Annotated in this window: 46 protein-coding genes and 10 pseudogenes (2 of these 56 running past the window's edge); 25 read left to right on the forward strand and 31 right to left on the reverse strand. The window is 63.2% G+C overall.

Going from position 1 to position 57,671, the window contains the following annotated elements:
• Positions 1-599: pseudogene (gene cimA / locus HB778_RS25110) on the forward strand (citramalate synthase); it begins 1,019 nt to the left of the window's first position.
• Positions 600-682: 83 nt separating this feature from the next.
• A pseudogene (gene rarD, locus HB778_RS25115) lies at positions 683-1,619 on the forward strand (EamA family transporter RarD).
• On the opposite strand, the pseudogene HB778_RS25120 reads toward rarD, so the two are convergent.
• Positions 1,594-1,851: pseudogene (locus HB778_RS25120) on the reverse strand (CorA family divalent cation transporter); the annotation flags it as partial. The pseudogenes rarD and HB778_RS25120 overlap by 26 nt on opposite strands.
• 58 nt (positions 1,852-1,909) lie before the next feature.
• On the opposite strand from HB778_RS25120, the gene tnpA reads away from it, so the two are divergent.
• From tnpA to HB778_RS41655, 4 genes and pseudogenes are all read left to right on the forward strand, one after another.
• Positions 1,910-2,347, forward strand: a complete 438-nt coding sequence (gene tnpA / locus HB778_RS25125; RefSeq protein ID WP_183457837.1) for an IS66-like element accessory protein TnpA — start codon at positions 1,910-1,912, stop codon at positions 2,345-2,347.
• A gap of 50 nt (positions 2,348-2,397) precedes the next feature.
• On the forward strand, positions 2,398-2,694 hold the full coding sequence (gene tnpB / locus HB778_RS25130) for an IS66 family insertion sequence element accessory protein TnpB (RefSeq protein WP_210308038.1): 297 nt from the start codon (positions 2,398-2,400) through the stop codon (positions 2,692-2,694).
• Between the two features lie 72 nt (positions 2,695-2,766).
• Entirely contained in the window at positions 2,767-4,350 is a 1,584-nt protein-coding gene (tnpC, locus tag HB778_RS25135) for an IS66 family transposase (protein WP_183457841.1), read from the forward strand.
• A gap of 86 nt (positions 4,351-4,436) precedes the next feature.
• Positions 4,437-4,733, forward strand: a pseudogene (locus tag HB778_RS41655) (UPF0149 family protein); the annotation flags it as partial.
• A 291-nt stretch (positions 4,734-5,024) separates the two neighbouring features.
• On the opposite strand, the pseudogene HB778_RS25145 reads toward HB778_RS41655, so the two are convergent.
• The 5 genes and pseudogenes from HB778_RS25145 to HB778_RS25165 form a co-directional block, all read right to left on the reverse strand.
• Positions 5,025-5,777, reverse strand: a pseudogene (locus tag HB778_RS25145) (CorA family divalent cation transporter); the annotation flags it as partial.
• Between the two features lie 201 nt (positions 5,778-5,978).
• Positions 5,979-8,216 (reverse strand): sulfotransferase family protein, encoded by a 2,238-nt coding sequence (locus HB778_RS41660; RefSeq protein ID WP_244661606.1) that lies wholly within the window; start codon positions 8,214-8,216, stop codon positions 5,979-5,981.
• A 6-nt stretch (positions 8,217-8,222) separates the two neighbouring features.
• Positions 8,223-8,642: pseudogene (locus HB778_RS43480) on the reverse strand (class I SAM-dependent methyltransferase); the annotation flags it as partial.
• Positions 8,643-8,723: 81 nt separating this feature from the next.
• Complete coding sequence (locus HB778_RS25160) at positions 8,724-9,800, reverse strand: glycosyltransferase (RefSeq protein ID WP_183457844.1); 1,077 nt, start codon at positions 9,798-9,800, stop codon at positions 8,724-8,726.
• Positions 9,801-9,944: 144 nt separating this feature from the next.
• Positions 9,945-10,235: a muconolactone Delta-isomerase family protein gene (locus tag HB778_RS25165; RefSeq protein ID WP_183457846.1), complete on the reverse strand. Its 291-nt coding sequence runs from the start codon at positions 10,233-10,235 to the stop codon at positions 9,945-9,947.
• Between the two features lie 109 nt (positions 10,236-10,344).
• Here HB778_RS25165 and HB778_RS25170 point away from each other — a divergent pair, with 109 nt between their 5' ends.
• Positions 10,345-11,229 (forward strand): LysR substrate-binding domain-containing protein, encoded by an 885-nt coding sequence (locus tag HB778_RS25170; RefSeq protein WP_183457848.1) that lies wholly within the window; start codon positions 10,345-10,347, stop codon positions 11,227-11,229.
• 85 nt (positions 11,230-11,314) lie between these two features.
• Here HB778_RS25170 and HB778_RS25175 read toward each other — a convergent pair whose 3' ends face one another.
• Positions 11,315-11,926 carry a TIGR00730 family Rossman fold protein gene (locus HB778_RS25175; RefSeq protein WP_095204964.1) on the reverse strand — a complete coding sequence of 204 codons (612 nt, stop codon included), beginning with the start codon at positions 11,924-11,926 and terminating at the stop codon, positions 11,315-11,317.
• Positions 11,927-12,040: 114 nt separating this feature from the next.
• Here HB778_RS25175 and HB778_RS25180 point away from each other — a divergent pair, with 114 nt between their 5' ends.
• The 3 genes from HB778_RS25180 to HB778_RS25190 all read left to right on the forward strand — a co-directional run bounded on the left by HB778_RS25180 (position 12,041) and on the right by HB778_RS25190 (position 15,983).
• Positions 12,041-13,615 (forward strand): LysM peptidoglycan-binding domain-containing protein, encoded by a 1,575-nt coding sequence (locus HB778_RS25180; protein ID WP_183457850.1) that lies wholly within the window; start codon positions 12,041-12,043, stop codon positions 13,613-13,615.
• A 111-nt stretch (positions 13,616-13,726) separates the two neighbouring features.
• Positions 13,727-14,074: an ArsR/SmtB family transcription factor gene (locus HB778_RS25185; RefSeq protein WP_183457852.1), complete on the forward strand. Its 348-nt coding sequence runs from the start codon at positions 13,727-13,729 to the stop codon at positions 14,072-14,074.
• Positions 14,075-14,099: 25 nt separating this feature from the next.
• On the forward strand, positions 14,100-15,983 hold the full coding sequence (locus tag HB778_RS25190) for an ABCB family ABC transporter ATP-binding protein/permease (RefSeq protein ID WP_183457854.1): 1,884 nt from the start codon (positions 14,100-14,102) through the stop codon (positions 15,981-15,983).
• A 282-nt stretch (positions 15,984-16,265) separates the two neighbouring features.
• On the opposite strand, the pseudogene HB778_RS25195 reads toward HB778_RS25190, so the two are convergent.
• Positions 16,266-17,223: pseudogene (locus tag HB778_RS25195) on the reverse strand (IS5 family transposase).
• 168 nt (positions 17,224-17,391) lie between these two features.
• On the opposite strand from HB778_RS25195, the gene HB778_RS25200 reads away from it, so the two are divergent.
• The 4 genes and pseudogenes from HB778_RS25200 to HB778_RS25215 all read left to right on the forward strand — a co-directional run bounded on the left by HB778_RS25200 (position 17,392) and on the right by HB778_RS25215 (position 20,791).
• Complete coding sequence (locus HB778_RS25200) at positions 17,392-17,739, forward strand: antibiotic biosynthesis monooxygenase (protein WP_183457856.1); 348 nt, start codon at positions 17,392-17,394, stop codon at positions 17,737-17,739.
• A gap of 148 nt (positions 17,740-17,887) precedes the next feature.
• Complete coding sequence (locus HB778_RS25205) at positions 17,888-19,144, forward strand: DMP19 family protein (protein ID WP_183457858.1); 1,257 nt, start codon at positions 17,888-17,890, stop codon at positions 19,142-19,144.
• Between the two features lie 125 nt (positions 19,145-19,269).
• A pseudogene (locus tag HB778_RS25210) lies at positions 19,270-19,969 on the forward strand (phosphatidylserine decarboxylase).
• A 3-nt stretch (positions 19,970-19,972) separates the two neighbouring features.
• Entirely contained in the window at positions 19,973-20,791 is an 819-nt protein-coding gene (locus HB778_RS25215; protein ID WP_032929550.1) for a CDP-alcohol phosphatidyltransferase family protein, read from the forward strand.
• Between the two features lie 4 nt (positions 20,792-20,795).
• On the opposite strand, the gene HB778_RS25220 is transcribed toward HB778_RS25215, so the two are convergent.
• A complete protein-coding gene (locus tag HB778_RS25220; protein WP_183457860.1) occupies positions 20,796-23,018 on the reverse strand; it encodes an AMP-binding protein in 2,223 nt (740 codons plus the stop codon).
• A 140-nt stretch (positions 23,019-23,158) separates the two neighbouring features.
• The gene (locus HB778_RS25225; protein ID WP_183457862.1) at positions 23,159-23,566 is read right to left on the reverse strand and encodes a tautomerase family protein; all 408 of its coding nucleotides are present in this window, start codon (positions 23,564-23,566) and stop codon (positions 23,159-23,161) included.
• Between the two features lie 113 nt (positions 23,567-23,679).
• Between HB778_RS25225 and HB778_RS25230 the strand changes: the two genes are divergently transcribed.
• Positions 23,680-24,543, forward strand: coding sequence for a LysR substrate-binding domain-containing protein (locus HB778_RS25230; protein WP_183457864.1), 864 nt, complete (start codon positions 23,680-23,682; stop codon positions 24,541-24,543).
• Between the two features lie 195 nt (positions 24,544-24,738).
• On the opposite strand, the gene HB778_RS25235 is transcribed toward HB778_RS25230, so the two are convergent.
• A complete protein-coding gene (locus HB778_RS25235) occupies positions 24,739-25,647 on the reverse strand; it encodes a DMT family transporter (protein WP_183457866.1) in 909 nt (302 codons plus the stop codon).
• A gap of 59 nt (positions 25,648-25,706) precedes the next feature.
• Positions 25,707-26,594, reverse strand: coding sequence for a DMT family transporter (locus HB778_RS25240; protein WP_183457868.1), 888 nt, complete (start codon positions 26,592-26,594; stop codon positions 25,707-25,709).
• Between the two features lie 233 nt (positions 26,595-26,827).
• Between HB778_RS25240 and HB778_RS25245 the strand changes: the two genes are divergently transcribed.
• On the forward strand, positions 26,828-27,334 hold the full coding sequence (locus tag HB778_RS25245) for an OsmC family protein (RefSeq protein WP_183457870.1): 507 nt from the start codon (positions 26,828-26,830) through the stop codon (positions 27,332-27,334).
• A gap of 49 nt (positions 27,335-27,383) precedes the next feature.
• Here HB778_RS25245 and HB778_RS43105 read toward each other — a convergent pair.
• The 12 genes and pseudogenes from HB778_RS43105 to rpsF form a co-directional block, all read right to left on the reverse strand.
• Positions 27,384-27,601, reverse strand: a pseudogene (locus tag HB778_RS43105) (hypothetical protein).
• A 237-nt stretch (positions 27,602-27,838) separates the two neighbouring features.
• A complete protein-coding gene (locus HB778_RS25250) occupies positions 27,839-28,579 on the reverse strand; it encodes an SDR family NAD(P)-dependent oxidoreductase (protein WP_010915156.1) in 741 nt (246 codons plus the stop codon).
• 127 nt (positions 28,580-28,706) lie between these two features.
• Positions 28,707-30,176 carry an amidophosphoribosyltransferase gene (gene purF / locus HB778_RS25255; protein WP_183457872.1) on the reverse strand — a complete coding sequence of 490 codons (1,470 nt, stop codon included), beginning with the start codon at positions 30,174-30,176 and terminating at the stop codon, positions 28,707-28,709.
• Positions 30,177-30,280: 104 nt separating this feature from the next.
• Positions 30,281-30,944, reverse strand: a pseudogene (locus tag HB778_RS25260) (CvpA family protein).
• Positions 30,945-30,991: 47 nt separating this feature from the next.
• A complete protein-coding gene (radA, locus tag HB778_RS25265; RefSeq protein WP_095202538.1) occupies positions 30,992-32,395 on the reverse strand; it encodes a DNA repair protein RadA in 1,404 nt (467 codons plus the stop codon).
• Positions 32,396-32,494: 99 nt separating this feature from the next.
• On the reverse strand, positions 32,495-33,985 hold the full coding sequence (locus HB778_RS25270; RefSeq protein WP_095202537.1) for a replicative DNA helicase: 1,491 nt from the start codon (positions 33,983-33,985) through the stop codon (positions 32,495-32,497).
• A gap of 218 nt (positions 33,986-34,203) precedes the next feature.
• The gene (locus HB778_RS25275; protein ID WP_183457874.1) at positions 34,204-35,181 is read right to left on the reverse strand and encodes a small ribosomal subunit Rsm22 family protein; all 978 of its coding nucleotides are present in this window, start codon (positions 35,179-35,181) and stop codon (positions 34,204-34,206) included.
• A 1-nt stretch (position 35,182) separates the two neighbouring features.
• Positions 35,183-35,506, reverse strand: coding sequence for a YnfA family protein (locus HB778_RS25280; RefSeq protein ID WP_183457876.1), 324 nt, complete (start codon positions 35,504-35,506; stop codon positions 35,183-35,185).
• Positions 35,507-35,597: 91 nt separating this feature from the next.
• A complete protein-coding gene (locus tag HB778_RS25285; protein WP_183457878.1) occupies positions 35,598-36,890 on the reverse strand; it encodes an SAM-dependent methyltransferase in 1,293 nt (430 codons plus the stop codon).
• A gap of 175 nt (positions 36,891-37,065) precedes the next feature.
• The gene (rplI, locus tag HB778_RS25290) at positions 37,066-37,650 is read right to left on the reverse strand and encodes a 50S ribosomal protein L9 (protein WP_095202533.1); all 585 of its coding nucleotides are present in this window, start codon (positions 37,648-37,650) and stop codon (positions 37,066-37,068) included.
• 202 nt (positions 37,651-37,852) lie between these two features.
• Positions 37,853-38,101, reverse strand: a complete 249-nt coding sequence (rpsR, locus tag HB778_RS25295; RefSeq protein ID WP_006203718.1) for a 30S ribosomal protein S18 — start codon at positions 38,099-38,101, stop codon at positions 37,853-37,855.
• Positions 38,101-38,601, reverse strand: a complete 501-nt coding sequence (gene rpsF / locus HB778_RS25300) for a 30S ribosomal protein S6 (RefSeq protein ID WP_010915168.1) — start codon at positions 38,599-38,601, stop codon at positions 38,101-38,103. The genes rpsR and rpsF overlap by 1 nt, the downstream gene beginning before the upstream one ends.
• A gap of 465 nt (positions 38,602-39,066) precedes the next feature.
• Between rpsF and HB778_RS25305 the strand changes: the two genes are divergently transcribed.
• The gene (locus tag HB778_RS25305; RefSeq protein ID WP_183457880.1) at positions 39,067-40,704 is read left to right on the forward strand and encodes a pilus assembly protein; all 1,638 of its coding nucleotides are present in this window, start codon (positions 39,067-39,069) and stop codon (positions 40,702-40,704) included.
• A gap of 33 nt (positions 40,705-40,737) precedes the next feature.
• On the opposite strand, the gene HB778_RS25310 is transcribed toward HB778_RS25305, so the two are convergent.
• Positions 40,738-42,666, reverse strand: coding sequence for an LTA synthase family protein (locus HB778_RS25310; RefSeq protein WP_244661607.1), 1,929 nt, complete (start codon positions 42,664-42,666; stop codon positions 40,738-40,740).
• Positions 42,667-42,944: 278 nt separating this feature from the next.
• On the opposite strand from HB778_RS25310, the gene fabD reads away from it, so the two are divergent.
• From fabD to gmk, 7 genes are all read left to right on the forward strand, one after another.
• On the forward strand, positions 42,945-43,892 hold the full coding sequence (fabD, locus tag HB778_RS25315) for an ACP S-malonyltransferase (RefSeq protein ID WP_183457884.1): 948 nt from the start codon (positions 42,945-42,947) through the stop codon (positions 43,890-43,892).
• A gap of 60 nt (positions 43,893-43,952) precedes the next feature.
• Positions 43,953-44,690 (forward strand): 3-oxoacyl-[acyl-carrier-protein] reductase, encoded by a 738-nt coding sequence (gene fabG / locus HB778_RS25320; RefSeq protein ID WP_096456439.1) that lies wholly within the window; start codon positions 43,953-43,955, stop codon positions 44,688-44,690.
• Between the two features lie 199 nt (positions 44,691-44,889).
• The gene (locus HB778_RS25325; RefSeq protein ID WP_006203723.1) at positions 44,890-45,126 is read left to right on the forward strand and encodes an acyl carrier protein; all 237 of its coding nucleotides are present in this window, start codon (positions 44,890-44,892) and stop codon (positions 45,124-45,126) included.
• Positions 45,127-45,160: 34 nt separating this feature from the next.
• A complete protein-coding gene (gene fabF / locus HB778_RS25330) occupies positions 45,161-46,423 on the forward strand; it encodes a beta-ketoacyl-ACP synthase II (RefSeq protein ID WP_096456441.1) in 1,263 nt (420 codons plus the stop codon).
• A gap of 102 nt (positions 46,424-46,525) precedes the next feature.
• Complete coding sequence (gene mltG, locus HB778_RS25335) at positions 46,526-47,788, forward strand: endolytic transglycosylase MltG (RefSeq protein ID WP_183457886.1); 1,263 nt, start codon at positions 46,526-46,528, stop codon at positions 47,786-47,788.
• 158 nt (positions 47,789-47,946) lie between these two features.
• The gene (locus HB778_RS25340; RefSeq protein ID WP_183457888.1) at positions 47,947-48,837 is read left to right on the forward strand and encodes a YicC/YloC family endoribonuclease; all 891 of its coding nucleotides are present in this window, start codon (positions 47,947-47,949) and stop codon (positions 48,835-48,837) included.
• 21 nt (positions 48,838-48,858) lie between these two features.
• A complete protein-coding gene (gmk, locus tag HB778_RS25345) occupies positions 48,859-49,515 on the forward strand; it encodes a guanylate kinase (RefSeq protein ID WP_027053294.1) in 657 nt (218 codons plus the stop codon).
• Between the two features lie 36 nt (positions 49,516-49,551).
• Here gmk and rsmA read toward each other — a convergent pair whose 3' ends face one another.
• The 6 genes from rsmA to lptF all read right to left on the reverse strand — a co-directional run bounded on the left by rsmA (position 49,552) and on the right by lptF (position 57,174).
• Positions 49,552-50,391 (reverse strand): 16S rRNA (adenine(1518)-N(6)/adenine(1519)-N(6))-dimethyltransferase RsmA, encoded by an 840-nt coding sequence (rsmA, locus tag HB778_RS25350; protein WP_183457890.1) that lies wholly within the window; start codon positions 50,389-50,391, stop codon positions 49,552-49,554.
• A 25-nt stretch (positions 50,392-50,416) separates the two neighbouring features.
• The gene (gene pdxA / locus HB778_RS25355) at positions 50,417-51,433 is read right to left on the reverse strand and encodes a 4-hydroxythreonine-4-phosphate dehydrogenase PdxA (protein ID WP_183457892.1); all 1,017 of its coding nucleotides are present in this window, start codon (positions 51,431-51,433) and stop codon (positions 50,417-50,419) included.
• Positions 51,434-51,446: 13 nt separating this feature from the next.
• Positions 51,447-52,379: a peptidylprolyl isomerase gene (locus HB778_RS25360; RefSeq protein ID WP_183457894.1), complete on the reverse strand. Its 933-nt coding sequence runs from the start codon at positions 52,377-52,379 to the stop codon at positions 51,447-51,449.
• Positions 52,380-52,469: 90 nt separating this feature from the next.
• Positions 52,470-54,890, reverse strand: a complete 2,421-nt coding sequence (locus tag HB778_RS25365) for an LPS-assembly protein LptD (protein ID WP_183457896.1) — start codon at positions 54,888-54,890, stop codon at positions 52,470-52,472.
• Positions 54,890-55,975, reverse strand: coding sequence for an LPS export ABC transporter permease LptG (lptG, locus tag HB778_RS25370; RefSeq protein WP_183465217.1), 1,086 nt, complete (start codon positions 55,973-55,975; stop codon positions 54,890-54,892). The genes HB778_RS25365 and lptG overlap by 1 nt, the downstream gene beginning before the upstream one ends.
• Complete coding sequence (gene lptF, locus HB778_RS25375; protein WP_183457898.1) at positions 55,972-57,174, reverse strand: LPS export ABC transporter permease LptF; 1,203 nt, start codon at positions 57,172-57,174, stop codon at positions 55,972-55,974. The genes lptG and lptF overlap by 4 nt, the downstream gene beginning before the upstream one ends.
• 364 nt (positions 57,175-57,538) lie before the next feature.
• On the opposite strand from lptF, the gene HB778_RS25380 reads away from it, so the two are divergent.
• Positions 57,539-57,671, forward strand: partial view of a leucyl aminopeptidase gene (locus tag HB778_RS25380; protein WP_183457900.1) — the start only. It continues 1,379 nt past the right edge of the window; the window shows 133 of its 1,512 coding nt (coding positions 1-133); its start codon is at positions 57,539-57,541; its stop codon lies off the right edge, out of view.

Raw genomic sequence — 57,671 nt, forward strand, 5'->3', positions numbered from 1 at the left:
GCAAGGCCAATTTCCTCGCCGAGCTGAAGCGGCGCGGCATCGAGGTGCCCAGGGACCATCACCGGCTCGATGCGCTGATCGCGGTCGTCAAGGAGCGCGAGGCCGAGGGCTATGCCTATGAGGGCGCCGACGCGTCCTTCGAGCTGCTCGCCCGCAAGATGCTGCACGGCCTGCCGGAATTCTTTAACGTCACCTCGTTCCGCTGCATGGTCGAGCGCCGCTTCGACGCCAATGGCAATCTGAAGACCGTCTCCGAGGCCATCGTGAAGGTCGAGGTCGACGGTGAGGAGAAGATGTCAGTTGCGGAAGGCCATGGTCCGGTCAACGCGCTCGACATCGCGCTGCGCAAGGATCTCGGCAAGTACCAGAGCGAGATCGTCGACCTCGAGCTCGCCGACTTCAAGGTGCGTATCCTCAATGGCGGCACCGAGGCCATCACCCGGGTTCTGATCGAATCGCATGACGGCACTGGCGCGCGCTGGTGGACCGTCGGCGTGTCGGAGAACATCATCGACGCTTCCTTCCAGGCATTGATGGATTCGATCATCTACAAGCTGATGAAGAACCGCGAAATGGCTGGCTTGGTTGCCGCCGAATAAGGTTGAACCATCAGCGAAAGTCCATTGATCCATCAGAACTTTGTGATGGTCTTGCCAAGTTTACTGGGCCATAGCGTCGGGCCATGGTCACTGAAGCAATTACCCTGGACGCAGAGTCTAGAGCCCGTCGCGGCTTCCTGCTGGCGTTGGGCGCCTATCTCTTGTGGGGTTTGCTGCCCTTTTACATGAAGGCGGTGGCGCATCTGCCGCTTGCCGAGGTCATTGCCCACCGTATCGTCTGGTCCGTGCCGATCGCCGGGGCGGTTTTGGTCTGGGCCGGCCGCACGGCGGACTTCAAGGCGGCAATTCGCTCGCCGCGCACCATCGGCATGGCGGCGCTGACGGCGGCACTGATCTCGGTCAACTGGGGCATCTATGTCTGGGCGATCGCGGTCGACCGCACCGTCGAGACCGCGCTTGGCTATTACATCAACCCGCTGGTCAGCGTTGTCGTCGGCGCGCTGCTGCTTGGCGAGCGGCTCGGCCGGTTGCAGATCGCGGCGGTGGTGCTGGCAACGGTCGCCGTCACGGTGCTGACAATCGAGGGCGGCAAGCTGCCCTGGGTGTCGCTGGCGCTGGCGTTTTCCTTCGCCGCCTACGGCTTCTTCCGCAAGACGCTGCCGATCGGCCCGAGCCAGGGCTTTCTGCTCGAAGTGCTTTTGCTGTCCGTGCCGGCTCTCGGCTACATCGTCTACCTGATCGCGACCGGGCAGGACCACATCGTCTCCAGCACCGGCACCGACACGGCGCTGCTGATCGGCTGCGGTCCGGTCACATCGGTGCCGCTGCTTCTGTTTGCGTTCGGTGCCAAGCTTTTTGCGCCTCTCCACCATCGGCATCATGCAATACATCGCGCCGACCATGGTGTTCCTGATCGCGGTGCTGATCTTCGACGAGCCGTTCGGCACGGCACAGGCCATTGCCTTTGCCCTGATCTGGACGGCGCTGGCGATGTATTCCTGGTCGATGCTGGTTACGGCCCGCCGAGCCGCCGCTACAACCCGCGGCCGAGCCGCCTGACGAACAGGTAGGTGGCCAAAGCGATAACCACCGACACAGCCGTCACCACCCAGAAGCCCGCTGGCGTATCAACCAGTGGCAGCCCTCCGACATTCATGCCGAACAGACCCGAGATGATGGTCATCGGCAGCAGCACTGCGGTCATGACGGAGAGAACATAGAGGAGCTGGTTCGACTGCATGGTCAGCTTGGCCATCAGCTCGTCCTGCAACAACCTTGTGCGCGCTTGCAACGTAAGCGATGCGCCAAGGCACCTTGCAATAGGCCGATGAACATGGAGGTTTCGGGCCATGACATTGGAACATGCAAGCGGCGATACGGTCGCCGAGTTAAGCGGCGCCGCGGCGTCCGAAGATCTTACAACGGTGCCCGGGCGCGTGCGGCAACGAAGGCTGTGGAGTTGCACGGAGAAGCGCGCGTTGGTCGACCTGGCGAGCGCGGCGGGGTCGTCGGTGACCGAGGTCGCGGAAGCGTTCGGCGTAGCTCCGTCACAGCTCTATGCGTGGCGCAAGCAGATGGCCGGCGGGGAACTCGATGCCGATCAGGCGATGGCGACCTTCGCGCGCATCGACGTGAGCGATCTGCCGGATGTCGAACGCCCCGTCGCCGATTGCCCGGACCCGGCCGGCAGGATCGTCGTGGCCTTTCCGAACGGCGCGCGATTGCGGATCGACGGGACCGTCGATCCGACAGCGCTACGTATCGTCCTGGCGGAGTTGACCAGTTGATCACAGTGGTGCCGACCGACCGGATTTACCTTTGTTGCGGTGAGACCGATATGCGCCGCGGGATCAACAGCCTGGCACGCATGGTGCAGCAGGTGCTCGCGCTCGACCCGCATACCGGCGCGATCTTCTGCTTCCGTGGACGCAAGGGTCATATCATCAAGATTCTGGCGCATGACGACCAGGGGTTCTGCCTTTTTACAAAACGGCTTTCCGAGGGTTGTTTTGCCTGGCCGACGACCAAGGATCAGGTGACTGTGTCGCTTACCAAGGCAGAGCTTTCGCTGCTTCTGGAGGGGATCGATTGGCGCCGGCCGAGCAAGACCTATCGGCCGCGTTTGGCTGGCTGATTTTGCTCGTTTCTTATTGATTTTGTGTCGATTTTGCTTCCGTGACGAGGGTCTTTCGGGTATGTAATTTGGGTGTCGGAACAAGCTCCCTCAACCGCTGATTTCTTCGCTCGGATCGCCCTTCTGGAGGCGGCCGTTTCTGCCCGTGACATCGCCATTGCCGAACGGGATGAGCAGCTGCGAAGAGAGCGCGCCGAGGCCGCACTTCGCATCCAGCGCCTGCAGCTGCGGATCGATCGCTTCAACCGCAAGGCCTTCGGCCGCTCCTCCGAGAAGCTGGGCCAGATGCGGCTCGAACTCGAAGATCTCGAGACCGATTTCGCCGCCAGCGTGCCCGATATCGAGCTGCCCATCGTTGCTGACACCGACAAGGTCCGGGTGTTGCCGGTGCGTAAGCTCAACCCGAACCTGCCGCGCAAGCGGGCCGTTCGCGAGCCGTCTTGCGCATGTTGCCCGGGCTGCGGCGGCGATCTGCGCGCCATGGGCGAAGATAGCGAGGAGATGCTCGATCTGGTCGCCCAGGCCTGGCAGGTGATGGAGACCATTCGACCCAAGTACAGCTGCCGGACCTGCGATAAAATCATCCAGGCGCCGGCGCCAGCCAAGGCCATTGCACGCGGTAAGCTCAGCTATGCCGCGCTCGCCCATATCATGATGGCGAAGTGGGGTTATCATCTGCCCTTCTACCGTCTGGCCCAGATGATGGCCGCCAAGGGCGTCGATATCGAGCGATCCACGCTTTCGCGCAGCGCCGGCTACGCCGCCGCTTTGCTCGATCCGATCTACAACCGCATCCGTGAGATCGGCCGTACCCGCACCAAGATTCATACCGACGACACGCGGCTTCCGATCCTGGCGCCCGGCAACGGCAAGACCCACAAGGGCGCGCTCTGGGTTTACGTCGCCGACGACCGCAATTCGGGTTCGCAGGAGCCGCCGATCGCCTGGTATCGCGCCACCATGGGCCGCGCCGGCGAGAGCGTAATGACCGAGCTCGCCGGATTTGCCGGCACGCTCCAGGCCGACGGTTTCAGCGGCTATAACCAGCTCTACAAGGGCGGCGCCATTCGAGAAGCTGCCTGCCTGGCCCATCTGCGTCGCAAGATATTCGACGTTCACGACAGCCAGCCGACCGAGCTCAGCACGACGGCGATGGCCGGTATCCAGGCGATCTACCGGATCGAGGAAGAGATACGGGGGCTCCCGCCCGCCGAGCGATTGGCCGCACGACGAAGTCGGACCCGACCACTGGTCCGCGCGCTGCGACGACAGCTCATGCGCCAGGGCAAGGGTTTGTCGCGCCATGCCGATATCGCGAAGGCCTTCGCCTATGGCACCAACCGATGGCGCGCGTTCAATCGCTTCCTCTACGATGGCCAGCTCGAGCCCGACAACCTGATCGCGGAGCGGGCGATTCGTGGATTTACAGTCGGCAGGCGCAACTGGCTTTTCTCGGGCAGCTTCGCCGCGGCAGAGCGGTCAGCGGTCGTGCTCAGCATCATTGAGACCTGCAAGCTCTGCGGCGTCGATGCCGAAGCCTACATGGCCGATGTCACCGAGCGCATCCAGAACGACTGGCCAGCCTCGCGATGGGATGAGCTGATGCCGTGGAATTGGGTGCGCCGCCAAGCGATGCCGCTCTCCTTGGCGGCATGAGCGCAATCGATGACATGGCGCTGTCGGACGAGGCGCTCGAGGCCTGGATGGCCATCAAACCCGCCCCCCGCCCGCTGGTGCGGACGATGTCGGCGCTGGATGGCTTCGTAACGGCGGCGGTCACCGGGCCGCGGTTCCCGGACCCGCAAGACTGGATGTGCCCGCTCATGGGGTTGCCGCGCGACGTCCTGGCCAAAGGATCTGCAACCGATCACGCCGTGTTTGCCAGCGTCGCCAGGATCCACAACCGGATCAACGAGACGCTCTTCGACAGACCGCAGGACTATGCGCCCCGTTTCGCCACCAAGCCCAGCGGCGGCATCGACCCGCGGCCGTGGTGCCAGGGGTTCTACGCGGCCATCAATCTCAACATCAAAAAATGGAAACGGCTACTCGACCTCGACAACCCCAACCACGGCCTGCTGCTGCCGATCCTGATCTACTGCGTCGACAAAAGGGGCGGCCCGTCCTCGGCAAGCCCAGGCCAGGGCCAGAGACCGCGCGCTTCATCGAGCATGAGGCCTACAAAGACATCGCCCTCGTCATCCCCGCCCTGCGCGAACTCCACTACGTCACCCGTTATGACGATCCGCAGTGATCGCGGCGACGCGGACCAACGGCTTCCTATTATCTACTATAGAGCACTATTTCGGGAAAGGTGCCTTGGCGCATCGCTTACCTTGCAACTGCTCGCCGTCATTGTAGAGGGTGAGCGCCCGGTGCGAGAGTCGGGCCGCCATGTCGTTGATCAGGTCGGGCAGCTCGTCGCGATGCGAATGGTCGAGATGGCGAAACAGGTTGGTGAGCGTCGCCATCTGCCGATGGATCACAACCAGCTGCCGGCGCGCCTCGACCAGCGATTGGCGTTCATTATGCCACGCATCGCGCACGACGCGATCCTCGATGCCGTCGAGTGCGTCGCCGAGTTTGCCGAGCTCGGCCGACATGCCGTCGAGCGACTGACCCATGACCGCCTCGATCAGGTCCGCTGGCGAGCGGAATTTCCGCGATCCATTCTCCACCGCCTTGCGAACCGCGTCGACCGACTCCAGAGGCTGCTTGCGGGCGCCGATCAGCATCGTGTCGTTGAAGGCGAAGCGGAAATGGACGAGTCCGCGCGCCTCTGAAAAATCGTGCCTGAGGTCCGGCAGGTCGCCAAAGAGCCAGCCATCCTCGTAGTCGACGTGGCAGCCATGGCTGGGCGCGAGGAAAGCATCGCGCGCCGGGGCCGGTAGAGCCTTCTCGGCGGCGATTTCCTGGCGGGCGTGCAGATCGGTGATCTGGTAGCTGCGCCATGTCCAGTGCGCGGCGCTGGCGTCCTTGGTCCGCACGCCTTCTGCGGTGAAATGATAGATGAAGAACAGCCCGTGCTCATCGGGCAGGTAAGGCGACAGGTCGGTGCCTTCCGGGGCGAGGGCGGTATCCATGGGCAGTGCCAGATGCAGGTTTCAAGTGCGGCGCCCGCATTAGCGGTCGTCTGGCCGCAATTTCTAGCACGCGCGAACCCGGTTCCGTGTGACGGTTTCTTGACAGCCGATCACAGTGTCGAGCGGCGGCATTGGCCGGATGCAACAATTGTCGTCATCTTCGACGCTTGGATGGACTTCGCATCCACCGCAACGGGGCTGTCAATCGTCGCCAACTGGGCGACGCGAGCAGTGCGGCGCGCTCGGCAAGGAGATTGTCTCGATCGTGCACCAGTGCGTCCCGTTCGAGGCCGAGCTCACGATAGGCGCGGTTGATTGCGTCGCGCTCGCCGCGCAAATGGTCGGACTCGGCCGCCGCCGCCGCGCCCCCAAGACATCGCAGGCATCATCGAATTTCGCCCGCATCAGGTCCAGCTCATCGCGCAATTTCTGGCTGTCGCCGTCGTCCGCCATGGCACATAGAATGTCGTAGGCAGTACGGATCAGCGGTGTCACATCCGGATGGTTCTGCAATTCCCCGGCTGTTGCCCGTTCATGATGCAGGTCCGCTGTCAGGAAACGCCCTATCTCGGTTTCCGCTTGGTCGGAGTGTGTCGGCCAGGCGATGCTGGTCTTGTCCGCCGCACGCTCGACATGATGTCGCCAGTCGATCAGGAATTGTTCGTGGCGTATGAAACAACGTGGCATGTGCCGCGAATGATGTTCCGCCTCGAGCACGTGCCTGAGCCAGAGCAAAAGGGATTTCGCCAACGGCAATCCATCCCGTCGCTGCAGCGAGTAAGCGACCTCGAGGGGATTGCGGAGCGGAAGCAAAGCCACCGGCTCGACCTCTATCTCGGCAAGGATCGACGACATGAACGGAATGAACCGGCAAATCCGGGGATCCTTGACGAAAAACAGCGGTTCATCGCTGTACTCGCTTGCCAGGATCGCCTTGATCTTGTGGCGGTGAGTCTCCGCCGCCGGTGATTGCAGCCATTGCGGATCGAGCGGCCGCCAGTCATGCCACGAGGAGGCTGCCGCTGCGAGCAGTTCGTCGTTGGCGAAATTGAGCGGGGTGCTTTCCCAATATCCCCTGGGATTGTTGCCGTCCGCGCGCAATGGCTTTTTGGGAGGGGCCGATCCCAATGCGGCGATGGTGCCGGCAAGCATCGAGGTCCCGCTGCGATGCATCCCAAGCACGAGGATCGCTTTTCTCCGGGAGTGGCGCGCGCGGTTCGACATCTGCGCGGCCGGCGGCGGCTCTTGCCGCAACGGCAGTCGGGCTTCGAGCCATTCGGCTATTCCCGCGGGCAGCGCCAGCGTTCCGTCCAGGATCGGGTTCGCGGCAGCGGAGCCCTCGTTGAACAGCCCATGATAGTGAATATGAACCAGCCGGGCCGGGTCAGGCGCCGTGGCCGGGTTGAAGTTGTGGAGCGGAAAATTATGCGTGGCCGGCAAAAGCCGCACGGAATGGTTGCCGGCGGTCGCCGCCAGTGAGAAAGCAGCCTGGCTCGTGCCCCAGAAGGCCGTGGCCTCCCCCTGCAGGATGCCGGTCCCGGTGCCGTAGGTTGGCTCGGCGCCGGCCCATGGTTTCATGTTGGCGGCCACCAGCTTCCTGAAAATATCTTCCGTGCGCTGAAACAGGCCGCTCGCCCTTTTTGCGGCGATGAGCCCGCCATTGTAGCTGGCGCGCACAGCCAGGCCGTCGACACTCGTACGCACGATCGGCAGGTGCTCGTAGTCGACATCGGTAAGGACGCATAGCTGCCGCCAGTAAGCGTCGAATGGGTCGCCAGGGCCTGTCGTGCACATCCCCTTGCTGTCCACCGGGCGGGCAGCGGCGGAGCATGTGCCCAACGAAAAGTCGGGCTCGGCGATGAATATCGTGTCGCTATCAAGCATGATGATGACTGGTGGCCCGGTCCGTCTTTCGACATGAGCAAGCGAATGGACCCGGTATGAAGGGCCATATTGCGGGCAGGGGCTGTCGATTTCGATCGGCAGATAGTCCACTCCCAGTTGCCCGAACCGGTCTATCGTCGACGCGGAGGGGCGACGGCTGCTTCTCGGCGAGACCGCCGTTATCGGGGACCGCGAATAAGAGCCGGCGAAACACCTTATGCTTTCGCACAGCAGCAACGCCTGTGCTTCAAGAATGCCCGCCTCGGCAATCAGCACGAACTCGACGTCGTTTTCAGATCCATCGGTTTTGGCTTCGGTGACGGGTTCTTGGCGCGGGACAGGAGACGGAATTGCCGGGCGTTCGTTCCTGGCTACGCCGATCTTCTGGATGATGACTTGTTCACCTCGGTACAGCTCGCGGTATTGGCCTGATTGCACCGACAGGAAACTGTCGATCCCGAGTTTTGGACGCTCGACCTCATCGGCAAAGAACGTCCATTCGTAATCGTCGAAAATGACGATCCCGCCATCCCGCACCATCGGCCAGGAGAACACGACATCGGCCTGGACATCGGCACTGTGATGGCTGCCGTCGACGTAGACGAGGTCGAAGCGCCGCTCGTCGGTGATAAGGCGGGCCAATGCCTGGGACGAGGGACTTTTGATCTTTTCGACCCGTTTGCCGAACGCGGCGAGATTGCTGTCGAAGCGTTGCTCGACATGCGCAAGCTGGTCGCTCCATTTCTGGCGCAGGGTGTGTTCGGGACTGCCGCCGAACGTATCGATGCATGTGAGCCGGCATTTGCCGAAATAATTGAGAAAGAAGATCGCCGACCGGCCCTCCCAGGAGCCGATCTCCAGGACCTCGAGAGCCTCGTCGCGGCGCGACTGGAACAGTGTGGCCCAGAGGGGAAAGAAGCGCGAGGTCCAGTCGGTCGAAAGGCTTTTGCCTGCAAACCAGGCAGAATAATCAAGGTCCATAATTCTCACTCTTTACGGCAGAGACGGCACCTTCGGTTTCCAGAAATCTGTTCCTCGTCAATTGGTCCAGCACCAGTTCACTCAGCGGCCTGTTTTGCGCAACCACGCCTTGAGCCCGATCGCCAGTCGCCTTGTCGCTGCACCGGCTACGGCGCGCCAGTCGAGCGGCCAGCACAGATAGCAGACGCGCAGCATCTCCGTGAGACCCGGCGGCGGGCTGGCGAGCATGCGCGCGACGATGCCATGGGCCAGCTGCCTCGCCGCAATCGCATCCTCCGTGCGTCTGAAGGGCCGTGACGCTGCAAGGAAGGCCTTGAGTACGCCGAGCAACTTGCCGTAGGCGGCGGCGCGTCGGTCGGTAGCGATCACGTTCCCCCGGATGAACTGGGTGAGGTCCTGGGCGAAAGCATCGTCATAAAGGTCGTAGGTCAGGCCGAGGCGCGCCCATGATGCCTGGCGGATCGGATGCGTGCGATTGCGGGCATTCGTTGCGTTTGTCGCGGTCAGCCCAAGTGCGTTCAGCCGGTAGCGCGTCAGCGGTTCGGCAAGATTTCGCGCCCGGCACAAAGGCAGCATGTCGAACCACAGATAGTGGTCCTGCGAGACCAGTTCATCGATTCGGTAACGCCCGGCGGCCTCGAAGCAGCCACGGCGGTAGGCGATCGTCGAATGGTAGAAGGGATTGTGGAACAGGATCGTCCAGCGGATCTCCAGATCCGTCTCGGGCATAAGCTGCGCGCCGACGACGCGGTCGGCTTCGTCGATCAGCGTTACCGCATGTCCGACGAGGCCAAGTTCGCGATCCTCGTCCAGGGCCGCGACCAGTCGTCCGACATGCGCGGGCTCGGCGATATCGTCCGCGTCGAGGCGCAGGATGATCTCGCCTCGGGCCGCCTCGATGCCGCGATTGGCGGCAGCGGCGGTGCCGAGATTGGTCGGATTGATGACCAGCCGGATGCGCGGATCGCGACGCGCCAGTTCCCGGAAGACCGCGTCCTGGCCCGTTCCGTCATCGACGATGATGAGTTCGAGATCGTCGAAATCCTGGATCAGGATGCTGTTGACCGCGGCGTCGAGAAAGCGCTGGTCCGTATAGACGGTCATGACGACGGAAGCGCGTGGAACGCGATCCGCGTCGCCGCCTGTTCTGTCCGCCACCGTTCAATCCCCCTTGCCCATCTCCCCGATAACCAACCAGGAGATTCTCCGCAAATGGAAATCGCCGGAGCGCCCGTGAGGCTCTAAATTGCCGCCCGAGCGCGGCCGGCGCTGAGCGCCGCCGACCGCGCCGTCCGATGTGGTTCAGCGCTTCGGCCCAAACCCGGGGTAGGGGTTAAGCGGCACGATCGCGGCGATGTCCATCATGCCGGCCTTTATCAGCGGCAAAGTGGCGAGATGGCCGCGCACTTCGGCGTCGTCGGCGGCCTCGAACATCAGGCCACTGCCGGGAATGTCGCCACGGTTCCAGACCTGGCGCACCGCGCCTTCGGCGTAAAGCGTGCGCCGCTGCTCGGCCTCGCCGGGCAGAAGCGGTGCGAAGTCGGCGTCGCCAAACTTTGCGGTGTTGCGGGTGAGAAGGGCAAAGAACTGCATGTCGGTCTCCTTGGTTGGGATGCCGGACTATCCCTTCTGGCTGGTCAGACTGTCCAAGACTGATTAGGCTAAAGTTAAGACCTGAAAGGACGTTGAGCCCGGGATAAAAATGTTCGACCTGCGACAGCTCCGCTACTTCGTCACCGTCGCCGAAACCGGCAATGTCGGCCGTGCGGCCGAACTGCTGCATATTTCGCAATCGCCGCTCAGCCGGCAGGTCATGCAGCTCGAGCAGCAGCTGGGCGTCGCGCTGTTCGAACGGGCAAAGCAGCGGGTTCATCTCAATGCCGAGGGCCGCGCCTTCCTCTCGGAGGCCCGCGCGCTGCTCGCCAATGCGCGGCGCGTGGAGGAGTTTGGCCGCAACCTGGCCAGCGGCGCGGTCGGCCGTCTCGCCATCGGTTATGTCGAGGGCGCGGTGCATGCCGGCCTGGTCGCCGACATGCTCAGGCAATTCCGCCGTGAGCGGCCGCAATTGCATCTCAGCCTGATGAGCCTGCGCTCTGCCGCGCAGTTCGAGGGGCTGCGCCAGCGCACGCTCGATCTCGGCCTGGTCTATTCGCCACCGCCGGCCGACTATCCCGAAATTGCTTCGATTCTGGTCCGCCGCGAGCCGCTGGTGCTGGCGATCCCCGAAGATGACACGCTTGTCCAGTTGTCGGACATCCGCCCGCATCATCTCGACGGCCGCACCTGGATCACCGTGGTGCGCCAGCCCGCCGACACCAACCGCGGCCAGTTCCTGGCCGCTTGCATCGAGGCCGGCTTCGTGCCCGACATCGCCTATGAGACGGCTGATCCCTTGACCTCGCTCGGCCTGGTCAGCGCCGGACTGGGCCTGGCGACGGTGCAGGAGAGCCTGCGAAGCGCCGCGCCGTCGGGAATCGTCTTCCGCGACCTTCCCTGGTTCAAGCGCAGCGTGGCGATCCATCTCGCCTGGCGGCGGCAGGATCGGCGTGCTGTGATAGCGGATTTGCGGAAGGCAGTAGGGCAGTAGGGCAGTAGGGCAGTAGGGCAGTAGGGCAGTAGGGCAGTAGGGCATGTCTTTCCCTACTGCCGTACTGCCCTACTCCCTTATTCCCCTACATTTTGTCTATCACCGACTGCACGCCCTCGGTCGGGGCGTCGACGGAGGAGCCTGCCACCATGATGGCGGCGACGATGGCTTCCGGATCGTTGATCACCAATGGCTGAACGCGTTTTGCAGTATGGATGAAGCCCTCTGCCGCCATGTGATCAAGCAACGACAGCATCGGGTCCCAGAATCCGTTGATATTGCCAAAGACGATCGGTTTGCGGTGATGGCCGAGCTGTCCCCAGGTCATGATCTCGACGATCTCCTCGACTGTGCCGATGCCGCCGGGCAACGCCACAAAGGCGTCGGATTTCTCGAACATTCTGTGCTTGCGCTCGTGCATGTTGTCGGTGATGAGGAGTTCATCAAGCCGGTCGAGCGCGGTTTCTGTTGCTTCCTTGTTGATCAGGAAGCGGGGAATGATGCCTGTCACCTTGCCGCCGGCCTTGAGCGCGCCTTCGGCGACTGCGCCCATAATGCCTTTGGTGCCGCCGCCATAAACCAGCCGCAGGCCCGCTCTGGCAATTGAGCGCCCAAGCAGGTGTCCGGCCTTCGCATAGATTTCATCGCGGCCCGGCGACGAGCCGCAATAGACGCAGACGGATCGAATCGTGTTCATACGGATGATTGGTGATTGGGTCTGAAAGCGTGGTCAAGCCCGGGGTGGGCTTTTTCTTGTCGGCTTTGGCAAAACACGCTAGACCGGCGTTAGGTGGCTAAGGGGTAGGGAAGTATGGCAATTAATCCATTGAAGGCGTTCCTGTTCGCGGCGGGTGGGACCGTCGCGGCCGCGGGAACGGCCTATGTATCGGGCGCACTCGACCCGTATCTTCATCCAACGCCGCCGGCGAAAGTCGCGGCCTTGACGCCACCAGAGGCGCCGAAACCGGCTGATCCAGGCACGGAAGGGCGGCTGCCAGCGCCTGCGGTGCCGGCTGCTCCCGCCGCGGCGCCCCAGACGACAGCTCCAGCAGCACCTGCGACGGAGGCTCCGGCAGCGCCCGCAACCGATGCGGCGGCTCCGGCGGCACCCGCAGCGGCCGGCCCGATCGCGCCGACTTTCGATGTCGTGCGCGTCGAGAGCAATGGCTCGATCGTCATTGCCGGAAATGCAACGCCCAATTCAAAGGTCGAGATCCTCAGCGGCACGACCGTGCTTGGTTCGACCGTGGCGGGTCCCGATGGCGCTTTCGTCATCGTGCTCGACGATCCGCTGAAGCCTGGCGACTACACAATTGCCCTGCGTTCGGCGGTCGGCACGGTGGTGACCGTCTCGGTGCAGACCGCCGTCGTTTCGGTTCCCAAGAATGCCGCCGGCCAGGTGCTGGCCATGGTCGAAGAGCCGGGCAAGCCGGCCGAACTGCTGACGGTTCCCGCGCCCGAGACCAAACCGGCAGCACCTGCCACCGGCGACCAGGCTGCCGCACCGGCTGCCCCGGCGCCAGGTCCGGCCGCCGAAGCGCCCGCGACTGCTGCTCCGGCGCCGGCCACACCAGCGCCGGCCGTCGTCGAGGCGGCACCGGCTCCGGCAACGCCGCCCGCGGCAGCCGTGGCCGAACCCAAGATCGTCGTCGAGGCGGTCGAGATCGACGGCAACAAGATCTTTGTCGCCGGCCTCGCCGATCCGGGCCGCAAGGTGCGCGCCTATGCCAACGACATCCTGCTCGGTGACGCGCAGACATCGCCGGACGGTCATTTCCTGGTCGAAGCGAAGCGCGACATTCCGGTCGGCAGCTACACCATCCATGTCGACGGCCTCGATGCCGACGGCGTGACGGTTGTGGCCCGCGCCGCCGTGCCGTTCGAGCGCGAACCGGGTGAAGCGGTCGCCGCCGTGGCGCCTGCCGGGACCAAGCCAGCAGAGACCAAGCCGGCCGCACCTGCAGCCGCCGAAGCGCCTGCCGCTCCGGCTCCTGCTGCACCGGCGACAGCTCCGGCCGTTGCCGCCGCTCCGGCCGAGACGGCACCGGCAACGCCGGCTGCGCCCGCCACCGAGGCTCCGGCCGTTGTCGCTGCGGCCACGCCGCCAGGCGATGTGCCGGAGGTCGTGTCACCCAAGCTCGAACATGCCGACGGCGCCGTCATCATCCGCCGCAACGACACGTTGTGGCGGATATCGCGGCGCGTTTACGGCCATGGCGTGCGCTACTCGACCATCTACCTCGCCAACCAGGACCAGATCAGGGATCCCAATCGCATCTGGCCCGGCCAGGTGTTCAAGGTCCCGGAAAAGTCCAAGGAAGGCGAAGCCGCCGACCTCAAGGCAATGGGCGAGCAGGCGACGACGGCGCCGACCAAGAAGCAGTAGGTCTTCGGTGATTGGCTAATCTCCCCCTTGTGGGGGAGATAGACAGCTCTAGCGCTCTGCCCATACGGGCAGCTTGCCGTAGACTCGTTCATCGTCTATCGCCGATGAACGATGACAGAATCCACCCTTGAACCAGATCGCGCTGCCAGCGTTCTACCCGACTGCATCTCCGACAGTCGCGCTGTCGCTGCGCGCTTTGCGGCGTTGTCGCACCCGGCACGGATTGAGATCCTGAAGCACCTGTCGGCCAGCAATTCCTGCTGCTGCCGCGAGGTCGTCGATCGTTTCGATCTGGCGCAGTCTACCGTGTCCCAGCATCTGAAGATCCTGGTCGAGGCCGGCCTGGTCCGCTTCGAGCCTGACCGCCAGCGCTCGCGCTATGCGGTCGATCATGCCGCGCTCGCCAACCTATCGGCATCGCTAAGCACGCTCGTCAATTCCTGCTGCTCCGGCCGCTGACCCTCTCACCCAAAAGGCAAGAAAAGTGGTCGAAAAAACCGTCTCCGCCGACACCTCAACGCTCACGACATTGCGCAATCTGTGGCCCTATATGTGGCCGGCCGACCGCGCCGATCTCAGGGCGCGCGTCACCTGGGCGACACTGCTGCTGGTCGTCGCCAAGCTGACATTGGTCACCGGTCCCTATTTCTTCAAATGGGCGACCGATGCGCTGGCGGGAGGCTCCAAAACGCCACCGCCGCTGCCGTCCTTCCTGCTCGCCCCGGTGATGCTGGTCATCGCCTACAATGTGCTGAGGCTGGTTCAGCTTGGCTTCAACCAGTTGCGCGATGCGCTGTTTGCCCGCGTCGGCCAGCATGCGGTGCGCCAGCTCGCCTTCCGCACCTTCGTTCACATGCACCAGCTGTCGCTACGCTTCCACCTCGAACGCCGCACCGGCGGCCTGTCGCGCATCATCGAGCGCGGCACCAAGGGCATCGAGACGATCGTGCGCTTCATCATGCTCAACACGGCGCCGACCATTCTCGAATTCGCGCTGACCGCCGGCATTTTCGGTTTCACCTACGGTTGGAAATACGTGGCTGTGGTGGCGGCTACCGTTTGCCTCTATGTCTGGTTCACGGTCAAGGCGAGCGACTGGCGCATCTCGATCCGCCGCGACATGAACGACAGCGACACCGACGCCAACACGAAGGCGATCGACTCCCTGCTCAATTTCGAGACCGTCAAGTATTTCACCAACGAGGCCATGGAAGCCGACCGCTTTGACCGCTCGATGGCGCGCTATGAGGTCGCCGCCACCAAGACCTGGACTTCGCTCGGCTGGCTGAATTTTGGCCAGGGCGTCATCTTCGGCCTCGGCACGGTCGTCGTCATGTGCATGTCGGCGCTGGAGGTGCAGGCCCACACGCAGACGGTTGGCGATTTCGTCTTCATCAATGCCATGCTGGTGCAGCTTTCCGTGCCGCTCAATTTCATCGGTTTCATCTACCGCGAAATCCGGCAAGGCCTGACCGACATCGAGCACATGTTCGACCTGCTCGACGTGCCGCAGGAGATCGTCGACAAGCCGGATGCAAAACCGCTCACCGTCGGCGCCGGCAAGGTCGAATTCCGCGACGTGCATTTCTCCTATGATCCGAACCGCAAGATCCTGAAAGGTGTTTCCTTCGAGGTGCCGGCCGGCAGGACGGTCGCCATTGTCGGGCCGTCGGGGGCCGGCAAGTCGACCATTTCGCGGCTGCTGTTCCGCTTCTACGACGTGCAGGGTGGCCAGGTGCTGATCGACGGCCAGGACATCCGGGATGTCACCCAGGACAGCCTGCGCGCGGCGCTTGGCATGGTGCCGCAGGACACGGTGCTGTTCAACGACACCATCGCCTACAACATCCGCTACGGCCGCGTCGGCGCGAGCGAAGAGGAGGTGCGCAAGGCAGCCGAACTCGCCCAGATCGGACCGTTCATCGAGAAGCTGCCCGATGGCTACAAGTCTATGGTTGGCGAGCGCGGGCTGAAGCTTTCGGGTGGCGAAAAACAGCGCGTCGCGATTGCCCGCACCATCCTGAAGGCACCACCGATCCTTATGCTCGACGAGGCCACATCGGCGCTGGACAGCCACACCGAGCAGGAGATCCAGGCCGCGCTCGATCTCGTCAGCAAGGGCCGCACCACCATCGTCATTGCCCACCGCCTGTCGACGGTGATTTCCGCCGACGAGATCATCGTGCTCAAGGACGGCCAGATCGCCGAGCGTGGCACCCATGTCGAGCTGATGCGCAAGCATGGCCTCTATGCCTCGATGTGGGACCGCCAGCGCGAGGCGACCGAAGCCGAGGAGCGGCTGCGCCTTGCCCGCGAGGGCGACGAGCTCGGTGTGATCGTTCGCCGGCGGACATCGGAGGTGTCGTAGCGCCTTTTCCTTCTCCCCCTGTGGGAGAAGGTGGATCGGCGCGCTAGCGCCGATACGGTTGAGGGGTGGGTGACGGAGTGCCGTCCTCGCCAAGCTGGAGCACCCCTCATCCGACCTCGCTTCGCGAGGCCACCTTCTCCCACAAGGGGCCTGTTGCGCAGTTACTGGGAGGAACGGCGGGGGAACAGGATCAGCGGGCTATTGCTGGTTCTTAGGGGTTGAGGTCTGGTTTCGATGTTTGAGGTGGCGGTTCGGCCTTGGCTGGCCGGATTGTGGACGCACCTATCCCGTGATGGCGGCCCATCGGCGCATGTTGAAAGCGATGGCCGCCATTGTCACCTGACCAGCAGCCTTGGCCAACCCGATGTAGCGGATCGTGGTCAGCTTCATGCGGTTCTTGAGCGTGGCGAAGGTGGTCTCCACCGCTGCTCGCCGTCTGGCGATCAGGCGATTGTAGTGCTTGAGCCGCGGCGGCAGCGCATGATGCTTGTTGGGGCGCCGTGCAATGCGCACCTTCTTGCCGGCCGCCCTGAGCCGAGCACGGCGGGCATGGGTGTCATAGGCTGCGTCTGCCCATACCGTCTTCTCATCACCGCAGATCAAGTGATCAGCCACGACCGTGTCGTTGACGTTGGCCGGTGTCGTGATCACCGTGCGGATCAGGCCAGAGCCTTCATCCACCCCGACATGAGCCTTGTAGCCGAAGGTAAGGCCGCTCTTGCCCTTGCGTGCTGTGACGCGGGCGTCCGTATCCTGCGACGGCCGCTCGGGTGTCGGCGGCGTCGAGACCGCATCAATCAGCGTGGCATCCAGCATCGTACCGCGCTTCAGGATCACGCCGGCCTTCTCCAACTGCCGGTCCAGTTCGCCAAACAGCTTCTCCATCAGCCCTTCGCTGACAAGCAGATTGCGAAAACGCGACAGCACCGTGTGGTCGGGGATTGTATCGTCCAGCCCCAGCCCAGCAAAGCGCCGGAACGACAGCCGATCGCCCAGCGCTTCCTCTAACTCGCGATCCGACAGTCCGTAGAGCGATTGCAGCAACAGTGCCTTGAACAACACCAGCGGCGGCCAGGCAGCTCGACCCGGTCCACCATCGCGCAGCGCATTAAGCAGCTTCTCGAACCGGTACCACTTCACCAGACCCGACAGACGGTCGAGTGGCGAAGAACCCCCCCGTCAGCTTGTGGCCCAGAAAGGCCTCCGCCAAGCTCAACTGTCCAGTCTGCTTCACCGCCATCGCGATTCCTCCGAGCTCCCTCTCAGAGAATCACAACCAGCGAATTACGCAACAGGCCCACAAGGGGAGAAGGAAGAGGTAAAAATCCGCTTGACCTCAACTTAAGTTGAGATTGTACGCCGTTCCTGGAGCCCGAAAACACCATCATCCAGGAACGGAACAATCGAAATGAACGACATAAATCAGACTGTTAACGGCGGCAGCGTGTTCAGGGTGGACAAGTTCGTCGTCCCGGCCGCCGCCCGTGAAGAGATACTCGTCAAGGTCAGGGCGACACACGAATTGCTGCGCCAGCAGCAGGGTTTCGTGCAGGATTTCCTGCTCGAGCAATTTTCAGGGCCGGGCGAATTCAACCTGGTGACGATCGTCGAATGGGAAAGCCAGGCGGCCGTCGACAAGGTCGTGCCGATCGTCAAGGCCGCGCATGAGCGTATCGCGTTCAACCCGCAGGAGACGATCGCGCGCCTGGGCGTGCGGGCCGACATCGCCAACTATCAGCGCGTGCCGGAACTTTAACGCTCATTCAGCGCAACGACGCCCAGCGTCTGTCTGGCGCGGGCGTTCCCCGCTCTATCCCGATAGATGAGCTGGGGCTTTTATCCTCAACAACAACTGATATTGTCTGGGCAATAACAACCGATTTTTGAATTACGGAAACATTTCGATGTTTGGCTTTTTCTCGCGCAAGTCCAAAGGGGCGTCCGAGAAGACGCCACCCGCTTCGGAAGATAAAGGGGTCAATCTCCTCGTACCTCTAATCACGGTGCCTCGTTCGAAGGTCGAGAAGGCTAGTGAAAAGCCTTTTGATCTTGTCTTAGCTGTCATGCAATTCGCGGTGACGATCGTTTCCAAAGGGCTCTACCGTCATCCGGAGATCAACCCCAAGGCGATGCAGGTCTTTCATGCGGACTGGTACTCCTCGGAGGTAAAGAACGGCGGCCACAGTCAGTTTATCCACAATGCGGGCAGGGAAATCGACACCACGATTGCCAACGCCAGAGCCGGACTCAGCGCCTGCGGGGCAACGAGGCAGTTGGCGACCTTGGAAAAGATGTCAGCTTGGGTTGCCCGCAATCCTGATGAAGCAGCGAAACAAACGGGCTTCGAGGGTGGCCGCGACGATTTCCTGGATACGCTCGATGACGCATTCTACGAAGCGGATGAAGCCGCGTCGATGGAGGATTTGCTCGCGCGTTGGATCACGTCTTGGGCCGATCTGCAGATTGTCGATGATGACAACTACGACGATACGATCGACCGACTCGTTGTGGCCAACCCCCAGCGTGAAAGTAGGCTTCTTCATGAGTCGGTCAGCAAACTGGTGAGCCAGATGTTGAGCCAGCGTGACGTCGGTGCCGGCCTCGCCTGCGCTAAGGCGTCGCCGTCGGAGATCAAACGGGGGTTTGGGATGGCGAGGATGCTGGATGTCGAGGGCGAAAAGCAAATGGTCTTTCAACTCCGCACCAGCGCGGATGAGCTCCGGCTATGCGCAGCAACAAAGGCACACGTTACCGTTTACGAGTGTATTCCCCCGGACGATCCTCCGATCATACGCGCGGGTGAGAGCCTGTTGGGAGCTGATGCACCGAGGGTCGGGCCACGGCTTGGGCGCGCTGAGGAGTCGGAGATTGAGGCAGCAATCCAGCTGACTGAGCAAAATCATGCTCCGGTCGCTGTCGACCTTCTGCTGCGCAAGGCCGGGTTCGATCCGCTGGGTGCCATCGTTTCAGCTAACTCGGTGGTGCAAACGGCGGAAGGGCCTGTGGTGAACTGGGTGGTGCTGGCGTCTGACCGGAGCTTCCTCTCCCTGTCTTCGCCGAATGGCAGTGTGCTCTTAAGTGGCGAGGATTACGAAAAACTCGCGGAGGCTACGATGCCCGAACTCGACGCGCACTTTGATCGCTCCGCTGCCGCAGAGTAGAGTCTCAGCTCGCATTCATCATACCGCCCTCAGCCGCCACACCCATCCTCCCATTGTTGCGTTGCGGGCAGGGGGGCTTTCCGCTATTGAGGCGCAACCTGAAACAGGGACCTGCCCCAAGCCCTATGAGCCTTCTCGACTCGGTCAAGAATACCTTCGTTCCGATCCATCGCGAGGGATATCCCTTCATCGCCGCTTTCGGCGCGGGGACGCTTTTCCTTGGCTATTTCTCCTCGATCCTGTTCTGGATCGGCCTGATCCCTGACCGCCTGGTGCGTCTATTTCTTCCGCGACCCCGAGCGCGTCACACCGGTCGACGACCGCCTGGTGGTGAGCCCCGCCGATGGTATCATTTCGGCGGTCGGTCCGGCCCTGCCGCCGCGCGAGCTTGGCCTCGGCAATGTCGAGATGACCCGCATCTCGGTGTTCATGAACGTCTTTTCCTGCCATGTGAACCGCTCGCCCGTGCGCGGCCGCATCGCCAAGATCGAGCATCGGCCGGGAAAATTCCTCAACGCCGAACTCGACAAGGCCAGCACCGAGAACGAGCGCAACGGCCTGGTCATCGAAAGCCCCAATGGCACGGTGGCTGCCGTCCAGATCGCCGGCCTGGTGGCGCGGCGCATCGTTTGCTGGGCCGAGGCTGGCGGCTCGATCGGCACCGGCGAGCGTTTCGGCCTGATCCGCTTCGGCTCGCGCGTCGATGTCTTCCTGCCCTTGACCGCGACGCCGCGCGTCGCCGTCGGCCAGACGGCGGTCGGCGGCGAAACGGTGCTCGCCGAGTTCGGTGGTGTCGCCGGCACTCCTCTTGTGCGGATTTCCTGAGCCTTGGGCGCGCCGTTCAAGAAGTTCGAGGCTCATGCCAGCGGCGGTCCGCGCATCCGCGAGATCCCGATGCGCATGGTGCTGCCCAACCTGGTCACCGTGCTTGCCATCTGCGCCGGCCTGTCCGGCATCCGCTTTGCCTTCGAGGATCGCTTCGAGACGGCGGTGGTGATGGTGCTGCTGGCTGCCTTTCTCGACGGCATCGACGGTCGGCTCGCACGCATGCTGAAGGCGACTTCAAAATTCGGCGCGCAGATGGATTCGCTCGCCGACATCGTCAACTTCGGTGTTGCACCTGCTCTGGTGCTCTACGCCTTCCTGCTCGACCGCGCCGGCTCGCCGGGCTGGATCGCAGCCCTTCTGTTCGCCATCGCCTGCGGGCTGAGACTTGCCCGCTTCAACGTGCTCGACGACGAGAAAGCCGAGCGTCCGCTGTGGCAGTCGGAATATTTCGTTGGCGTGCCGGCGCCGGCCGGCGCGGTGCTGGTGATGCTGCCGCTCTATCTGTTTTTCCTGCGGCTCGGGCTGGAGCCAAGCCGCCCGGCCGCCTTCGTCGCCACCGGCTTCACCATCCTGGTCGCCTTCCTTCTGGTCAGCCGGCTGCCTGTCTATTCCGGCAAGAGCATCAAGATCCCTGGCGACAGGGTGCTGCCAGTCATTCTGGCCGTCGTGCTCTACATTCTCTTGCTGATGACCTATCCCTGGTACACGCTGACGGCGTCGGTCGCGGGCTATCTGATCTTCCTGCCGTTCTCCGTGCGCGCCTACTCCAAGCGCGCCAAGCTCGAGGGCGAGAAGGTGCCGCCTTCGGACATAGGGTAGAACCTTACGCCGCGACGCCCAGCCCCAGCCTGTCGATCGCCAGCTTCCTGGTCGAGACATAATCGGTCTTGCCGGACCCCAGCACCGGGATTTCCTCCACCTTGACGATGTCGTTGGGCACCATCAATTCGGCGGCCCCGGCCTTCTTACCGAACTGGCGCAGCTCTTCGGGATTGGCATCGTCGGCGGTGGTGACCAGCACGATACGCTCGCCGCGCCTTTTGTCCGGCACCGCCACCGCCGCATGGCGTTCTTCCGGCCACAGCGACTGCACCAGCATCTCGACCGCGCCCAGCGACACCATCTCGCCGGCGATCTTGGCAAAGCGCTTGGCGCGGCCGCGGATGGTGATGAAGCCCTCGCGGTCGACGGCGACGATATCGCCGGTGTCGTGCCAGCCGGTCAGCGGCTGCAGCTCACCGGGGCGGTCCGCGGTCATGTAGCCCATCATCAGATTGGGTCCGTCGAGCCACAACTGACCGGCATCCGAGATGCCCTCGACTGGCTCAAGCTTCATACGCATCGCCGGCAAGAGCCGCCCAACCGTGCCGTCGCGGCCATGGATCGCGGTGTTGACGGCAACCACCGGAGCGGCCTCGGTCAGCCCGAAACCTTCGATGATCTCGGCCTGGAAGCGATCGCGATAGACGCGGCGGGTTTCCGGCTTCACCGCCTCGGCCCCGGCAACGACGAAGCGCAGGCTGGAGAAGTCGCCATCCTTGGCGGTGCGCGCATAGTTGGCGAGGAATGTGTCGGTGCCGAACATGATCGTCGGCTTCACCTTGCGCGCGATCTCGGGGATGATCTTGTAGTGGAGCGGCGAGGGGTAGAGGAACAGTTTTACCCCGGTGACCAGCGGCAGGATGGTGCCGCCCGTCAGGCCGAAGGAATGGAACACCGGCAGTACGTTGAGCAGGATGTCGGCCGGCGAGATGGTGATGCGCGCCTCTGCCTGCATGGCATTGGCGAGCAGGTTCTTTTGCGACAGGACAACCGCCTTGGGCGTGCCTTCCGAACCCGAGGTGAACAGTATCACGCCCGGCTTGGCCGCATCCTGCGGCTGCAGCGGCAAGCGCCACAGCAAGGCTGCGGCAAGCTTGTCCAGCGCGGTGACGCTTGCTCGCAGATCCTCCAGCCACAGCAGCCTGGCGCCGCCCTTTTCGACCGCCGCGACGATATCGGCGAGATCGGCCTTCTCGACGAAGGCGCGGGAGGAGATGACGGTGCGGATGACAGCCGTGCTTACCGCTGCCGTGACGCTCGCCGGCCCGGCGGTGTAATTGATCATCGCCGCCACCCGGCCCGCTGAGAGAAGGCCGACCAACGACAGCACGACGCCATTGGCGTTGGGCAGCATTATCCCCACCGCTTCGCCCGGCGCCGTTGCCGCCTCGAAGCGTCGGCCCAGCACGCGGGCGCCGATGAACATCTTGCGGTAGCTCAGCGCGCCCGAGATGACATCCTCGATGATCGGGTGCGAGGCGCCGACCCTAGCTGCGGCAGCGCGCATGGCCAGGAACAGGCCGCGATCGAGGTCGGTGCCGAAAAGCCGCGCCTCGGCGACGCGGTCGAACAATGCATTGGTGTTCGAGGCTTGGTCCGGATTGCGTGCCACCAGTTCGGCGATGGTCATCGGTTCCAGCACACTGATCGACAGCTGCGGAAACCAGTGCCGCGGCGCCTTGTCGGCCGGCGTCAGCGAAACGGGCAGGCTGCGCGCGCCGGCGACGAAGATCGGCACGATGCGGGCGTCGGCCTGCATGGCGATGCGGGTGACGGCGCGAAACAGCCGGAACGTCTTGACGTCAGGCTCGACCGCGTCCGGCAGATAGACGGCGAGCCGGCCCTTGCCCTTCAGCACACGCACCAGCCGGCGGCTGACGAAAAGATGTTCGGCATTGAAGGCGATGGTGCGGCCAAGCTCGCGCCATGGTTCGAGCCAGGGTGAGCGCGCCGAGACCTCGTCGAGAATGTGCAGCGTGTCGTCCGGCAACAGCGACAGCATCAGCGCCGGTTCGAAGCGCGACTGGTGCGAGATGACGTAGATAACGGGAGCCTGCGCATTGCGTGCGATCCCGATGCGGTTGTCGCTGATCCGGTAGGCGAGCTTGAAGGGCACATAGAGCATCGCCTGGCTGAAACGCAGGCCAAGGCGGAATTTTTCCACCACGCCGATCAGCAGCCAGGCGAAAACAAGACCAGCAAGCAGCGCCAGTGTCAGGATCATGCCGCGTCTCTCCCAACGATTTTTGTCATCGCGGCTCTTCCGTGGCCGCCTCGGCGCAGAGCGTAGCGCAAGTGGGCGCTAGGTCAATGTGGGAAGAGACGGTGTTCCTGCTCCCTCGGGAGGAAGAAGGAACAAGGGCCTCACGCCGCCTTCAGCCGTCCGCTGATAAAGCGGAACTCCTGCGTCTTGCCGCCATAGCCATAGGCGGCTGCCGGCACTTCATGCACGAAGGCGTAGCTTTCCTCGTGCACGCCGCCCAGCAGGCGGCCGAAGGCGTCGAAGAGAGCCTTGAGATAGGCCTCGAGTTCGAGCTTGGTGTTGGTGCCGTCGACCACCTTGATATCCAGCCAGAACGTGTTGGTGCCATGTTCGGCCAGCGACTTGCCGCCGGCGAACCAGTGCTGCGGATCGATATAGGATACGGCGACAGCCGTGATCGTCGGATCCTTGCGCAATTGCGTGGCGGTGATCTCGGTGATTTCCCTGGCAATCCTGGCGGACAAAGCGGCGTCCGGCTTGCCGGTGACGCTGATGTTGATGATGGGCATTTTTCTTCTCCTTGGTTTTTTAGCGGCGTGGTTGCCGTTGGAGAGACCATGTCATCATCTCCAGATCAAAAAAATCGAATTGTTTTCAACTAAAGATTCGATATCTTCGAATTATGCAAACGCTCGATCCGGATCTGCTCAAAACCTTCCTCGCTTTCGTCGACAGCGGCTCGCTGGCGCAGGCGGCTTCCGGCGTCGGCCGTTCACCTTCGGCGGTGACCGCCCAGATGCAGCGGCTGGAGGAGATCGTCGGCGAGCCGCTGCTGGCGCCGCAGGGCAGGGGCCGCGGCCTGACCCCGGCCGGCGAGGACCTTGTCGGCCATGCTAGGCGCATCCTTGCCGTGCATCGCGAGGCGTGGCTGGCGCTGAAGGGGGCACGGGCTGCCGGGCGCGTCGCCATCGGCACGACGCAGGACTTCGCCGACAGTGGCCTGCCGGACCTGCTGCGTGCCTTCGCCACCAGCCATCCGCGCGTCAGGATCGAATTGCGGGTCGGCCGCTCGGCCGAACTGGCGCAGGCGCTGCAGGCCGGCAGCCTCGATCTGGCGATCGTCATGCGCCAGACGGCGGCGCCGGATGAGGTCGGCGTCTTGCGCGAGCCGATGATCTGGCTGTGTTCACAGAAGGGACTGGCCTCGCGGCAGGAAGAGCTGCCGCTGGCGCTGCTCGATCCCTATTGCGGGTTTCGCGAGGCCGCACTCGCAGCGCTCGATGCTGCCGGTCGCCGCTACCGCATCGCTGCCGGCAGTGCCAGCCTGGCCGGCTTGCGTACAGCCGTGAATGCCGGCGTTGCGCTGACCCTGCGAACCCCGCGCTTTGCCCATTCCGGCATTGTCGAAGCGCCGCGCGAGCTTGGCCTGCCGCCGGTTCCTATGGCCGAATTCGCGATCCGGCTGCGTGCTGGAGCCGATGCTTCCGCGGGCGATCTGGCGGCGCTGCTCAGCGGCAATCTGGCCCTGTCCCAGCCAGTTGCCTGATTTGGCAGGGCTCGGAGCCATGTCAGCCTGTCGGCAAGGACAAAGCCTGGCGGTCGGGCCTATCTGGCAAAGAAAAGCCGACCTTGCGGTCGGCTTGGGAGTAGGACGGGCCGAGGGGTTCGGGGGACTTGGGGGGTGGCCCGTCGCACCAATAATGTCTGACTCGGATGATGGTTCCGTGACTGTGTCATTTTTTTAAGAAATATTTGACGCTGCCTTCTGCGAGCGGGCCGCCAGCCAGTCGCGGCCGGCATGGGCGAACACTGCGCCGAGCACAATGACGCCGCCGACCATGCTGGCGACAGGCGGGATCTCGGCCAGGAACAGGAAGGCAAACAGGATCGCGAACGGCACCTCCGCCGAGCCGAGCAGGCCGGATTCGGGCGCCGGGATGAGCCGCGCGCCTTCCGTCCACAGGATCGACGACAATGCGAAGGATGCGCCGAAGGTGACGAGCAGAACAGCATCCCTTGCCGAAACCGCCAAAGGATCGGTGATGAACCAGCCCACAATGAACAGCAGGAAGGCCGAAACCGCGCCCGCCCACACCACAGGCGTGTCGCGGAAGGCGCGCACCATGATCATGTAGAGCGCGCTGCCGGCCGTCATCAGCAGCGCCAGCCCGTCGCCGAACAGATTGCCGGTGCCGAAGCCCGACCAGACCATGATCGCCACGCCGCACAGCGATACGGCGGCCGCGAGCATCGTCTGCAGGCGGAAGGGCTCGCGCACCAGCACCCAAGCGAGCAGGGCGGCAATGAAGGGCGACGTTGCGTAGATGACCGCGACATTGGCGACGTAGGTGAATTTGAACGCCGAGATGAAGGCGATGCTGGCCAGCGCGCCTTCCACCGCCAGCAGCCAGCCGCGCCAGCCAAGGCGGAGCGTGTCGCGGTTGCCCGACCGGCGGCGGCGCCAGAGCACATAGAGGCTGATCAGGATTGAACCGACAAAGCCGCGCCAGCAGGTAATCGTCAGCGGATCTGCATGGATCGACTTCGTCAGCACGCCGGTCAGGCCGAACACGGCGGCCGATGACGACACCAGGATGATGCCGAGCGTGCGCTCGGTGGTTTCGGCTGTGGTGGCTGGGATGTCAGTCATGCCCGCAGCCTACCTCGTCAGGTCCTGACATCGTAGTGTCAGCAGTAAGCGCATCCCCATCACAGCCGCTTGCGGAAATGCTCGCCGCCGACGATCAGCAGCCCGGCGGCGATGATCAGGGCGGCACCGAGAAACACTTCGCGGCGCGGCACGTCGCCCCAGATCGCAAAGCCGAGCGCGAACGCCCACAGCAGCGAACTGTATTCGAGAGGGGCGAGGATCGATGCCGGCGTTCGCTTCATGCCCTCGAAGAGAAGATATTGCGCCAGGCCGCCAAGCGCGCCGACGCTGGCGAGAAGCAGCAACTGGGTCAGATCAGGCGTATGCCACCACAACAGCGCCGGCACCGCCGAAAACTGCAGGAAATAGAAATTGTTGAGGAGCAGCTGGATCATCGAGCGTTCGGCAAGTGCTGTCTTGCGCAGGAGCACGATGGCGATAGCCCACAAAAGAGCGGCCGCCAGCACCAGCAGCACCGGCACCGACAGGCCGAGATGGGTCGGATCACAGGCGACGAAGACCCCGACAAAACCGATCAGAACCGCCAGCCAGCGCAGCATCGGCACCTTTTCGCCGAGCAGGAACACCGAAAGCACGGTGACGATGATCGGCGCCGCGTAATAGACGGTGGTCAGTTCGGCGAGCTGCAGACTGCGCGCGGCGTTGTAGTAACAGAGCCAGGCGGCAAGCGTGAAAGCGCTGCGCACCAGCATGGGCCGCACGATCGGCGAGCGCACCGTGTCGGCAAACAGTTGCCGCCCGCCGATCGCCGCGCAGGCGCTGAGAATGGTGATGCTGCGGAAGAACATGATCTGCCAGACCGTCATGCCGGTCACCAGCAGTTTGATCGAGGCGTCCTGCGTCGAAAACAGCAGATAGGCAGCACCGGTCAGCAGGATTCCAGCGAAAACCCTTTCGCGTGTTTCGAGAATGGCGATGTCGGCCATAGGCGCGGGACCAGTGTTACGGGAAGCGACAGAAATGCCGTGGGTCAATGCGATGGCCAGGAAATCAGGCCCTCTTGCCAAGCTATACGGTCGAAAGTTGGCACAGCGCTACGCCAGCCCTGGGCTTGCGTTGGGGCAGGAACTGGCGGTCTTGCTTAGGTTAGGCGATCGGCACTTATATCTGACAAAGCCACGCTGCTCGCTGGCCGCAAAAAGCGAAAGAGACAACGGACATGGATGCAACCGAACTGAAGGCCATGCAGGCGCCGCTGAAGCAGGCTTACCGCGATGACGCCTCGCAGGCGCTGATCACGCTTCGCGCCAAAGGCTCGATCGACGACCAGTCGGTGGCCTGCAAGGTGGAGACGGGCAGGGCCATCGCGATCGCCGGTCTGCATCCGGCAACCGGCGGCTCGGGGCTCGAGCTCTGCTCCGGCGACATGCTGCTGGAAGCCCTGGTGGCCTGTGCCGGCGTGACATTGAAGGCGGTGGCGACGGCGCTCGAGTTCAAGCTCGGCGCTGCCACGGTGGAAGCCGAAGGCGATCTCGATTTTCGCGGCACGCTCGGTGTCGCCAAGGATGCGCCAGTCGGCTTTCGTGCCATCCGGCTCAATTTCGCTCTCGACACAGATGAGCCGCAGGAGCGCATCGATTCGCTGCTGAAGCTGACAGAGCGCTATTGCGTGGTGTTCCAGACCATCAACCAGAAGCCGGAGCTGACGGTGAGCGCCCGGCGTTGAAATGACAAGGCCCGCAGCCGGCAGCTGCGGGCCTTGTTGTAACGGATGCTTACTGTGCCGACGGCGTCTCGGCATCGCCTTCGTCGGTGAAGGGCGAGGCGCTCGGCACGCACTGTATGGACCAGCCGGGGGTGTCGGCTGCTTCTGATATTCGGTGATGGCGGCGGTGCATTGCTCGCGCTTGTCGAAAGTGCTGGGCAGCACCACCATGCCGCCCTGCGGGCCGGCGATTACCAGATACCAGACCAACGCTGCGGTCGTAGCCATGGGGATGTCCTTGTTCTGCCCAGCAGGGCGCTCGTTGTTGTGGGAGTCGTTTCGATCCTAACAACTCCTTGGAAATGACGAAAGCATGACCGCGACCCGGCCTTTCCCATCAGATCACAGCCGCGTGATGATCCGGCGGATTTTGCATCCAGATTTTGAGGCCCTATCGGCTCGGTCTGTTGCAAAACATTCGAAGAACGTCGGGAGTGCCCGAATTCTTCCGGCAAAAGGATGCTGCTACTCCGGTTGCCGGTAGGCAACAAAACGATTGTGCTTGGCCTGGAAGATCAGTCCAGTCTCTTTCAGCTCCGGGCTCGCGAGCGGCACGATGCGCTTGGCGATCTCGGAAGGATGCGGCAGCGTCTCCGGATCCTCGCCGGGCACGGCCTGGGCCCGCATGGCGGTGCGGGTGGCGCCTGGGTCGGCGGCATTGACGCGCAGCGGCAGGCTTTGCGTCTCATGCGCCCACGAGCGCATCATGGTCTCGACCGCCGCTTTCGAGGCCGCATAAGGCGCCCAGAAGGCGCGCGCCGAATGCGCCGCGTTGGACGACAAGATAATCGCGCGGCCGGCATCCGAAAGCCTGAGCAGCGGGTCGACCGAGCGGATCAGCCGCCAGGTCGAGGTGACGTTGATGGTCATCACCTTCTCGAAGGTTTTTGCCTCGACATGGCCGATCGGCGAGATGACGCCGAGCACGCCGGCATTGGCGACGAGAATGTCGAGCTTGCCCCAGCGCTCATGGATGGCGCCGCCCAGACGGTCGATGCCGGCCATGTCGGCGAGATCGAGCGGCACCAGCGTCGCCTGGCCACCCGCTGCCTTGATCTGGTCGTCGAGTTCTTCCAGCCCACCGACGGTGCGTGCAACCGCGATGACATGCGCACCGGCGGCGGCCAATTCCCTGGCGATGAAATAGCCGATGCCACGCGAGGCGCCGGTGACGACCGCAACGCGGCCGGTGAGGTCGAGGGTCATGCGAGAATTTCCGTAAGGTCCAGAGCAATTCCAGGAAAAGTGTGAAGCGGTTTTCCGTCCGGAATTGTGTCAAAACAAAGAGTTAGAGCGGTTTGCTGTTTTCCTTGAAACGGTGAACTGCTCTAGCCTACGCCCCGTTGTTCGCCAGCAGCGACAGCGTGCGCACATTGTCGTGGCCTTCGAAGTCGAGCAGGCGGGTCGGGTACTGGCCGGTGAAGCAGGCGTCGCAGAACTGCGGCTGGTCGTCATTGCGGCTGGCCTCGCCGACGGCGCGATAGAGCCCGTTGATCGAGAGGAAGCCGAGTGAATCGACACGGATGAACTCGGCCATCTCTTCCACCGACATGCGTGATGCCAGAAGCTTCGACTTCTCCGGCGTGTCGACGCCGTAGAAGCAGGAGGCGCTGGTCGGCGGCGAGGCAATGCGCATGTGCACTTCCTTGGCGCCGGCGTCGCGCACCATCTGCACGATCTTCTGGCTGGTGGTGCCGCGCACGATCGAATCGTCGACGAGCACCACGCGCTTGCCCTCGATCATGCGGCGGTTGGCGTTGTGCTTCAGCTTGACGCCCATATGGCGGATCGAATCGCCGGGCTGAATGAAGGTGCGGCCGACATAATGGTTGCGGATGATGCCGAGCTCGAAGGGAATACCCGCTGCCTGGCTGAAGCCGATCGCCGCCGGGGTGCCGGAATCCGGCACCGGCACGACGATGTCGGCCTCGACCGGGTTCTCCTGCGCCAGTTCGGCGCCGATGCGCTTGCGCACCTCGTAGACGTTGCGGCCTTCGACCGAGGAATCCGGCCGGGCGAAATAGACATATTCGAAGATGCAGAAGCGGGTCTTCTGCGGCTCGAACGGGAACAGGCTTTCAATGCCCTTGGAGGTGACGACGACCATCTCGCCGGGTTTCAGGTCGCGCACGAAACGCGCGCCGATAATGTCGAGAGCGCAGGTCTCGGAGGCGAGGATCCAGGCGCCGTCGAGGTCGCCGAGCACCAGCGGCCGGATACCCAGTGGATCGCGGCAGCCGATCATCTTCTTGGCCGTCATCGCCACCAGCGAGAAGGCGCCCTCGACCTGCCGCACCGCATCGATGAAGCGCGAGTTGAGGTCGCGCTCCTTGCTGGTCGCGACAAGGTGCAGGAGCGTCTCGGTGTCGGAGGTCGAGGAGAAAATCGCGCCCTGCTTCTGCAGCGCGCGCTGCACCGTCATGGCGTTGGTCAAATTGCCGTTGTGGGCGACGGCAAAACCGCCATCGGCGAGCTCGGCGAAGAAGGGCTGGATGTTGCGCATGCCGGCGCCGCCGGTCGTGGCGTAGCGCGTGTGGCCGATGGCGCGGTTGCCTTGCAGGCTGTCGATGACGCGCTGCTTGGTGAAGGTGTCGCCGATCAGGCCGACATGGCGTTCGACATGGAACTGGCTGCCGTCATAGGAAACGATGCCGGCCGCTTCCTGGCCGCGATGCTGCAGCGCATGCAGGCCGAGTGTAACGATTGCCGCCGCGTCCTGCCGGCCGAAAATGCCGAACACACCGCATTCGTCGTGGAAATGGTCGTCGGCCTCGGCGGAAAGCACGTCGTCTGCGTCTGCCATCTTAAGCTCCGCTAAAATCGCCATATAGTGCGGGTTCGCGTCGAAAGCAACGCGCGCCGTGCAGTCGTTCACACCATCGTCAGTCCTGACGCCTGTTTCGAGCGTCAGTTCGCCGGTGCTGCCGGTGCTGGCTTGGCCGTGTTGTCGGCAGGGGCGACGTCGTTGTCGTCGGGCGCTGGTGCGTTGGCGTCATCGCCGCCGGCAGGGGGCATCCGCCGCCGGTGCGTCAGGTGCTGCCGGCGTCTCGGCAGCCGGCTGATTCGGATTGAGCTTTTTCAGGATGGCGTTTTCCGGATCCTCGGGCAGCAGGCTTTCGAGCTTGGCGCCGATCTGTTCCAGCAGCGGCCGCGACTTGGCCTCCGTCACCCAGGCCGGAGCCTTGGCGCCGGCCAGCCAGTTGAAGAACAAAAGCGCCACGGCAACGACCAGGATGCCGCGCGCGGCGCCGTAGAGGAAACCGAGCGTGCGGTCGAGCGCGCCGATCCGCGAATCAATGATCCAGTCGGCGAGCTTCATGGTGATCACCGAGGCGACGATCAGCGCGATGATGAAGACGACGCCGGCGGAAGCCGCCATGGCGATCTTCTCATTCTCGATGTAGGGCTTCAGATAGGGCAGGACCGGCTTGTAGAAGAAGAAAGCCGCCGCCGCTGCCGCCGCCCACGAGACGACCGACAGGACCTCGCGCGAGAAGCCGCGAACCATGGCGAGCATCGCCGAGACCAGGGTGAAGCCGACCAGGATTCCGTCAAGCAGCGTAATCGGCATGTCTTTCGCCCCACTCCGATCTCTTTTTCACGGCTCGGCGAGCCGCGTCACTCTTCATCGTCGACACGGCTGCGCCGTGAGCCGGCTATGCGTGCCACGAGGTCGGCAAGCTCGGTGGGCTGGAAAGCGCCGGCCCCGATCCCTCCGGCAAGTTCCTCGCTGCCCAAGGGCAGAACCGCGCTACCAAAACCCAGCTTTTCGGCTTCCTTGAGGCGCTGCTGCGCATGCGCAACCGGCCTCACAGCGCCCGAAAGGCTGATTTCGCCGAAATAGACGCAATCGGCCGGAAGGGCAAGACCGGTGAGCGAGGAAACCAGTGCGGCGGCGACCGCGAGATCGGCCGCCGGCTCGCTGATGCGGTAGCCACCGGCGACGTTGAGGTAGACGTCGTGCTGGCCAAAGCGCACGCCACAATGGGCTTCGAGAACCGCCAGGATCATCGACAGGCGAGCTCCGTCCCAACCGACGACGGCGCGGCGTGGCGTGCCGAGCGAGGATTGTGCCACCAGCGCCTGGATCTCGACCAGAACAGGCCTCGTGCCTTCCATGCCGGCGAAAACGGCGGCACCCGGCGATTTCGCATGCCGCTCGCCGAGGAACAGCTCGGATGGATTGGCGACCTCGCGCAAGCCCTTGTCCGACATTTCGAAGACGCCGATCTCGTCGGTTGGCCCGAAGCGGTTCTTCACCGTGCGCAGGATGCGGAAGTGATGATTGCCTTCGCCCTCGAAATAAAGCACGGCATCGACCATATGCTCGACCACACGCGGGCCGGCGATCTGGCCTTCCTTGGTGACATGGCCGACCAGCACGATGGCAGCCCCGGTGGATTTTGCGTAGCGGATCATCGCCTGGGCGGCGGCGCGCACCTGGGTAACGGTGCCCGGCGCCGAATCGGCAAGGTCGGTCCACAGCGTCTGGATGGAATCGAGAATGACCAGATCCGGCCTCTTGCCGTCGGCGATCGTGGCCAGGATGTCCTCGACATTGGTCTCGGCCGCCAGTTCTACCGGCGTGTCGGCGACGCCGAGCCTCTGCGCCCTCAGCCTGATCTGCGCGACGGCTTCTTCGCCCGAGACATAGACGATGCGGTGACCTTTGGAGGCAAGAGCGGCGGCAGCCTGGGTGAGCAGCGTCGACTTGCCGATGCCGGGATCGCCGCCGACCAGAAGTGCGGAGCCGCGTACAAAACCGCCGCCGGTGGCGCGGTCGAGTTCGCCGATGCCCGAGATGATGCGCGGCGCGTCCTCGATGTCGCCGGAAAGCGTGGTCAACACCACCGCGCGGCCCTTGCGGGCATTGCGGGTATTGGCCGGCCCCGAGCCGATGCCGCCGGAAGTTCCTTCCTCGACCAGCGTGTTCCATTCGCCGCAGGCATCGCATTTGCCGGCCCAGCGCTGATGCACCGATCCGCAGTTCTGGCAGATGAACTGGACGCGTGATTTGGCCATCAGGCGTGACCCGAGGAGGGGATCGAAAACGCTTGAGAGGTTGGCGGGCGCCGTAGAGCGCCTTGGTCCCGTTTTTCTGTTGCGACAGCTGGCAAGAGGCTACTCAAACCTCTCCGCAATATGGTGCTCTTCCGCCAGGTCGGAGAAGCGGGTGAATTCGCCGTGGAAGGCGAGCGTCACCGAGCCGGTCGGGCCGTGGCGCTGCTTGGCGACGATCACCTCGGCCTTGCCTCGCATCTCGTTCATCTCGTTTTCCCACTTGACGTATTCCTCGGTGCCAAGCTTGGGCTCGCGGTTCTTGAGGTAATACTCCTCGCGGTAGACGAACATCACGACGTCGGCGTCCTGCTCGATCGAGCCGGATTCACGCAGATCGGAGAGCTGCGGGCGCTTGTCGTCGCGGCTTTCGACCTGACGCGACAGCTGCGACAGCGCGATGATCGGCACGGCCAGTTCCTTGGCCAGCGCCTTCAGGCCCGTGGTGATCTCGGTGATTTCCTGCACGCGGTTCTGCGAGGCCCTGGCGGATGAGCCCTGCATCAGCTGGATATAGTCGATGACGATCAGGTCAAGGCCGCGCTGGCGCTTCAGGCGACGCGCGCGGGCAGACAGCTGGGCGATGGAGATACCGCCGGTCTGGTCGATGAACAGCGGGATCTTCTGCATGGTCTGCGAACAGGCGACCAGCTTTTCGAAATCCATTTCGGTGATTTCGCCGCGGCGGATTTTTGACGAAGAGATTTCCGTCTGCTCGGAAATGATACGGGTCGCCAGCTGTTCGGATGACATTTCGAGCGAGAAGAAGCCGACCACGCCGCCATTGGCAGCCTTGAAAGAGCCGTCCGCCTGCTGCGCCGGCACATAGGCCTCCGCGACGTTGAAGGCGATGTTGGTGGCGAGCGACGTCTTGCCCATGCCAGGGCGACCGGCAAGCACGATCAGATCGGACGATTGCAGGCCACCCATGCGGCGGTCGAGATCGCGCATGCCGGTGGCGAGGCCAGACAAATGGCCGTCGCGCATATAGGCGGCGTTGGCCATGTCCACGGCCGTTTTGACCGCGTCGGTGAAGCTCTCGAAGCCGCCATCATAGCGGCCTGTTTCGGCCAGTTCGAACAGCCGGCGCTCGGCGTCCTCGATCTGCTCGGAAGGCGACATGTCGACCGGCGCGTCATAGGCGATGTTGACCATGTCCTCGCCGACGGTGATCAGCGCGCGGCGCGTCGCCAAATCATAGATAGCGCGGCCATAATCGGTGGCGTTGACCACGGTGACGGCTTCGACCGCCAGCCGCACGACATATTGCGCCACCGTCATGTCGCCGACCTTCTCATCGGCCGGTAGGAAGGTTTTTAGCGTGATCGGCGTCGCCACCTTGCCCATGCGGATGAGCTCGGCCGCGACATCGAAGATTTTTCTGTGTAGCGGCTCGTAGAAATGGCCGGCTTTCAGGAAGTCGGAGACACGATAGAAGGCATCGTTGTTGACAAGGATCGCGCCGAGCAGCGCCTGCTCGGCCTCGATATTGTTCGGCGCCTCGCGATAGAGCGGTTGCTCCGCCACGCCGAATTTCCGCGCTGCCTCTGCCATGATGTCCCCGATCTAGATCCCGGCCTTTCGATATCAGAACGAGACGAAACCGTGCTGACCTTTCTGCATCACCGCTCGACCAAACAGCCTTGATGCCCGTTGTTCACAGGAACGACAAACCGTCCACAGGACAGTGTTCCTGTGTCCCGATTCCGGTTGACTCGGCAAGCTGCGATTCTTATGCGAAGCCTTGGAACGAAGCAAGAACAATCGGTCGTTCACGTGCTGCCTGGGTCCAGCCGGTCGCCCCAGTCCAGCCGCCGGGCCAGCTTGAAGTCCGCGCCGTCACGCTTGGTGAACAGTTGCTCCGTGGCCGTGCCGTCCTCCTGGCAAAGCTTGAGCAGAACCTTGCCGGAACCGGATTTCGGCGGTGCGATGACCCGAGCGGCGTGCGAGGCGGCCGGCTGGCGCGACGCGGCGACATAGATGAATTTCTCGTCTTCCCAAGGCACATCAGCGTCCTTGGCCAGCCGGTGCAGGCGCGAGCGGGCGACGCGGCGGGAAAAGTGGCACCAGTCAGGCGGGGTGAGCGGGCAGGGCGCCTTGTGCGGACAAGGCGCCAGCAGATGCGCGCCGGCCGCGATCAGCTGCGCGCGAACCGCCAGAATGCGCTGCCAGCCCGCCGGCGTGCCCGGTTCGATGATCAGCAATGTGTCTGTCGTCAGCTGCCATAGGCGGTCGACCATTTTGGGCAGCGATGCCGGCACGATCTCGTCCAGCACATAGGCGCAGGTGACGAGGTCCGCCGGCTGAAGGTCGGCAAGGTCTATCGTGACGTCGCCGGCCCGCCAGACGGTGCGGGCCGTGATGGCATCGGCGGCTAGCGTCTCGCCGACCTTGCGCACCGCGGCACTTGCTTCCAGCAAGACGGCCTGTTCGAGATCGGGCCAGAGCGCGCTGGTGGCCCAAAGCACCGTACCAGGACCTGCGCCGACATCGAGCAGGATTTTCGGCGTGAAATCCGGCCGCGCTTCGTTGAGCGCATCGAGGCTGGCGCGGACCGCGGCATAGGTCGCCGGCAGCCGCGTCGCCAGATAGGCCTTGACCGCCATGTCCTGCGCCATGTGCAGGCGGCCGTCGCGCAGTTCGGCGCGGTAGCGGTCGGAGAGTGTCTTTGCCGCCTGCTTCAGTTCCGGCAGCGGTACTTTTTCCAGGATACGATCGACAGCTTGTCGAAGAGAGGGTGGCAGTTCCACGCTATGCTCCTCGCGGTGCGAGCAGGATGACCGAAGCGCCGGCTATGCAGAGCGCAGCACCGGCAAGGTCCCAACGGTCGGGCCGCACGCCTTCCACCAGCCACAGCCAGGCTAACGAGGCGACGATGTAGATGCCGCCATAGGCGGCATAGGCGCGGCCCGCGGCGTTGGTGTCGACCAGCGCCAGAAGCCAGGCGAAGACAAGCAGCGAGACGAAGCCCGGGGCCAGCCAAAACGGCGATCTTTCCAGCCGCCACCAGGCCCATACCGAAAAACAGCCGGCGATCTCGGCCAGTGCCGCGGCGGCATAGAGGAGATAGGTCATGAAAAAGGCCTCGCGACGATCACGAGGCCTTTTTCAGGGCAGGGGCCGGGAATGGCAAGCGCCAATGGCGAAAGCCTGCGAACGTTCGTCTCTATTCCGCCACCTTACGGCGGCGGGCTGGCTTGGCGGGCTTCTCGACGGGAGCCGCTTCGCGGCGGCCCATGTCGCGCATTTCCAGCGCCTTTTCGCATTTGGCCATATAGTCGCGGGTCATCGGCAGCGTGTCGTTCTTCTTGGCGATCTGGAACTGGAAGATGACCAGATCCTGCCAGCGGAAAGCGGCTTCCGAAGCGGCCAGATAGAATTCCCACATGCGGCAGAAGCGTTCGTCGTAGATGGCCTTGGCCTTGTCGCGGTTGGCGGCGAAGCGCTGGCCCCAGTGCTTCAGCGTGTCGGCATAGTGGAGCCGCAGGATCTCGACGTCGGTGACCACGAGGCCGGACTTCTCGATCGCCGGCAGCACCTCCGACATGGCCGGGATATAGCCGCCCGGAAATATATACTTGCGGATGAAGGCGCTGGTCGCCCACGGCACGCCGGAGCGGCCGATCGTGTGCAGGAGCATGACGCCATCGGGCTTCAGCAACGTCGCCGCCTTGTCGAAGAAGGTGCGGAAGTGGTTCACGCCGACATGTTCGAACATGCCGACCGAAACGATGCGGTCGAAGCGTTCGTTGAGTTCGCGATAATCCTTCAGCTCGAAATGGACGTGGTTTTCCAGGCCTTGCGCATGCGCCCGGTCGGTGGCGACGCCATGCTGTTCGGTCGACAGCGTCACGCCCTGCACGTCGACGTCGAAGGCTTTGGCGAGATAGAGGCCAAGCCCGCCCCAGCCGGAGCCGATGTCAAGCACGGTCTGGCCGGCCTTCAGCCTGAGCTTGGCGGCGATATGGCGCTTCTTGGCGGCCTGCGCCTCGTCCAGCGTCATGTCCGGCTGCTCGAAATAGGCGCAGGAATACTGCATGTCCTCGTCGAGGAAGAGCCGGTAGAGATCGCCCGACAGATCGTAGTGGCGCTGCACGTTGCGGCGCGAACGCGAGGCGGTGTTGATCTGCTGCAGGCGGCGGAAGGCGTGGCGCAGGCCCTCGATGGCTTTCGACCATGTCGCGTCGATGCCGCCGCTGCCCATGTTCTGGAAGGCTATGCGCATCACACCCAGCACGCCGCCCTCGAGAATGTCGAGTTCGCCATCCATATAGGCTTCAGGCACCGCCAGCATCGGATCGAAGGTAATGGCGCGCTCGGCATGCGCGGTCTTGATGTGCATGTGCACCGGCTCGCCGCTGCCGTCGCCGAAGATGACTGTCGAGCCTTTGGGCCCGGTGACCTTCAGATTGCCCGTGCGCACCAGGCGGTCGAGAACGCGCTTCAGCAGGATGTTCATAACCAAATGTCCCCTCACGGTCAGACTGGCTGCCTTAATTCTGCAACAATATATAGGGGTTCGCAAAGTTCCATTTGGTACAAAAATGCCCGGGCGAGAGGCCCGGGCATTGGTCCACAAAGGCTGGATGACGACAAAGTGATCGGAGCGCTGCTCCCTCGCTTGTCGTACGCGATCAGGCGTTGTCTTCGCCGCCTTCGAACTCGGCGTTCGGATCGAAGAAGTTCTCCGGACGCGCATTGTCATTGATGTCGTCGCCATAGATGGCTTCGGCGGTGGTCAGCGTCTCGCCCTTGGCCTGACGCTCGGCTTCATCGGCCGTGCGGGCGATGTTGAGCGTGATGGTGACTTCGACTTCCGGATGCAGCGCGATCGCCACATTGGTCAGGCCGATAGTCTTGATCGGCTGGTTGAGCAGGATCTGGTTGCGGTTGACCGAAAAGCCTTCCGCCGTCACCAGATCGGCGATGTCGCGTGTCGACACCGAACCGTAGAGCTGGCCGGTTTCGCCGGCCGAACGGACCGCGATGAAGCTCTTGCCGTCGAGCTTTTCGGCAATTTGGCTGGCTTCCGACTTGCGCTCGAGATTGCGGGCCTCGAGCTGGGCGCGCTGGCCTTCGAACTTCTTCTTGTTGGCTTCGTTGGCGCGCAGCGCCTTGCCCTGCGGCAGCAGGAAATTGCGGGCAAAGCCGTCCTTGACCTTGACGGTATCACCCATCTGGCCGAGGCGGGAAACGCGTTCGAGAAGAATGACTTCCATGGTTTTGTTCCTTTCTTAGGCGCGAGCGCCAAATTCAATGGAACAGGTCAGGAAGCTTGAGCGCCTTGAGCGCCGGTGTCGCTGTCCTGCCTGTCGCGGCAGTTAGAGGCGTTGACCTCAACTCGGGATTTTGATGGCTGAACCGGTCATGCCCGTCATGGCCGGCGAAAGGAACGGGCGGCGAACCGCCCGTTCGAGAGGATTAGCGGACCACGTAGGGCAGCAGGCCGAGGAAGCGGGCGCGCTTGATCGCCTTGGCGAGTTCACGCTGCTTCTTCTGGCTGACGGCGGTGATGCGCGACGGCACGATCTTGCCGCGCTCGGAAATGTAGCGCTGCAGCAGACGCACGTCCTTGTAGTCGATCTTGGGCGCGTTGGCGCCGGAGAACGGGCAGGTCTTGCGGCGACGATGGAACGGGCGCCGGGTCGGGATCTGGTTGATGTCGACCATTATTCTGCACCCCCTTCAAAGCCTTCGCGAGGACGGCGCGGACCACGATCGCCACCGGCATCGCCGAACGAACGCGGCGGACGATCGCCACGGTCGCCGCGATCACGGTCGCCGAATGAACGCGGACCACGATCGCCACGGTCGCGGTCGCCGAAGCTGCCGCGCTCGGAGCGCTCTTCGCGCTTCTGCATCATGGCCGACGGACCTTCCTCATGCGCCTCGACCTTGATGGTCAGGAAACGCAGGACGTCCTCGGACAGACCCATCTGGCGCTCCATCTCGTTGAGCGCTGCCGGCGGGCAGTTGAGGTCCATGAGCGTGTAGTATGCCTTCCGGTTCTTGTTGACCCGGTAGGTGAGGGACTTCAGTCCCCAGTTCTCGACCCGGCCGACGGACCCGCCATTCGCGGAGATGACGCCCTTGTACTGTTCGACAAGCGCATCGACCTGCTGCTGCGAGAGGTCCTGCCGGGCAAGAAACACATGTTCGTAAAGAGCCATTATGTCTTCGTGCCTTTCTTCGTTTCTCTCCCGGTTCCCGGCGGCAAAAGCCTCTGCAACTTCTCTGACCCACTGGTCCCGGTTAAGGGGCGGGGAAGAAAGGAGCATGACGAGACGGTCGAGAGCGGAGACACGGGAGGCGGAAGCACTTCCGGCTTCACACGAAGGCTTTTGATAAAACCTCCGGCCCTCCGTTCAGCCCCCAGCTGGGACCGGCAGATTGGCGGCGTCTATACAGCAATCCACTGATAAGGCAAGGGCAAGCGGCGTTCCCGATGTCGCAGGGCGCCGCAAAATCAGGCGGCAGCGCCGGTATGGCCTGGCGCGTTCCCTGCAACCGGCCCTTAACCACAATGTCAGGTTGTGCAGGGTTGAGCCCTGCCGTCAACGGTCGATTCATCATGGAAGGCGCAAAAGCCCGGGCAATCCGCGCAGATCAAGCGGGTAAGCATTTCGGGGGTAAGGATGCTTCTCAACAGGTTCTGGCGCTCGAAGAGCGGCAATTTCGCGCTGCTGATGGGGCTCGGGCTGCCGGCCATCCTGTCGGCGGTGGCGTTCGCGGTCGACGTGTCCACCATCATGCGGGCCAAGAGCAACCTGCAGAATGCGCTCGACGCCGCAAACCTCGCCTCTTCGCATCTCGGCGATCTGGAAATTACCCGCAACGACGCCTTCGACCGCTATTTTCAGGCCAACATCGCCGGACATGGCGAACTCGCCAACGCGCAGGCGACGCTGACCGTCGACAGGGGCGTCAACTTCGTCAAGACCAGGGCGGTTGCCTCGGCGGACGTCAATTTGAACTTCGCTTTCCTGTTCGGCCAGAACAAGCACATCGTCGTCGACGCCTCGGCCGTCGAATCGAACAACCAGCTCGAAGTCGTGCTGGTGTTGGACAATACCGGCTCGATGGCCGGTGCCCGCATGACGGCACTGAGGACGGCGACGAAGTCCTTGCTGGACACGCTCGAGTCGACAAAATCGCCGACGCGCCAGGTGCGTGCCTCGCTGGTTCCCTTCGTGACGGCAGTCAACGTCAATGGCGACGAGTTCGATCCGTCCTGGATCGACATGGACGGCAAGTCCTCGACCAACGGCATCAATTTCCCCGTCATCGACGGCAAGCGGCCGAACCACATGGCGCTATTCAAGCAATTGGGGCTGATGGGCGGATGGAAAGACACCGGCTGGAAAGGCTGCGTTGAGGCGCGCCCCGGCACCTATAATATTTCTGATACACCCCCGGATCCGAACAGACCCGACACGCTGTTCGTGCCTTACTTTGCTCCCGACGATCCGGCGCCTGCCACCAGGCCGTCTGGCTCCTACGGCAACTCGGCGACCGGCTACAACAATTCGTACCTCGACGACACCATCGACAAGGTCAAACTCGCCGAGCCGGGGGTCAACATACTGGGCATCGACCTCAGCGGCCTGCTTGGCGGCGTGGTCGACGCCCTATTGGGCGCCGACCTGGAGAAGGTTGCCAAATATGTGGCGCCGACGAACAAGATCCTCACCGAGACCGGCAGCGCGATCACCGTCGGCCCCAACCGCTCCTGTCCGACCCCTGTCGTTCCCCTGACCGACGATTTCGACAAATTGCGCAAGGCGGCGAGCCAGATGACGGAACGGAACGGTTCCGGCACCAACGTCTCGGAGGGCCTGTCATGGGGCATGCGGGTGCTGTCGCCCGGCGCGCCCTATACCGATGGTGCGCCCTTCAAGACGCCAGGCGTCAGCAAGATCGTCATGCTGCTCACCGACGGTGAGAATGTTGTTTACGGCGCCAGCAACCAGCCGACCAAATCCGACTACACATCCTATGGCTATCTGGCGGGTGGCCGCTTCGGCTCGGACAACCAGACGACGGCGGCGCGCAATGTCGACGGCTGGACCAAGAGCGTGTGCACGCAGTTGAAGAACCAGGGCGTGCAAATCTACACAATGGTGCTGCAGTCGGACACCGCCGCCAACCGCACGCTCTACAGTGCGTGCGCCTCGGACCCGAGCGGCTATTATGCCGTCAACGATCCGGCCAAACTGCCGGACGTTTTCCAGCAGATCGCCAACAAGTTCTCAAGGCTGCAGCTGACCAATTGAGAGCTCTACCCTGGAAGGGTCGAAGCTTACCTCTCAACTCGTATGGGCGACGACCTTGTCGACCGTCTCGGGGAAGAAGTCGGGCGCCGCGTGGCGCTTGCCGAACATCATGTCGTACTGAATGAGCCGGAAATCGCGGATCGCCGGGTCGATATCCTTCTGCCGCGACCAGTCGGGCGTGGCCTCGCCGGCTGGCGTCAGCAGCAGGTTGCGGTCGACGACGCGGTAGTGTTCACGCATCTCTCCCAGAAACCCCGTGTAGTAGGGATGGGTAATCCCCGCAGTGGTGAGGATATGATAGGGCAGGAAGGCCGGGCTCACCGCGCCAAGGTTCTCGACCGAACCGGAGCGGTTCGACCAGATGATCAGCGGAGTCTGATGATGCTCCAGTGCGTCTTGCGGCGTTGCTTCTTTGCGTGGCGCGACATTGTCTTTCAGGAAGCCGGTTTCGACATAGACCGGCCCCAGCGGCGGCAGATGGTCGCCGAAAAAGGCGATCACGGTGGGGTGGGAGCGCTTCTTGGCCCATTCGATCAGCCGTTCAAGGCCGCGGTCCGCGTCGGCTGAGCCCTCCGCGTAGCTCAGCAGCGAATCGCGCGCCCATTGGCTGATCGGCGCCTGCACCGCGTGGGTCGGGTTGTAATAGCGGTTCGGTTCATAGGGGCCATGATTCTGCAGGCTGACCGCGAAGAAGAACACCGGGTCGTCGCTGGCGTCGGCTTCGCGGATGATCTCGTCCGTCATCGCCGCATCCGATGCCAGCGGTCCGCGCTTTTCCATGGGTGGCAGCGTCTCTTCCGACTTGAAATCGTTGAAACCGAAATCGGCATAGACCGCGCCACGGTTCCAGAACCAGTTGGTGCCCGGATGGATGGCGCGCGCCCGGTAGCCCTCGCTCTTCAGGAAGGTCGCCATCGAAGGCGTCGGCGTGCGCACATATTGCTGGTAGGGAATGCTGCCGGCCGGCAGGAAGGCGTTGGAAAAGCCGGTCAGCGCCTCGAATTCGATGTTGGCGGTCATGCCGCCGAATTCGGGCGAGAACATCGAACCGGAACGCAATGCCCGCACGGTGGGAATGGGATCCGGCGTGATGGTGACGCCGGGCAGCTTGGTCGGATCCCAGAAGGATTCGCTCATGACGACAATGATGTCGGGCTTTTCATCGGGCACCGAGGCTGTCATCTGCGGCCTCTCGATCGCCGCGATCGCCTTGTCCGTATAGCCCGGCGGTGCCGACACATGCGCCATCGGCACGTTGAGCGCGAAGGCGAGCGCAAAGCCGTTGGAGGCGTAGTTTTCCTTCTGGTCCCACATGATCGGGATGATCTGCAGCCGGTCCCTGGTCCAGGAGAAGGTGGCGTAATCCATGATCGAGACGAAGAAGGCGAGCAGCGGCACCGCCAGCGTCAGCCGGGCAAGGCGGCCCTTGCGGCTGAGTGCTGGGACCCTGCGGCGCCACAGCCGCCAGCCATAGACGAGCAGCGACAGGCCGGCGACGATGCCGACGACCATGGCGAGCGCCGTCATCGGCCGGTCGCGCACAAGCAGCGGCAGCAGGGCGACGATCTGGCGGGAGTAGAGGAAATCCGTGGGGTAGAGCGGATCGCCCAGATAATGCGATTTCTGGTGCCCGACAAAGGCCAGCGACAGGGTCAAGGGCGCGACGATCATCAGGCTCTGATGGCTGCGTCCGAGCACGGCATCGAGACCGATGAGGATCAGCGCGAAGACGACGATGGTCGTCCAGCCCGGCTTGAGCGGCTGCAGGAAGAAGGAGACCGTCCCGGCAAAGTCACCGCGCACGATCAATTCAATGGCAAACACCAGGATGGCCGAGATCGCCAGGCTGATCAATCCGTAACGGACGACCGGCCATCTCCGTCCCGGCAGATAGCCGGTGGACGGATCGTCTTCCAGGAATTGCGGCGCAGCTTTGCTGGCGCGTTTCGAACTCTTTGCCACTTTAACTTCCCACCCGGCGACAACCCAAGTCACGCGATTGTCATATAATTGTCACGCAAAGCTAGCGCCTGTGGCGGAAATAAGAAGAGCCAGCAAACGATTCGTGAGCGGTTTTCATCAGGAGTGATCGCCAAAAAGCCTTTTGGAACAGGCACTCGGCGCACGGCTCGAAGCTGGCACCGGGTTGAACCGGGCTTGACTTGGCGGCCTGCCTTGCGCCACAGGCAGGGAAAATTCGTGTTATCAGGCAAGTAAAACCAGTCTTCGGGAGCCCTCGCATGGCCGTCGCATTCACCTTTCCGGGACAAGGCAGCCAGGCTGTCGGCATGGGCAAAGAGCTCGCCGATGCCTTTCCCGAGGCGCGCAGGGTCTTCCAGGAAGTCGACGACGCGCTCGCAGAAAACCTGTCGAAGCTGATCTGGGAAGGTCCGGAAGAAACCTTGACGCTGACGGCCAACGCGCAGCCGGCGCTGATGGCGGTGTCGCTGGCGGCGATCAGGGCGCTGGAAGCGCGCGGTTTCTCGCTGAAGGACAAGGTCGCCTATGTCGCTGGCCACTCACTGGGCGAATATTCGGCCCTTGCCGCCGCCGGGTTTGTTTCCGTTGCCGATGCCGCCCGGCTGCTGCGCATCCGCGGCAACGCCATGCAGGCGGCAGTGCCGGCCGGCGAGGGCGCCATGGCGGCGATCATCGGACTGGAGCAGGCGGATGTCGAAGCCGCTTGCTCCGAAGCCGCGCAAGGGGCCGGTAAGGTCTGCCAGATCGCCAACGACAATGGCGGCGGACAGCTGGTCATTTCCGGCGCCAAGACCGCGGTCGAGCTGGCGGCGAAACTTTGCACCGAAAAGGGCGCCAAGCGGGCGCTGATGCTGCAGGTTTCGGCGCCCTTCCATTCGGCGCTGATGGCGCCGGCGGCGAACGTTATGCGCGATGCGCTTTCCGGTGTGGCGAAGCATGCGCCGGCGGTGCCCGTGCTGTCCAACGTCACCGTGACCCCGACCAGCGATCCCGACGAGATCGCCCGGCGGCTGGTCGAGCAGATAACCGGCCGCGTGCGTTGGCGCGAAACAGTGGAATGGTTCGGCGCCAACGGTGTTGCAACACTCTACGAGATCGGCGCCGGCAAGGTGCTGTCGGGCCTGGCACGGCGCATCAACCGCGACATCGCTACCGCGTCGGTCGGCACATCGGCCGATGTCGAGGCGGCGCTGGCCGCACTTGCATAATCCACTGGCGATTTGACCCCACCCGTGTGAAGGGTGTTTCCCTCAGATCAGGAGACGAAAATGTTCGAACTGACCGGCCGCAAGGCGCTCGTCACCGGCGCATCGGGAGGCATCGGCGAGGCGATTGCCCGCGTGCTGCATGCGCAAGGCGCCATTGTCGGCCTGCACGGCACCCGCATCGAGAAACTGGAGACTTTGGCAGGCGAACTCGGCGACCGGGTCAAACTGTTCCCGGCCAATCTGTCGAACCGCGACGAGGTCAAGGCGCTCGGCCAGAAGGCGGAGGCCGAGCTCGAAGGTGTCGATATCCTGGTCAACAATGCCGGCATCACCAAGGACGGCCTGTTCGTGCGCATGTCGGACGCCGATTGGGATACGGTGATGGAGGTCAACCTGACTGCTGTGTTCAGGCTGACCCGCGAACTGACCCATCCGATGATGCGCCGTCGCCATGGCCGCATCATCAACATCACCTCGGTGGTCGGCGTGACCGGCAATCCCGGCCAGACCAACTACTGCGCCTCCAAGGCCGGCATGATCGGCTTCTCCAAATCGCTGGCGCAGGAAATCGCCACCCGCAATATCACCGTCAACTGCGTCGCCCCGGGCTTCATCGAATCGGCCATGACCGACAAGCTCAACGACAAGCAGAAAGAGGCGATCATGGCGGCGATTCCGACGCGTCGCATGGGCACGAGCGTTGAAGTGGCGTCCGCGGTTGCCTACCTCGCCTCCAACGAAGCCGCCTACGTCACCGGCCAGACCATCCATGTCAACGGCGGCATGGCCATGATTTGACGGATATTGCGGGGCTGTGAAAAGAGACCATTTCGCCTTGGACCTCCGCCATTTTTCGTGTAATGCGGCCCGCAACCCGGCGGTTCGGGCAAAAACCGGTCTGTAGCCGTTGCGTTTCCGGCAGGACCATCTTTCAGCTTGATTAGCGGCATTCTGCCCGCTAACGAAGACAGACAAACAAAAGACGAGGATGCCCCAAATGAGTGACACCGCAGAGCGCGTCAAGAAGATCGTCATCGAGCACCTTGGCGTCGATGCCGACAAAGTGACGGAGCAGGCGAGCTTCATCGATGATCTGGGCGCCGACAGCCTCGACACGGTCGAACTCGTCATGGCGTTCGAAGAAGAATTCGGCGTCGAGATTCCCGACGACGCAGCCGAGACCATCCTGACCGTCGGCGACGCGGTTAAGTACATCGACAAGGCTTCGGCCTGACGCTTCCAGCAGTCATCACCGGGGAGGACCTGCGATGAGGCGTGTCGTCGTCACGGGCCTTGGGTTGTTGTCGCCGTTCGGCATGGGCTTTGAGCACAGCTGGAAGGAACTTCTGACCGGCCGCAGCGCCGCCAAGCGCATCACCGAGTTCGAGGTGGAGGATCTTGCCTGCAAGATCGCCCACGTCGTCCCGCGTGGTGACGGCAGCAATGCCACCTTCAATCCCGAGGCCGTGCTCGAGCCGAAGGAATTGCGCAAGATCGGCGACTTCATCCTGTACGGGATTGCCGCCGCCGACGAGGCGCTGAAGGATTCCGGTTGGGAGCCCAAGACCCACGAGGAGCAATGCGCCACCGGCGTGCTCATCGGTTCGGGTATTGGCGGCATCGAGGGCATCGCCGAGAACGCGATGATCCTCAAGGAGCGCGGCCCGCGCCGCATCAGCCCCTTCTTCATCCCGGGCCAGATCATCAATCTCGTCTCCGGCCAGGTTTCGATCCGGCACGGGCTGAAAGGCCCGAACCATGCCGTCGTCACGGCCTGTTCGACCGGCGCGCACGCCATTGGCGATGCAGCCCGGCTGATCATGTGGGGCGATGCCGACGTCATGGTCGCCGGTGGCGCTGAAGCGCCGGTGACGCGGCTGTCGATCGCTGGCTTCGCCGCCTGCCGGGCTCTGTCGACCGACCGTAATGACGCGCCGCAGACGGCGTCGCGTCCCTATGACCGCGACCGCGACGGCTTCGTCATGGGCGAGGGTGCCGGTGTTGTCGTGCTGGAAGAACTCGAGCATGCAAAGGCGCGCGGGGCGAAAATCTACGCCGAGGTGACCGGCTACGGTCTCACCGGCGATGCCTATCACATCACGGCTCCCGCGGAGGATGGCGACGGGGCTTTCCGTTGCATGACCGCGGCGTTGAACCGGGCCAAGCTTACGCCCGCGGATATCGACTACATCAACGCGCACGGCACCTCGACCATGGCCGATACGATTGAACTTGGCGCTGTCGAGAGGCTTGTCGGCAATGCCGCGTCGAAGATTTCGATGTCGTCGACCAAGTCGTCGATCGGCCATCTGCTGGGGGCGGCGGGTGCCGCCGAAGCGATCTTTTCGATCCTGGCTATCCGGGACAATGTCGCGCCGGCGACCATCAACCTCGACAACCCCGAGCGCGAAACCGCGATCGACCTGGTGCCGAACAAGCCTCGCTCCCGCCAGATCGACGTGGCGTTGTCCAATTCCTTTGGTTTTGGCGGCACCAACGCTTCGCTTGTGTTCCAGCGCTACAATGGCTGACCGTCCGGCTGCCGGACGATACTTCGGTGTGCCGTCAATTTTGCCATATTCGCCCCTACTCTGCCGCAGGGGATTCGTTGGGCGATCAAACGGTAGGGCAAGATGAACACAAATCCGTCGGGCAACGGAGAATTCGGGCAAAGGCCGGCGAACACCGGGCCGATCGTGCCGAAGACAGCCAGCGAGGCCTTGCGGCCGGAAGCCGGAACGCCGCCGCCGAAGCGCTCGCGCGCTTCGCGCAGCCAGGTCGTCGTGTTTATGAACTTCGTCATCTCCTTGGTGATGCTGATGGTTCTGACGGCGGGCGCGGCGCTCTACTTCGGCAAGCAGGAATTCACCGAACCTGGTCCCTCGGCCAATGGCGACACCTTCCTGGTCAAGCCCAACACCGGGGTCCAGGACATCGCCGACCAGCTTGAGCGCCGCGGACTGATCAGCGACGCCCGTGTCTTCCGCCTTGGCGTGCGCGCCTTCGGCAACGATTCCGCACTCAAGGCCGGCGAATACGAGATCAAGCCCAGGGCATCCATGCGTGACATCATGGAGCTTTTGAAGAGCGGCAAGTCGGTGATGTATTCGCTGACCATTCCGGAAGGGCTGACGGTTGACCAGGCCCTGCAGCGTATCGCCGACGAACCCGCCTTGAGCGGCGACATGCCGGCGAAAGTGCCCCCCGAGGGCAGCCTTGCCACCGACACGCTGCGCTTCACGCGCGGCGCGACGCGCCAGCAGATGATCGACAAGCTGGTGGCCGATCAGAAGAAGCTGGTCGACGAGGTCTGGCAGCGGCGCGCGCCGGACCTGCCGCTCGCCAATATCGAGGACTTCGTCACCCTGGCCTCGATCGTCGAGAAGGAAACCGGCAGGGGGGACGAGCGTTCCCGCGTCGCCGCCGTCTTCCTCAACCGGCTGGCCAAGGGCATGCGCCTGCAATCCGATCCGACCATCATCTATGGTCTGTTCGGCGGTAAGGGAAAGCCCGCTGACCGCCCGATCTACCAGTCGGACATCCAGAAGCAGACGCCTTACAACACCTATGTGATCAATGGTCTGCCGCCGACGCCTATCGCCAATCCGGGCCGTGCCGCGCTTGAGGCCGTGGCCAATCCATCGAAGACCGACGATCTTTATTTCGTCGCCGACGGCACGGGCGGGCACGTCTTTGCCGCGACGCTGGACGAGCACAATGAGAACGTCGCCCGCTATCGTGCGTTACAGAAGAAGCAGGCCGATGACGCGGCCAAGGCTGCCGCTGGTGCCAATGGCACTCCCGAAAAGCCTGCCGCCGACAAGCCTGCCGATGGCAGCGACGGCACCGGTGGCGATAATGGCGATGCCGGCGGCGATGCTGGCGACGCCCAGTGAGATAAAAAAGGCGTTGCCCGGAAGGCGGCAGCCTGACATTTGAAAGAAACGCCACGCGTCCGATTTCGACGCACCCACGGCGTGGTCATTTTTAAGCAGCACTTGCCCCTGTCCGGAAAACTGGTTTTGGGGTGATGCGCCAGGGGTGTGCAGGCGACATGAATTTGCAGAGCATGACCGGATTTGCGCGTGCCGTCGCCGAGCATGACGGCACTTCGATCGCCTGGGAGGTCAAGTCCGTCAACGGCAAGAGCGTCGAGGTGCGGCTGCGGCTGCCGCAAGGTTTCGAGCGGCTGGAGCCGGCGGTCAGGCAAACGCTGCAGAAGCGTTTCGCCCGGGGCAATTTCCAGGCGACGCTGACTATCGGCCGCGCCGCCGGTGCGCAGGCGCAACCCGTCGTCAACGAGGCGTTTCTGAAAGACCTTGCGGGCCTCGCCAAGCGGCTGCAGGAACAATTCGGCGTTGCCCCCGCCACGGCCGACGGGTTGCTGTCGCTGCGCGGCGTGCTCGACATTCCTGAAACCGTGGAAACCGAAGAGGCGCGCGCCGCGCTCGACATCGCCATCATGGCTGCCCTTGAGGTGGCGCTGAAAGGGCTGGAGCAAGCACGGCAAGGCGAGGGTGCGGCACTGGCTTTGCTGCTGTCCGGCCACATCGACGCCATTGAGGCACTGACGCTGCGCGCGGAGGCGGACCCGTCACGCGAGACGGCGGCGATCCGTGAACGCATCGCCGAGCAGGTCAGGCTGCTGATGGACGCGTCCGCCAATCTGGATGCGAGCCGGCTGCACATGGAGGCGGCGTTCCTCGCCACCAAGGCTGATATTCGCGAAGAGATCGACCGGCTGAAAACGCATGTCGCATCTGGCCGCACCCTGCTTGGGGGCGGCGGCGCCGTCGGCCGCAAGCTCGATTTCCTGGCACAGGAATTTAACCGCGAATCGAATACGCTGTGCTCGAAGTCGAACGCCGCCGCCGTCACCGCGATCGGGCTGGAGCTGAAGGCCGTGGTCGACCAGTTTCGTGAACAGGTCCAGAATCTGGAGTAGCCGATGGTTGCCAAGGAACCGATGGTTCCCAGGGATTTGGGGTCCCGCATCCGCCGCCGGGGGCTGATGCTTGTGCTGTCGTCGCCGTCGGGCGCCGGCAAGTCGACGATCGCGCGCAACCTTCTGGAAAGCGATTCCAGCCTCGAACTGTCGGTCTCGGTCACCACCAGACCGCGCCGCGGCTCGGAGATCGAGGGTGTTCACTACCATTTCCGCACCATGCGCGAGTTCGAGCGGCTGCGCGATTCCGACGCGCTGCTGGAGTGGGCGGAAGTGCACGGCAATTGCTATGCGACACCGCGCGAGCCCGCCGAACTGGCATTGGCGCAAGGCCGCGACATGCTGTTCGACATCGACTGGCAAGGCGCTCAGCAGCTCAAGGAGAAGATGCGCGCTGACATCGTCTCGATCTTCATCCTGCCGCCGTCGATGAAGGAATTGAAGGCGCGGCTGAAGCGTCGTGCCGAGGACCAGGAAGCGGTGATCGAGACGCGGCTGAAGAACGCCCGCAACGAGATCGAGCACTGGAAGGAATATGATTTCGTCATCGTCAATGACGATCTCGACCGCGCCTTTGCCGAAGTGCGTGGCATCGTCGTCGCCGAACGATTGCGGCGCGACCGCCGGCCCGGTCTGTTCGATTTCGTCTCCGGTTTGCTGGACGAGAAGACGGTGTAGGCCTTTTTCCTTCTCCCCGTAAACGGGGAGAAGGGGCTAAGCCGCATTGGTCAGCCTGACGAATTCCTCGACGCTGAGCGTTTCGGCGCGGCGGGTCGGATCGATGCCCGCGCGCTCGAGCAAGGCCTCGCCGCCGAGGCTTTTCACACTTTGCCGCAGCATCTTTCGGCGTTGGCCGAAGGCGGCTTCGGTGACGCGGCCGAGTTTTTTCACATCAGCGGGCAGGGGCGTCGCACGTGGCTCCAGATGCACCACCGACGAGGTGACCTTGGGCGGCGGCGTGAAGGCCTGGGGAGGCACGTCGAAGGCGATCCTGGCCTGCGTGCGCCAGCCGGCCAGCACGCCGAGCCGACCATAGGCATCGCTGCCGGGCGCGGCGACGATGCGCTGGGCCACCTCACGCTGGAACATCAGCGTCATCGAGGCGTAGAAAGGCGGCCAGTCCGGGACGGTCAGCCATCGGACGAGCAATTCCGTGCCGATGTTGTAAGGCAGATTGGCCACGATCCGCACCTGACCGCCGTCTTGGGTTGCCGAGGAGGCAAGGGCGGCAAAGTCGGTCTTTAGCGCGTCGCCGGAAATCACCTCCAGCCGGCCGGGATAGTGAGCGGAGACTTCGGCAAGGGCAGCCAGGCAGCGTTCGTCGCGTTCGATGGCGACGACCCGGCGGGCGCCGTTGGAAAGCAGCGCCCTTGTCAGGCCGCCTGGCCCCGGACCAACCTCGATCACCGCAGTGTTTGTCAGGTCGCCTGCGCTGCGTGCGATCTTGCCGGTCAAATTGAGGTCGAGCAGGAAATTCTGGCCAAGCGCCTTTTTCGCCTGCAGCCCATGGCGCTCGATGACGTCGCGCAGCGGTGGCAACCCATCGATGCTCATGCGTTCGGACCCGAAACGGCAGCGGTCATGCGGCCACGGCCTTTGCGTCGGTGTCGGCGAGCTTCCTGGCGAGCTTCAGCGCCGCGATCAGGCTGTCCGGTCGCGCAAGGCCCTTGCCGGCGATATCGAAGGCGGTGCCATGGTCGGGCGACGTGCGGATGAAGGGCAGGCCGAGCGTAACGTTGACCGCCTCGTCGAAAGCCAGCGTCTTGGCGGGGATCAATGCCTGGTCGTGATACATACACAGGACCACGTCATAGCTTGCCCGCGCCCGGGCATGGAACAGCGTGTCGGCCGGCAGCGGGCCGAACGCATCGATGCCTTCGGCGCGCAGGATGTCGACCGCCGGGCGCACGATACGCTCGTCCTCCAGACCCATGGAACCACCTTCGCCGGCATGCGGATTGAGGCCGGCAATGGCAAGCCTCGGCCTGGCGATGCCGAAGCGGCTGGCGAGGTCGGCCGCGGTGATGCGCGCGGTCGCGACGATCAGCTCGGTGGTCAGGGCCTTCGGCACCTCGGCCAGAGCGATGTGGATGGTGACGGGAACCGTGCGCAGGTCGGGGCCCGCCAGCATCATGACCGGCATCGCGTCGACACCGCTGTGTCGCGCCGCCAGATGCGCCAGATACTCGGTGTGGCCGGGAAAGCGGAACCCTGCGTCGTAGAGCGGCTTCTTGGCGATTGGGCAGGTGACCACGGCTGCGGCATCGCCGGCAAAGCAGGCGGCGACAGCGCGGTCGATGGCCTCGACGGTGCCGGCCGCATTGGCCGAATCCGGCCGGCCGGGGCTGTCGATGAAATGGGCCGCCAGTGGAACGATGGGCAAGGCATGGGCGAAAACCTGCGCCGCTCCAATCGGCGTTGTCTCGACGATCGGCACCGACACGCCCAGTTGCCTCGCCCGCGAGGCGATCAGCGCCGGATCGGCCAAAAGATAGAAGGCGGGCAAGCCGACTGCCTCGCGCGCCAGGAAGGCGGCGATGGCGATTTCGGGCCCGATGCCGGAGGGATCGCCGACGCTCAGCGCCAGCGCGGTCATCGCGCTCTTCACGTCAGCGCTTGACGATACGGGCTTTCGCCTTCAACTCGTCGACATATTTCTTGCTCAGATCGTCGGCCGCCTTGTCGTTGGAGCCTTCGCTCTGGAACACCATCTGCGCTGTCTTGTCGTCCGACACTTCGCGCGATGAGCAGATGCCGATGAACTCGACACCGCGCTCGGTTTCGCGCGTGACGGTGGCGCCGCCGACCTTGGTCGCCTTGATCTGCTCGGCCCAGTCCGGCGGCAATTGCGGCGCCAGCACCCGGCCCAGATCGCGAACGGTGACGTCGATAAGGCCCTTGGCGAACTCGCGCGTCGTGTTGCAGCCGTTGAAGCGGGCGCGCATGGCATCGGCCTCTCGCTTGCGCTTGGCCAGCGTCGCGCTGCGTTCGGCGGCCGGTACGACGAAGATGACCTGCTGCAGCATGTACTCGGTGGCGCTCGGTTTGGCCCCGCCTTTGTCGAGCATGCGCCTGACCGCATCCTGCTCGGTCACGCTGCCGCCTTCGCCGGAACGGTAACGCGCACTCAAGGCCTGATTCCAGGCCATCTGGGCGCGGATAAACTCCTTGAAATGGTCCTTGCCGACGCCGGATTTCTCCATCACGCCATCAAGCTGGCTGAGCTGCATCTTGTTGTTGGTGGCAAAGCGCTGATAGGCGGCCTCGACCTGGGCGTCGCTGATACGGATGCCAAGCCGCTTGGCTTCGGCAAGGCGCAGCGTCTGGTCGATCATTTCCTGGGCGGCATCGCCCTTCTTGCGCTGCAGTTTCAAAAAGGCGGCGCGGTGCGCGATATCGCCTGACGTGACGGGTATGTCGTTGACGACGTATTTGATCTCGCTGGCAAAAGCCGGCGGCGTCATGACGGTCATCGACACGGATGTCGCCGCCACAAGCAGCGCAAACCCTGCTGAAAAGAGGTATTTCCTCATCATTAGCATCCCAATTCTATCCCGGTTCCGCCCAATTTCGTCCTCTCCCGGGTGCGCGAATCCGTGCCAGCTCTATGCGGCGAAACGATGTCTCGCCGGCTACTGGATGGTGTCGATTGCGCTGGTCGACGAGCCGAAGTCGCCGAGGGTGCGGAACGACAGGTTGAAGCCGATGCTCTGCGTCACTTCCCTGGTGTTCAGGTCACGCGACTGCGAGTACGTCATCAGGTAAGTGAAGCAGGAATCGTTGTAGGCAAAGCCGACCCCATCCTTGACCAGCAGGCTTTCCTGCAGATCATAGGTCCCTGTCCCGAACACGCGCCAGTTCTGGGCAAGGTGCGTCGACGCACCCAGTGTGACCTCGTGACGGTCGGTGGTGAAGCCGTACAGCGGCTGGGCCTGGATGAAGGCGTATTTGGCGCTGAGCGACACCGGCAGGCCTGAATAGGCGGCCTTGAACTCGGCGCGGCGCATCTCGAAGGTCTGTTCGTCGAAGCGGCCGCTGACCGAGGCCGCGAATCCGTTCGGGCTGTTGACGCCAAACAGACCGACATAGTCGGACTTGGTGGTCTGAAGGCCCGAATAGGCGCCGACATTGACCAGATCCGGCTCGGCGAAGGAGTTCTCGCCGCCAATCTGATAGGACTGGCCGAAAATGGCATTGGTGCCCCAGCCGTTGATAAAGGAGCCGGAATAGCGGACGCCGACATTGGCGCGCGAACCGCCTTCGATGCGGTCGTAGCCGGAGAACTTGTCGCGTTCGAACAGGGTGGTCGCGTCGAACACCATGCTCTGGGCGTCTTCATTGGGAACAGCGAGGCCACCGACATATTGTTCGTTGGGACGCAGAAACAACTGCGCCATCGGCTCGATGACATGGCTCGATCCGCTGGCCAGCGAAAACAGCATCGGCCAACGCATTTCGAGGCCCGCGGTTGCCATGTAACGGGCAAACGACGAGCGCATATCGTCCCGCTCGCCCAAATTCGTTGCCATCTGGTTGATGGCGGCCAACGAACCAGATGACGCATTGAGGTAATCGACGTCGCCCTGCAACGCCAGCAATGGTGTCAGCACCAGTCCGTCGTCGGTGACGAATGTCCGCTTCCACTCGGCCTCGGCGGTAAGACGGCCGGATTCACCTTCGATACCACGAACGCGCTGCGTGCCTGAGCTCGCATCGTAAGGGGTGAAATAGGTCTGGTCGAGCTCGTTGCGGCGGAGGACGCGCGAATTGACGTTGAGCGACAATTGGCCGCCAGCCACCGACGCGTCAGGGATATAGGCGTAGTCGAGCGACGGCAGCACCCATGGCTGCTGGTTGCTGCGCGCGGCAATATTGCTGTTGAGTGTATTTTCCTGCACGTCGAAGTGCATGGCGCGTACATCGAAGTAGTTGCGGCCGTTGAGCCCCGTCAGGTAGACCGTCGACTGATGGACGCCGGCATTGTACTTGTCGATGTTGTAGGTGCTCGAGAAGTCCTTGTCGGTCTGCAGCAGCACGTCCCAGCCGAAATTCCAGCGTTCGTTGATGGCGAACTGGCCTTGCGTGCCCATCATGCCGCGGAATTTGTTGGGATCGCCCGCCGCGCCCGAATCGACGTTGCGCCCGGCGCTGTCGATGAAGGCGTCCGGATCCCGCTGCTGGATTCCGGCGATCTTCAAACTGTATGCGCCATTGTTGAAGCGCTGGCGCCACTCGGCCTCTCCGAGGAAGCCCTGCTTGGTGTAGCCGCTTCCCGTCACCGTCAGGTCATAAGTCGGCGAAAGGGCGAAATAATAGGGAACCTTGACGCTGTATCCCAGGTGGCTGTTGTAGCTGATCCCCGGGATCAGGAAGCCGCTCTTGCGCTTCACCGTCGGGTCGGCGATCTCGAACGCCGGCAGGTAGGCGAGCGGGAAGCCGAAGAACTCGAAATTCGCATTCTCGAAGCGAACCGTCTTCTTCTCGCCGTTCCAGATGATCTTCCTGGCCTTCACGCGCCAGGTCGGCGCCTTGTCGGGCTTGTCCTCGCACGGTTCGCAGGCGGTATAGACGCCATTGTGGAATGTGGTCAGCACGCCGCCCATGCGCTCGGCGCTTTCGGCGGCGAAATAGGCCTTGTCGATGGTTTCAACGCGCAGTGCGTTGACGAAACCGTCGGCGAAATCGTCGGTGATATCGATATGCTGCGAATTGATCTTGGTGCCGTCGCTGTTGACGATCTCAACATTGCCGGTGGCAACCATCCGCTTGGTGTTGCGGTCATATACGACCTTCTGGGCGACGAGGCGGTTGCCGCCATAGTCGATCTGCACGCCGCCGACGGCGGTCACCGTCTGGTTGTCGTTGTTGTACTCCAGTGTGTCGGCGGCCAGCAGCATCTGCGAGCCGGACGGAACATTGGTCGCCATCTTGCCGACTTCCTGCGCGAACGCGGGCAATGGCACGGCGCAGGCAAGCAGGCACGCCAAGGCGCTCGCCGCATAGAGGCGCGCCAAATTGGCCTGCCTGTTGCTGGGCAAAAACGCCTCCCTCACTAGCCGTCTTCCTTGTATAGCAGGAAAGTCACCCCGAAGAACATAGCTACCACGACCGGCACCCAGGCGGCTATGGCGGTCGGCACGAACCCCGCCACGCCGAATGCCTTCACCAGCACCGAAACGACATAAAGCAGAAACCCGGCAACGACGCCACCCAGAATCATCGTTGCCGATTGTCCCATCCTCGCAAATCGCATTGAAACTGTTGCCGCAATCAGCGTCATGGCGACGAGGAGGAACGGCAACGCCACCAGCGAATCAAACTGCATGGCAAACGCATTTGCCTTGAGGCCGAAGGAACGGGCAACCTCGATTTTTCCAGGCAGGTCGTAGAACGGAATGGTCTCCGGGCGCGCCAGCCGCTCCTGCACGAATTCAGGCTTCAGATTGGTCGGCACACGATCGCTTGCCGCGGGCTGGATGGTGCCGTTCCTGAAGGTCTTCACATCCTGCAAATCCCAATAGCCATCCCGCAGGTAAGCACGCGCGGCATCCTTGCGCTCGACGATGTTGCCTTGCTGGTCGAGGACAAAAAAGACGGCGTCGGACATCTCCAGGCCTTGGTTGAGGATGGCCCGCGCGCCGATGATGGTGTCGCCGGTGCCGGTTTTCTGGCGAATCCAGGGCGCGGCATCGGCCGAAACCGTATTTGATTTGCCGGAGCGCAACTGGGTTTCGATCTGCTCGGACAGCGAGAAGGCATGCGCGGCGAGCGGGTTGATGAGCCCGACCGACACAAAGCCGAACAGCAACGCTCCGATGCAGCATGGCAAAAGGAATTGCCAGGCGGAAACGCCGGCGGACCGCGCGATGACCAGCTCGTAGCGGCGGTTGAGCGAAACCAGTGTCGCCATTGCCGAGAACAGGCCGACAAACGGCACCGTCTGCAGCATGATCATCGGCATGCGAAGGCTCGAAATGGCCACCGCCGTTCCGTAGGTGAAGCCGGGCAGGCCGGTGGTGCGGCCGGACAGCTCGGTGAAATCGATCAGGAACACCAGCGCCAACAGGCCCAGGAAGAACCAGATCGTGATCGTGACGTACCGGAAGAAGAAGTAACGGCCCAGCGTCCAGCCCATCAGCCGATCTCCTGGCCTGAAGTGCCGCGCCTGGACCAACGCAGCTTGAGGGCGTTCCAGCCGTCACCAACGCGGCCGGCCAGGTTCGTCATCCAGTCCGCCCAGGCCACCGGCAGTTCCATGGTCCGGTTCGACACGATGAACCAGATCGCCACCGCCGAAGCCACGATGGGCACGCCATAGACCATATAGGCATATTGCGGCACTTCATCGGCTTTGCTGGCGGCAAAGAAACCCAGCCAGCGCACGAACAGCGAGATGGTGATGGCCGTGATCAATGGATTGACGCGCGCCTCGCGATGCGAGCGCGCATCGCCGGCCACCGCGAGCGCGATCAGCGCGAACACCATGGAATACAGCCATTCCGAAAACCGCTGGTCGACCTCGGCCCGATATTGCTGCGGGTTTTGCTGAAAATTCTTGTCGTTGGGGCTCGGATTGAGCAGGTACTGGGTTGTCTGGTCCTTCGGCAAAAGCGTCACCTCGGAGGCCGCCGCCATGAAGGCTGACATGTCGAAGGCATAGGACGTGAACCGGATGACACTGAGGTCGCCGGTCAGCGTTTTGCGGTGGATGACGCCGTCATTCATCATCAGCACCTTTTCGCCGCCGCGTTCGACGACGCTACCGGTCTTGGCGTAATAGACGAGATTGACGCCTTCCTCGCGCGAATCGGCGACGAAGATGCCGCCCAGCTTGTTGTTGGGAAGCCGCTCGCCAATTTGCAGGAACAGCCCGTCCTCGATCTTTCGGAAAGTGCCTTCCTGGATGATCAGCGACAACAGGTCGGCGCGCGACTCCGCCACCAAAGCGCGGTTCTTCTGCCGTGCATAGGGGTCGATGCCATTGTCGACGGCAAAGGAAAAAACGCTGGCTGCGAGGGCCAGCAGCATGATTGGCCGCACGATCGTCCAGCGCGAGGCGCCGGCGGCGTTGACGACGGCCAGTTCGGAATCCGAATTCATGACACTGAGTGTCTGGGCGACCGCCACCACCAGCGCGAAAGGCACGACGATCGGAATGATCGAGGGAAGAATGAGGGCGGCGACCTCGAAGAAGGTCAGCGACGACTGGCCGCTGTCGGTAACCAGATCGATCTTGGCCAGCACCTGCGTGGTCCACACGATGGCCAGCGTCCAGACCAGCGCTGCCAGGAAGACCACGAAAGCGCGGCGCATGATGTAGCGTTCAACGACCTTCATGAAGGCTTTACTCGATTTTCTCGAACGGCATCATGCCACCACGCTAAGGGTAGCCGCCCGGCGGCGCCCGCACAACTGGCTCCGATAGGCTCGATCAGGCAGGCGATCCGGTTCCCGTCCCACGTCGCGTGCCGCAATGGGCCGGAGTGTCGGAGGGAATGGATAAGAAAGGGAAAACATCGATGGTTAACAACAGGTTGCGGCATGAAGCGGGGCCGTGCCGCGACGAATCGCCATCGATTCCAACTGTCATATGGGTAGCCATTTTGGCAATGTCTTGCCAAATGCCGGAAAACGACCAAATGTCGCGGATCGCTTCGAACCGCTTCGCTTACCATCGCGCAATCCCCGAAAGCAGGACATGATGAACCCGAGACCGTCGATCGCCTTTGCAAAATTCGCCGCGCCTCAGACAGCGGCAAGCAGGAAGGGCACGGTCTTCGTGCTGTCGGCGGATGATGGCGGCCTGAGCGACGCGGCCAGGGCTTACGATCCCG

The sequence above is a fragment of the Mesorhizobium huakuii genome (assembly GCF_014189455.1).
In the GTDB taxonomy this organism is placed as follows: Bacteria; Pseudomonadota; Alphaproteobacteria; order Rhizobiales; family Rhizobiaceae; genus Mesorhizobium; species Mesorhizobium huakuii_A.

What these genes read in the sequence shown, in the direction of transcription:
- HB778_RS25340 (WP_183457888.1), top strand. Translation starts at nt 47,947, where the DNA reads ATGAATTTGCAGAGCATGACCGGATTTGCGCGTGCCGTCGCCGAGCAT.
- gmk (WP_027053294.1), top strand. Translation starts at nt 48,859, where the DNA reads ATGGTTCCCAGGGATTTGGGGTCCCGCATCCGCCGCCGGGGGCTGATG.
- fabD (WP_183457884.1), top strand. Translation starts at nt 42,945, where the DNA reads ATGGCCGTCGCATTCACCTTTCCGGGACAAGGCAGCCAGGCTGTCGGC.
- HB778_RS25305 (WP_183457880.1), top strand. Translation starts at nt 39,067, where the DNA reads ATGCTTCTCAACAGGTTCTGGCGCTCGAAGAGCGGCAATTTCGCGCTG.
- HB778_RS25175 (WP_095204964.1), bottom strand. Translation starts at nt 11,926, where the DNA reads ATGAACACGATTCGATCCGTCTGCGTCTATTGCGGCTCGTCGCCGGGC.
- mltG (WP_183457886.1), top strand. Translation starts at nt 46,526, where the DNA reads ATGAACACAAATCCGTCGGGCAACGGAGAATTCGGGCAAAGGCCGGCG.
- HB778_RS25170 (WP_183457848.1), top strand. Translation starts at nt 10,345, where the DNA reads ATGTTCGACCTGCGACAGCTCCGCTACTTCGTCACCGTCGCCGAAACC.
- HB778_RS25225 (WP_183457862.1), bottom strand. Translation starts at nt 23,566, where the DNA reads ATGCCCATCATCAACATCAGCGTCACCGGCAAGCCGGACGCCGCTTTG.
- HB778_RS25230 (WP_183457864.1), top strand. Translation starts at nt 23,680, where the DNA reads ATGCAAACGCTCGATCCGGATCTGCTCAAAACCTTCCTCGCTTTCGTC.
- fabG (WP_096456439.1), top strand. Translation starts at nt 43,953, where the DNA reads ATGTTCGAACTGACCGGCCGCAAGGCGCTCGTCACCGGCGCATCGGGA.
- HB778_RS25285 (WP_183457878.1), bottom strand. Translation starts at nt 36,890, where the DNA reads ATGAACATCCTGCTGAAGCGCGTTCTCGACCGCCTGGTGCGCACGGGC.
- fabF (WP_096456441.1), top strand. Translation starts at nt 45,161, where the DNA reads ATGAGGCGTGTCGTCGTCACGGGCCTTGGGTTGTTGTCGCCGTTCGGC.
- HB778_RS25270 (WP_095202537.1), bottom strand. Translation starts at nt 33,985, where the DNA reads ATGGCAGAGGCAGCGCGGAAATTCGGCGTGGCGGAGCAACCGCTCTAT.
- rpsF (WP_010915168.1), bottom strand. Translation starts at nt 38,601, where the DNA reads ATGGCTCTTTACGAACATGTGTTTCTTGCCCGGCAGGACCTCTCGCAG.
- HB778_RS25235 (WP_183457866.1), bottom strand. Translation starts at nt 25,647, where the DNA reads ATGACTGACATCCCAGCCACCACAGCCGAAACCACCGAGCGCACGCTC.
- rsmA (WP_183457890.1), bottom strand. Translation starts at nt 50,391, where the DNA reads ATGAGCATCGATGGGTTGCCACCGCTGCGCGACGTCATCGAGCGCCAT.
- lptF (WP_183457898.1), bottom strand. Translation starts at nt 57,174, where the DNA reads ATGAAGGTCGTTGAACGCTACATCATGCGCCGCGCTTTCGTGGTCTTC.
- HB778_RS25240 (WP_183457868.1), bottom strand. Translation starts at nt 26,594, where the DNA reads ATGGCCGACATCGCCATTCTCGAAACACGCGAAAGGGTTTTCGCTGGA.
- HB778_RS25250 (WP_010915156.1), bottom strand. Translation starts at nt 28,579, where the DNA reads ATGACCCTCGACCTCACCGGCCGCGTTGCGGTCGTCACCGGCGCCTCG.
- rpsR (WP_006203718.1), bottom strand. Translation starts at nt 38,101, where the DNA reads ATGGTCGACATCAACCAGATCCCGACCCGGCGCCCGTTCCATCGTCGC.
- tnpB (WP_210308038.1), top strand. Translation starts at nt 2,398, where the DNA reads ATGCGCCGCGGGATCAACAGCCTGGCACGCATGGTGCAGCAGGTGCTC.
- HB778_RS25280 (WP_183457876.1), bottom strand. Translation starts at nt 35,506, where the DNA reads ATGACCTATCTCCTCTATGCCGCCGCGGCACTGGCCGAGATCGCCGGC.
- radA (WP_095202538.1), bottom strand. Translation starts at nt 32,395, where the DNA reads ATGGCCAAATCACGCGTCCAGTTCATCTGCCAGAACTGCGGATCGGTG.
- HB778_RS25185 (WP_183457852.1), top strand. Translation starts at nt 13,727, where the DNA reads ATGACAGAATCCACCCTTGAACCAGATCGCGCTGCCAGCGTTCTACCC.
- purF (WP_183457872.1), bottom strand. Translation starts at nt 30,176, where the DNA reads ATGGCAGACGCAGACGACGTGCTTTCCGCCGAGGCCGACGACCATTTC.
- pdxA (WP_183457892.1), bottom strand. Translation starts at nt 51,433, where the DNA reads ATGACCGCGCTGGCGCTGAGCGTCGGCGATCCCTCCGGCATCGGGCCC.
- tnpA (WP_183457837.1), top strand. Translation starts at nt 1,910, where the DNA reads ATGACATTGGAACATGCAAGCGGCGATACGGTCGCCGAGTTAAGCGGC.
- HB778_RS25245 (WP_183457870.1), top strand. Translation starts at nt 26,828, where the DNA reads ATGGATGCAACCGAACTGAAGGCCATGCAGGCGCCGCTGAAGCAGGCT.
- HB778_RS25180 (WP_183457850.1), top strand. Translation starts at nt 12,041, where the DNA reads ATGGCAATTAATCCATTGAAGGCGTTCCTGTTCGCGGCGGGTGGGACC.
- HB778_RS25325 (WP_006203723.1), top strand. Translation starts at nt 44,890, where the DNA reads ATGAGTGACACCGCAGAGCGCGTCAAGAAGATCGTCATCGAGCACCTT.
- HB778_RS25220 (WP_183457860.1), bottom strand. Translation starts at nt 23,018, where the DNA reads ATGATCCTGACACTGGCGCTGCTTGCTGGTCTTGTTTTCGCCTGGCTG.
- HB778_RS25360 (WP_183457894.1), bottom strand. Translation starts at nt 52,379, where the DNA reads ATGCTAATGATGAGGAAATACCTCTTTTCAGCAGGGTTTGCGCTGCTT.
- HB778_RS25205 (WP_183457858.1), top strand. Translation starts at nt 17,888, where the DNA reads ATGTTTGGCTTTTTCTCGCGCAAGTCCAAAGGGGCGTCCGAGAAGACG.
- HB778_RS25165 (WP_183457846.1), bottom strand. Translation starts at nt 10,235, where the DNA reads ATGCAGTTCTTTGCCCTTCTCACCCGCAACACCGCAAAGTTTGGCGAC.
- HB778_RS25200 (WP_183457856.1), top strand. Translation starts at nt 17,392, where the DNA reads ATGAACGACATAAATCAGACTGTTAACGGCGGCAGCGTGTTCAGGGTG.
- rplI (WP_095202533.1), bottom strand. Translation starts at nt 37,650, where the DNA reads ATGGAAGTCATTCTTCTCGAACGCGTTTCCCGCCTCGGCCAGATGGGT.